The sequence below is a fragment of the Paraburkholderia silviterrae genome, assembly GCF_004353915.1.
In the GTDB taxonomy this organism is placed as follows: domain Bacteria; phylum Pseudomonadota; class Gammaproteobacteria; order Burkholderiales; family Burkholderiaceae; genus Paraburkholderia; species Paraburkholderia silviterrae.
Genome location: NZ_SMRP01000005.1, coordinates 101,769 through 159,439 on the forward strand (window position 1 = coordinate 101,769; position 57,671 = coordinate 159,439).

Consider the following 57,671-nt stretch of genomic DNA (forward strand, 5'->3'; position numbering starts at 1 on the left):
ACGCCTATAACCACTACAACTAAAAAGCCCGCTCAACGTTTCTGAACGGGCTTCTATCTGGCGGAGCGGACGGGACTCGAACCCGCGACCCCCGGCGTGACAGGCCGGTATTCTAACCAACTGAACTACCGCTCCAGCTTGACATACACAGATGGGCGTTGGTTGACTCCCACCTGCTGCCTCATCGACATCATTACGATCTAATCGACGACGCTCATGTCTGGCGTCCCCTAGGGGATTCGAACCCCTGTACTCACCGTGAAAGGGTGATGTCCTAGGCCTCTAGACGAAGGGGACATGATCTTTTCAGATAATGCCTTGCTACACTTTACTGCGAACCACATTGTTCTGTTGGTGGAGGTAAGCGGGATCGAACCGCTGACCTCTTGCATGCCATGCAAGCGCTCTCCCAGCTGAGCTATACCCCCTTGCAGAACAGAAGCGAGATTTTAAACATCAATTTCGCTTTCGTCAAGAGCGTTTTGAATCTTTTTTTCATCGCTTCGACGTTTCTGCGAAACATCATTGCTCGATTCAACCGCTCTTTGCGTGAAACTTACTGCTGTTTCGCGCTCCGTATTCAACGGAGCCCGAATACTACAAGAACTCTTGCTCCGCCGCTAGTGCCAGAGCGAAAAATTCTTCAAATATTTTTACGTGCGCTTCTCAGAGCTCCTGCTCAGGCACCCTTCGCAAGACCCTGCTCGATGCGGCTCACGACCGCGTCACGGCCGAACAGCGTGAGCACCGCGTCGATCGCCGGCGTGTGCGTCGTGCCCGCCACGAACAGGCGCACCGGCATCGCGAGCTGCGGCATCTTCAGCTTGTGCGCGCCAAGCGTCGTCTTGAAGGCGGCCGAGATCGCCTCCTTCGTCCACTCCGCACCCTTGAGCGCGCCCGCAAGGTCGGCGAGCGCCGGACGCACGGCGTCGGTCACGTGCTGCGCAAGCGCGTCCGCTTCAGGCTGCGGCTCGCGATAGAACATCATGGCGCTCTCGGCGATTTCCTTGATCGTCGTGGCGCGGTCCTTGAAGAGCGCCACCACGCCGTCGAGCGCCGGCCCTTTCGCGAGCGTCGCGTCGTCCACGCCCAGCGCCGCGAAGAACGGCTTCGAGAGCTCGGCGAGGCGCGCGTTGTCGACTTCCTTCAGGTAGTGGTTGTTGAGCCAGTTGAGCTTGTTGTGGTCGTACTGCGCCGGCGACTTGCCCAGATGGTCAAGGTCGAACCACTCGACGAACTGCTCGCGCGAGAACACTTCCGCGTCGCCGTGCGACCAGCCCAGACGCGCGAGGTAGTTCAGCACCGCTTCCGGCAGATAGCCGGCGTCGCGGTAGCCCATCACGCTCATTGCGCCGTGACGCTTGCTCATCTTCTCGCCCTGCTCGTTGAGCACGGTCGGCAGGTGCCCGTAGACGGGCGGCTCGGCGCCCAGCGCGCGCAGGATGTTGATCTGGCGCGGCGTGTTGTTCACGTGGTCGTCGCCGCGAATCACGTGCGTGATCTTCATGTCGATGTCGTCGACCACGACGCAGAAGTTGTAGGTCGGCGTGCCGTCCGGGCGTGCGATCACGAGATCGTCGAGCTCCTCGTTCGAGATCTCCACGCGGCCCTTCACGGCGTCGTCCCATGCGACCACGCCCGTGAGCGGATTACGGAAGCGCAGCACCGGTTGCACGCCTTCGGGCGGCGTCGGCAGCACCTTGCCCGGCTCGGGGCGCCACGTGCCGTCATAGCGCGGCTTTTCACCGGCCTCGCGCTGACGCTCGCGCAACGCGTCGAGTTCCTCGGTCGACATGTAGCACGGGTACACGAGGCCCTGCTCCTGCATCGCTTTGAGCACTTCGCGATAACGGTCCATGCGCTGCATCTGGTAGAACGGACCTTCGTCGAAATCGAGACCGAGCCACTGCATGCCTTCGAGGATTGCGTCGACCGCTTCGGAGGTCGAGCGCTCGAGGTCGGTGTCCTCGATCCGCAGCACGAAAGCGCCCTTGTTGTGGCGCGCGAACGCCCACGGGTAGAGCGCGGAACGGATGTTGCCGAGGTGGATGAAGCCGGTCGGGCTCGGCGCAAAGCGGGTACGGACGGGGGTCGTGGTCATGGGCGAATACTCGAGGACGGTGCCGCCCGGCGACGGGCCGGCGCCGCGGCATGGACGATGCGCACGGCGTGGCAGGCGAAGACGGTCGACGGCGGACGGCGAAGGTTCGCAGCACTTGCCTTGGGGCCTGGCGATGCCGGCTCGGAAGCAGCACGGCACAGCGCGGCGCGGCAAGCGCAAAACGCGAACGGAAAACCGGGAAAATTAGAGACGGGATTATACCCGCCGCGCGCCGGTTCGGCCGCGCGCGGGCGTGGGCGCAAACGCATCCGGTGCGCGCCGGATGCCGAATCGCCGCCGCGTCATTGCCAATTCGTTGCTGCTTCGTTGTGCCGATTCATCGCATCGCGCGTTAGCGACACATCGCGTTACACGCACGAAGCGTGAGCGTGCACGGCTTTGCCTTATCATGTCGGCGCGCTGGCGCCCTCGCCCGCGCCGCGCGCCCGCAGTCGCGGGCCGCAAGAATCAACGCGGTGCGTACGCCACACGAGATTCGCCTTCGCACGCGCCGCCTGGAGAATGTGCTTGAAACCCAGTTCGAAGCCGGACCTGAATCCGGACTTGAAGCCCGACCAGCAGCAGGACCGCAATCCGTCGCCGCTTTCATTGAGCCGCCGCCATTTCTCGCTCGCGGCCGCCTCCACCGTTCTCGCCGCCTGCACGACCGCGGGCACGCAGACGACCGAGAACAAGGGCGCCACGGCCACCCCGGCGCCACTCGCGAAAACGCCGCGCCCGATTCGCGTGGGCCTCGCGCTCGGCGGCGGCGCCGCGCGCGGATTCGCGCATATCGGCGTGATCAAGGGGCTCGAGGCGCGCAACATCCAGGTCGATCTGATCACGGGCACGAGCGCGGGCTCGGTGGTTGCGGCGCTCTACGCCTCGGGCATGAACGGCTTCGCGCTCAACAAGCTCGCGCTGACGATGGATGAAGCGTCGATCAGCGACTGGGCCATGCCGTTTCGCAACCGCGGCATTCTGCAAGGCGTGGCGCTGCAGAACTTTCTGAACACGACGTTGCGCGACCGCCCGATCGAGAAAATGGCCAAGCCGCTCGGCGTTGTCTCGACCGATCTGCACACCGGTCAGCCGATCCTGTTCCAGCGCGGCAACACGGGCATTGCCGTGCGTGCCTCATGCAGCATTCCGTCGATCTTCGAGCCGGTGAAGATTGCGGGACACGAGTACGTGGACGGCGGCCTCGTGAGTCCGGTGCCCGCCTCGTTCGCGCGCAAGATGGGTGCCGACTTCGTGATTGCCGTGGATATTTCGGCACGCCCCGAAACGGCGCCCACACAGAGCCAGTTCGACGTGCTGATGCAGACCTTCACGATCATGGGTCAGTCGATCAAGAACTACGAGCTCGAAAAATACGCCGACATCGTGATCCGGCCGAACCTCAACGCGATGGCGAGCAGCGACTTCACGCAGCGTAACGCGGCAATACTCGCAGGCGAGGAAGCGGCGGCAAAGATCTTTCCCGAGCTCGAGCGCAAGCTCGCCGCCGCGCGCACGGCGGCAGTCTGAGGTGACCAGGACGATGGCCTGAGCGGCCATCCAAATGCAAAAAGCCTGCTTCGATGAAGCAGGCTTTTTGTTGTGCCCGGGCTTGCGATTAGTTGCCGCTGCTGCCGTCGAACTGCGCGCTCACGCGCTGCTTGAGGTCTTGCGCCTGGTCCGGCGTAAACGACGTTTCGATCCGGCGTGCACCCGTGAAGCGCTTTTCCCAGTAGCCGCTGTCCAGATCGTCGACGCGGATCGTGCTGCCGGTGGACGGCGAGTGCACGAACTTGTTGTCGCCGATGTAGATGCCCACGTGCGAGAACGTGCGGCGCATCGTGTTGAAGAACACGAGATCGCCGGGCTTGAGGTTGCTCATGCTCACCTTCTCGCCCACGCGGCTCATTTCCTCTGCACGGCGCGGCAGGCTCATGCCGAGCGTGTCCTGGAACACGTAGCGCACGAAGCCGCTGCAATCGAGACCCGAGTCCGGCGTGTTGCCGCCCCAGCGGTAGCGCACGCCGATCATGTTGAGCGCGCCAACCACGACGTCACCGGCCTTGCCAGCCATGCCGGAGAGAAATGACTTCGCGCCGCCTTGGGCCGGAGCCTGTGCGGTGGTCTGGGTCGTGGTCTGAACTGCGGGGAGCGACTGTGGATTCGTCGAATTGCTCGGCGAAAATGAGACGTTCTGATTAAAACTGCTTGCTTCGTCGGCGAACGCGCCGGGAGCTGCAGCCATCAGTGCGCCGATGAACATCCCGGCGACGACGCGCGTGCAAGCCTGGGTCAAGGATCGGTGCTGCATGGGTCGGAATAAATTGCCCGTAAATCAGGGAGTTAGAAGAAAAGTTTGGACGATACTAGCCAGTAAGTATTTGTGTGTCAAAACAAATAGAAAAAAACAATCACGATGCATGCCTCATTGGTGATTTTCACCAAAAAACACCCTTAAGTTCCGCGATCGTTCATCGATCAAACGCGGCTTTCAGCAACTTTCGCGTGTAAGGGTGCGTGGGGTCGTCAAAGATTTCTGTTACATCTCCGGTCTCGACAATCGCCCCGTTCTGCATCACGGCAACACGATGCGCCATCGCGCCGATGACCTCGAGGTCGTGGCTGATGAAAACGTAGCCCAGGTTGTACTTGCGTTGCAGATCCGTCAACAATCGCAACACCTGTTGCTGGATCGAGACGTCAAGCGCACTGGTCGGTTCGTCGAGCACAATCACACGCGGTTCCAGCACGAGCGTGCGCGCAATCGCGATGCGCTGGCGCTGGCCGCCGGAAAACTCGTGCGGGTAGCGTTGCAGCGCCGTGCGATCGAGGCCCACTTCCCGCAACACGCTCACGATGCGCTTGCGGCGCTCTTCACCGGAAAGATCGGGCCGGTGCAGCGCCAGCCCCTCTCCCACGATGCGCTCGATGGTTTGCCGGGGCGAAAGCGAACTGAACGGATCTTGAAAGACCACTTGCAAATGCGAGCGCAGCCCGAGCTTGTCGTGGCCCTGATAGCTCGCGAGCGGACGGCCCTGGAACTCGATCGCCCCGCCCACCGTTCGTTGCAAGCCCAACATCGCCATCGCCAGCGTGGATTTTCCCGATCCAGACTCGCCGACGATGCCAAGCGTTTCGCCCTGGCGCACCGATACGCTCGCGTCGTTCACCGCGCGAAAGCGGCCGCGCCGCCACCAGCCCGTGAAGCCGGGCAGCTTCGTCGCGAAATCCACGCTCACGTCTTTCGCTTCGAGCAGCACCGGCGCGATCGGCAGCACCGGCAGCACGTTGCGCTCCGGGCGGCTTGCGATCAGCCGCTGCGTGTACGGATGCTCAGGCGCCTCGAAGATCTGCTCGACCGTTCCGGTCTCCACCAGCCTGCCCTTCTCCATCACCGCCACGCGCTGCGCGAAGCGGCGCACGAGATTCAGGTCGTGCGTGATGAGCAGCACCGACATGCCCCCGCCAGGCTTGTCCGCCTCCGCGCGCTGCAGCTCGCGCAAGAGCTCGACGATCTGCCCGCGGATCGTCACGTCCAGCGCCGTGGTGGGCTCGTCCGCCAGCAAGAGGCGCGGGTGGCACGCCAGCGCCATCGCGATCATCACGCGCTGACGCTGGCCGCCGGAAAGCTGGTGCGGATAGCTAAAGAGACGCCGGCGCGGCTCGGGAATGCCAGTGCGCTCGAGCAGCCCCACGGCGCGCTCGTACGCCTCCTTCTTCGTTACCCCGTCGTGCAGCACGATGGTTTCTGCAATCTGCTCGCCGATCGTATAGAGCGGGTTGAGGGCCGTCATCGGCTCCTGAAAGATCATCGCGATGTCGCTGCCGCGCAGGCCGCGCATCTCGCGCTCGCTCTTCGCGAGCAGATCCGCGCCGTCGAGGCAAATCGAGCCCGAGACGCGCGCATCGCTCAGGAGGCGCAGGACCGCGAGCGCCGTCACGGTCTTGCCAGAGCCCGACTCGCCCACGAGCGCCACGCGCTCGCCGCGTCCAATCGCGAGCGCGATGTCGTCCACGGCGAGCGTGTCGCCGAAGCGCACGCTCAGATGCTCGATCGAGAGCAGCGGCCCGGCGTTCGTACCGGCTTCCTGTGGCAGCGCGCTCACTGGTTGCCCCCTGCTTTCATCGCGTCTGAGATGCGGGTGTCGAGCGCGTTGCGCAGCGCGTCGCCCATGAACGTGAGCAGCAGCAACGTGACGACGAGCACGCCGAACGTCGACATCGAGATCCACCAGGCGTCGAGATTGGCCTTGCCTTGCGCGAGCAATTCGCCAAGGCTCGGCGTGGGCGGCGGCACGCCCAGGCCGAGAAAGTCGAGGCTCGTGAGCGCGAGGATCGAGCCGCTCATGCGAAACGGCAGAAAAGTGATGACGGGTGTGAGGCTGTTGGGCAGCACATGGCGCCAGATGATCTGCCAGTTCGAGAGGCCCATCGCGCGCGCCGCGAGCACGTAATCCTGATTGCGGTTGCGTAGAAACTCGGCACGCACGTAGTCCGAGAGGCCGATCCAGCCGAACAGCGAGAGCAGCACGATCAGCAGGATGAAGCCCGGCTCGAAGATCGACGCGAAGATGATGAGCAGATAGAGCTCGGGCAGCGAACTCCAGATCTCGATCAGGCGCTGCCCGACGATATCGATACGTCCACCGAAGTAACCCTGTATCGCGCCCGCCAGCACGCCGAGGCACGTGCCGATGGCGGTCAGCACGAGCGCGAACTCCACCGAGACGCGAAAGCCGTACAGGAGCCGCGCGAACAGATCGCGCCCGCTCGCATCGGTGCCGAGCCAGTTATCGCGTGACGGCGGCGCCGGGTTCGGCACCTTCGAGAAGTAATTGAGCGTGTCGTAGTAGTACGGGTTAGGCGGATAGATCGCGAAGTTGCCGGGCGCGTCGAAACGATGTCGCACGTACGGGTCGAGATAGTCGGCGGGCGTCGGGAAATCGCCGCCGAAAGCCGTCTCGGGATAGTCCTTGAAGAGCGGGAAAAAGAGATGCCCGTCGTAGCGCACGACGAGCGGCTTGTCGTTGCACCACAGCGGCCCGGCCAGGCTCGCCGCGAACGCAATGACGAAGACGATCAGGCTCCAGTAGCCGAGGCGCTGCTGCTTGAAGCGCATCCACACCCGGCGCGCGGGCGTGGGCGACTTGAAGGCGCGCACGCTCTCGGTACGCAATTCGGGTTCGGCGCCGGCGCGGGCTCTGTTCAACTCAGCGCTCCAGTTGTTCGAATTGAATGCGGGGGTCGACCCACACGTAGCACAGATCGGAGATGAGCTTGGTCAGCAGCCCGATCAACGTGAAGAGATAGAGCGTGCCGAGCACGACGGGATAGTCGCGCCGCACCACGGACTCATAGGACAGCAGGCCCAGGCCGTCGAGCGAGAACAGCGTCTCGATCAGCAGGCTGCCCGTGAAGAACGCGCCGATGAATGCAGCCGGGAACCCCACCACGAGCGGCAGCAGCGCGTTGCGGAACACGTGCTTCCAGAGCACGGTGCGCTCGGACAGCCCCTTCGCTCGCGCAGTCAGCACGTACTGGCGGCGGATCTCTTCGAGAAAGGCATTCTTCGTCAGCATGGTCGTGACAGCGAAGCTCCCCACGACCGAAGCCGTGACCGGCAGCGTGATGTGCCACAGGTAGTCGAGTACCTTGCCGCCGAGCGAGAGCGTGCTCCAGTCGTCGGAGGTGAGATTGCGCAGCGGAAACAGCTGCAGGAAGGTGCCGCCGCCAAACAGCACGAGCAGCAGCACGCCCAGCACGAAGCCCGGAATCGCATAGCCGATCAGCACGATGAGACTCGTGACGAGATCGAAGCGCGAGCCGTTGCGCACCGCCTTGGCGATGCCCAACGGCACCGATATCAGATAGGTGAGAAAGAAGGTCCACAAGCCGATGCTGATCGACACCGGCAGCTTGGAGACGATCAGCGACCACACGCTCTGATGGTGGAAGTAGCTCTGCCCGAGATCGAAGCGCGCGAAGCGTCCGAGCATCAGGAAATAGCGTTGGAGCGGCGGCTTGTCGAAGCCATAGAGCTGCTTGAGTTGCGCGATCTGCTGCGCGTCCACGCCCGAATGGGCGCGCATGCCGAATGGCATGCCCTGCTCCGCGCCGCGCTTGAGCTCACGCACCGCCTGCTCGACGGGGCCGCCCGGCACGAACTGGATCACGGCGAAGGTCAGCGTGAGCACGCCGAACAGCGTCGGGATCATCAGCAACAGGCGTTTGACGATGTAGCTCCACATGATTCTTTGCTTCCGTCAAGGAGGGTCCGGCGTTTCAGTGCTGCGGCGGGTGTTCGCGACCAAACCACCACGTCGAAGTGATCCAGTCGATCGCGCCATAGTACAGCGGCAGCTTCGCCGGATAAGCCAGCGTGTTCTTGTACGCCACACGGTGCGTCGCGCTGTACCACTGCGGCACCACATAGTAGCCGTGCATCAGCACACGGTCGAGCGCGTGGGTGGCGTCAAGCAGCTGCTCGCGCGTCTGCGCCAGCATGAGCGCCTTGAGGATCGCGTCCACGGCCGGCGACTTCAGGCCGATCAGGTTGCCCGAGCCAGGCTCGTCGGCCGCCTTGCTGCCGAAACGATCGAGCTGCTCGGCGCCCGGCACCTGCACGTCGGGAAACTTGATCGTCGTGATGTCGAAGTCGAAGGCGTCGAGTCGCTTCTGGTACAGCGCGAAGTCCACCGAGCGATAGTTCACGCGGATGCCAAGCCGCGCCAGCGCCTGCGTGTACTGCGCCAGGATCGGCGCCCATTGCGCGGAGGCGCTCGTGTCGTCGAGCACCTCGAACACGAACGGCTCGCCTTGCGCGTTGCGCAGCGCGCCGTCACGATATGTCCAGCCCGCATCCGCAAGCAGCGCGCGGGCCTTGAGCAAATTCGCGCGCAGCGAGCCGGGTGGCTGGGTGCCCGGCTGCACCGGCGGCGGCCCGAACACAGCCGGATCGAGCTGCTTGCGCCAGGGCTCGAGCAGCGCGAGCTCGCCCGCCGAAGGCAAGCCCCTCGCCTGCAGATCCGTATTTACGAACCAGCTGTCGATGCGCTTGTACTGGCTATAGAACAACATGCGGTTGAGCCACTGGAAGTCGAGCGCGAGATCGAGTGCCTCCCGCACGCGCACGTCCTGAAACATCGGCTTGCGCAGGTTGATCACGTAACCCTGCATACCGGTGCCGTTGTGCTGCGGAAATTCACGCTTGATGAGCTCGCCGCTGTCGAAGCGCTTGCCCACGTCGCGGCGCACCCAGTTGCGCGCGACGTATTCGACGAGCGCGTCGTACTCGCCCGCCTTGAACGCTTCGAGGCGCGCAACGTCGTCTGAGTAAAGCTTGTAGACGATGCGATCGAAGTTGTTGGTGCCCACGCGCACGGGCAGGTCCTTGCCCCAGTAGTTCGGATCGCGCCTGTACGTGATCGTGCGGCCGTTCGAGTAGCCCTCGATCACGTACGGGCCGCTGCCGATCGGCTCTTCGAATGCGATCTGATCGAACGCAATGCGCGTGCCGTCGGCGCGCAGACCCCACTTGTGCGAGAACACCGGCATGCCGCCCGCGATGAGCGGAAGCTCCCGGTTGTTGGTGCGGAACTCGAAGCGGATCGTCGCCGCATCGACCACCACGGCACGCGTGATATCGCCGAAATACGCCTGCATCGATGGCGCAGCCTGACGGCTCTTGAGCGTGTCGAGCGAAAACTTGACGTCAGCCGCAGTGACCGGATCGCCGTTCGAAAAGTGCGCGCGCGGATTCAAATGAAATGTGACGGACAAGCGATCGGGCGCGATGCGGATATCGTCGGCGAGCAAGCCGTACGCCGATGCCACCTCGTCCATGCTGCCCGTCGTCAGGCTCTCGAAAATCATGCCGAGGCCCGGCGCCGCGTTGCCGCGCATCGTGAACGGATTGAACTTATCGAAGCTCGTCAGCCGGTCGGGGTTCGCCAGCACCAGCGTGCCGCCCTTGGGCGCATCGGGGTTCACGTAATCGAAGTGCCTGAAATCCTGCGGGTATTTCGGCTCGCCGTATTGCGCGATCGCATAGACCGCGTGGGCGGACGGCATCGTCGCGAATGCGAGGGCAAGCGCGGCGCCCGCGGCCGCCAGCACGCGCGCCGGCGCAATCGGCCCGATGCGCCATTGCGGCCACCCTGCGCGCCGCCAGCCAGGAACCGTTGCCTCACGCGCCACGCGCGTTCTCCTGCCTCGCGTACCTGTCGTCATAGAAAGGGATTTGTCCGGGGTGCCGTGTCAATTGTGAGAGAATTCTACCCAAACCGTGCGGCGCCGCCTTTACCGGCGCCCGGTGCATTGAACCTGTTCAGGAGAATTCATGGGCTTCCTCGCTGGCAAACGCATCTTGTTGACCGGCCTGCTGTCGAACCGATCGATCGCGTATGGCATTGCGCAAGCTTGCAAGCGCGAAGGCGCGGAACTGGCATTCACGTACGTCGGCGAGCGCTTCAAGGACCGCATCACCGAATTCGCGCAGGAATTCGGCAGCAATCTCATTTTCCCCTGCGATGTGGCCGACGACGCACAGATCGACGCGCTCTTCGCAGACCTCAAGCAGCACTGGGACACCCTCGACGGCCTCGTGCACTCGATCGGCTTCGCACCGCGCGAAGCGATCGCGGGCGACTTCCTCGATGGCATGACGCGCGAAAACTTCCGCATCGCGCATGACATTTCGGCCTACAGCTTCCCGGCGCTCGCCAAAGCTGCACAGCCGATGCTCTCCGAGAGCGCGTCGCTCGTCACCCTCACCTATCTCGGCGCCGAGCGCGCGATCCCGAACTACAACACGATGGGTCTCGCGAAGGCCTCGCTCGAAGCGAGCGTGCGCTACCTCGCGGTGTCGCTCGGCGCGAAAGGCGTGCGCGTGAACGGCATCTCGGCCGGCCCGATCAAAACGCTCGCGGCAAGCGGCATCAAGAGCTTCGGCAAGATCCTCGATTTCGTCGAGCACAACGCGCCGCTGCAGCGTAACGTGACCATTGAGCAGGTCGGCAATACGGCCGCGTTCCTGCTCTCCGATCTGGCGGGCGGCGTGACGGCTGAAATCGTTCACGTCGATGGGGGCTTCAACGCCGTGGTCGGCGGCATGGCGGGTCTTGGCGAATAACTCGCCGCCCGACCCGCCTGCGCCTCGTTGCGCAGGCAACCGTAGCAAGTAAAAAGCCGCCCTCGGGCGGCTTTTCTTTTGACCGTGTTCCGGTCGGCTCGCGCGCTTCGTCGATCATGCGGCACGCGAGGTTGGCTTAGTGCCAGTGTCCCGGAGGGCCACCGCGATCACCGTCCCAATGGCCGCGATCGCCGTCCCAGTGGCCGCGACCACGGTCGTAGCCGCCGTGATGGCGATACCAGTCGTCACGGCCCCAGTAGCGGCGGCCGTCCCAATAGCGGTCGCCGTGCCAGCCGATCACGATGGCCGGCGGCACAGCATAGACCGGCGCAGGCTGATACACCACGGGCGGAGGCGGCGGTGCGTAGACCGGCTGCGGCGCGACATAAACCGGGGCAGGAATCCCGATGTTGACACCGACGCTCACGCCAGCCATAGCCGCACTCGACGCAGCACCGATTGCCAAGCCCCCGACCAGCATTGCAATAACACGAGCGAACTTCATGGACTCACCTTTTGGGGTTGATGTTTTGTTGAAACCAATATAGCGCAGGCTCCCCGGCCCGCGTATTTCAACATTGTAATAACTGATGCACAAAACCACGGTGCGTTCGCCGGCGTAACGTCTCGTTACACCAATGCCTGATTGGCAATAACGCCCGCGAGGATAGCACCGCTTGTATCGACGCGCGCCGTGCTCGCTGCGCAATCGTGATTCGGCCAGAACGATGCTCGAATTCAGCTTCCAGTAACGCATGAACGGATCAAGCGCTGACACGACAATTCATTTACGTCATTTAATTCGGCATCCTGATAAAAATATCCGGGCAGGCAAACTATCGGATATGTTCATGCAAAGCGAATCCAGCGACGCTGGCAGAGAGCTCATGCGGACACGTGAGCCAAAAGCGGCGCCGGAAAAACAAAAACCCCGCAAGCCGAGACTTGCGGGGTTTCGCCGCCATTACTGGCGGAGACGGAGGGATTCGAACCCTCGATCCAGGTTTTGGCCCAGATGCTCCCTTAGCAGGGGAGTGCCTTCGACCTCTCGGCCACGTCTCCCGAAAACTTCGTTCGCGCCAGGGAGGCAGCGCAACGAAGCCAAGATAATAGCGGGTCCGAGCGTTCCGGTCAATTTTTAAGACGCACTTTTTGCAAATTTTTTCGTGCGTACGCGCAATTGGCCGAAATTGCCCACTCAGGCGTGCTCGAGCTCGAACGCCTTGTGCAGCGCGCGGACCGCCAACTCCATGTACTTCTCGTCGATCAGCACCGAGATTTTGATTTCGGAGGTCGAAATCATCTGGATGTTGATGCCCTCTTCCGAGAGCGTGCGGAACATCTTGCTCGCCACGCCGACGTGCGAGCGCATGCCCACGCCGACCACCGATACCTTCGAGACCTTCGCGTCGCCCAGCACCTGCTCGGCGCTCACGTGACCCTTCACCTGGTTGGTGAGGACGTCCATCGCGCGCTGATAGTCAGCGCGGGGCACCGTGAACGTGAAGTCGGTTTTGCCGTCCACGCTCTGGTTCTGGATGATCATGTCGACGTCGATGTTCGCGTCCGCCACCGGGCCGAGGATCTGATACGCGATGCCCGGCTTGTCGGGCACGCCCATCACGATGATGCGGGCCTCGTCGCGCTGGAACGCGATACCCGAGATGACTGCTTTTTCCATGGTCTCGTCTTCTTCAAAGGTAATCAGGGTGCCCGACTTCATTTCTTCGTCGAGGGCAATCAGCGGGTCGGTCAGGCTCGAGAGCACGCGCGTCTTCACCTGATACTTGCCCGCGAATTCCACCGAGCGGATCTGCAGCACCTTCGAGCCGAGGCTGGCCATTTCCAGCATCTCTTCAAACGTGATGCGGTCGAGCCGGCGCGCGTCGTCCACCACACGCGGGTCGGTCGTGTAGACGCCGTCCACGTCCGTGTAAATGAGGCATTCGTCGGCCTTCAGCGCGGCTGCCACTGCAACCGCCGAGGTGTCCGAGCCGCCGCGGCCGAGCGTGGTGATGTGGCCTTCCGGATCGATGCCCTGGAAGCCCGTGATCACGACCACCTTGCCTTCGTCGAGGTCGGCCAGCACGCGCTCGCCGTCGATGTCGTTGATGCGCGCCTTGGTGAAGGAGCTGTCGGTTTTGACCGGCACTTGCCAGCCGGTGTAGCTGATGGCGTCCACGCCGGCGTCCTGCAGCGCGATCGACAGCAGACCGACGCTGACCTGCTCGCCGGTCGACGCGATCATGTCGAGTTCGCGCGGGCTCGGCTGCGGCGAAATCTCTTTCGCGAGACCGAGCAGACGATTGGTTTCGCCGGACATCGCCGAGGGCACGACGACCATCTTGTGGCCGGCCTTGTGCCATTTGGCGACGCGCTTGGCAACGTTCTTGATGCGCTCGACCGAGCCCATCGAGGTGCCGCCGTATTTGTGTACGATGAGTGCCATTGTCGTTCTGAACTGGAGATGTTACCGCGCTGGCGCACCGAAGACGGCTCCGCCCGGTACTGTTCAGACCGCGCGAGGGGGCTTGGCGCGTGCAGCACACGCGGAGTTTGCCCGGGCGGCCGCGGGGCAGCCGCATCGGCATCGTGGAGATACAGATACGGGCTCGCGCGCGCCCTGCCCGCAACCGCTACGACGTCCTTGCAATCGTCGGATACCGCTGGAAGGAGACATCGCGTCCTGGCACGGCGTGCGCCGCTTTTGACGGCGTCCGTGAACGCGAAAAAGCGGGCTGGACAAACAACTTACACTACCCGATCAGGGTCAAAATTACAAGGCGAAATTGGGCCGCGCGGAGCGAAAAAGGCTTGTGCGGCAAGGATTTGCGCGGATTCGAAGCGCCCTCTGGGCGGGATTTGCACGCGCGCCTGCTTTTTTTCGCATGACGGCCGCCGCCTCCGCCACCTCGCAGGCACGCTCTGGCAGCGCAACCCTGTGCCTCCATTCACGCGATCAGCAGATCCTCGCGCCACTCGATGCGCCGCCAGAGCGTCGCAGCGGCTTCGTCCGACGCCGCGTCCTGTGCATCGAATGCGCAGCGGTTCACCCCAATCCGGGGCACGAACAGCAGCGTCTCGCCAACATAGAGCAGCGGCACATCACGCTCCCATGCCGGCACGCCGCGCGCCTGAAACAGGTTCTTGAGCGTGCGGCTCAAGTTCGCGGCTTCGTCGCGCAGGCGCTCGCCGCCCGCTCTCGCGCGCGCAACGAGCGGACCTCCGCGCAGCACGGCTTCGGGTACGGCATCGGGATCGTTCGCGTCGGCGGGCACAAAAACGTAGCTGCCACGCCATTGCGGCAGCCGCCAGACTTCCTCACCGCGCCAGTTCATGCTGACAGGTTCGCGTGCGGCGCCCTCGCCTTCGCTCGCTGCAACGGCTGGCTCCGCCTGAATGCGCGGCGCCTCCCAGAACACACGACCGCGATAGCAGCGCAGCGTGCGCCCAGCGTGGTCGACGCGCAGCGCGTGGCCCTCGCCCTCGCGCGCGATCTCGCGCAACTGCCGCAGCGCGTCGGCGAGCCGCGCCGTCGACGCGGCCGGCAAGCCGAGCGTGCGCATCCAGTAGCGCAGCAGATTGAGCGCACGCGCGTCGTCGAGTGCGACGAGCGCGGCATGCGAAAGCGTGTCGGCGGCATCGTGTCCGGCCTCGCGCAAATCGATCTGCGCGAGATCGTCGAGCAAGCGCTGCGCAGAGGCCGCATGCGCGGCCGTGCGCGCGAGCGCGTCGCGAAAGCCAGGGAAATGCGCGCAAAGCGCGGGCAGCACGTCGTGGCGCAACGCGTTGCGCGCGTAACGCGTGTCCGCGTTCGATTCGTCCTCGATCCAGTGCAGACGGTGCGCACGCGCATAGCGCTCTAGTTGCGCACGCAACAAATTCAGCAAGGGCCGCACGCGCGGCACGCCGCCCGCCACCTCGCGCGCCGGCGCCATCGCGGCCAGCCCCGCCAGACCCGCGCCGCGCAGCAATTGCAGCAAGACCGTTTCGGCCTGGTCGTCGGCGTGCTGAGCGAGCCACAGCGACTGCGCGCCATGCGCGGCGCACATCGCATCGAGCGCGCGGTAGCGCGCCTCGCGCGCCGCCGCTTCCACGCCCGCCGAATCTTCGCGCGCGAGCGTCACGCGCCGCGCATCGAACGCCACGCCGTACGCGCGCGCCGTCGCCTCGCAATGCGCGAGCCAATCATCGGCATTCGGGCTCAGCCCGTGGTGCACATGCAGCGCGACGAGCCGCGATGCGCCGGCCATGCGCACCGCCGCGTCGAGCAGCACCGACGAGTCGAGGCCGCCGCTGAACGCGACTGCGATGCGGGCATCGTCGGCGAGCGTGGAAAGCACAACGCCGAGCGCATCGAGAACGATGCGCCCGGCGTCGGAATCGGGATGGTCGGTCACGGCATGACGGCGCCTCTCGCGCCGGCTCACGTCAGTGACGTCGCGCGCTTACGCGCCCGGCGTCGTTTCCTTGAACTTGCCGTATTCCATCAGGCGCTCGTAGCGGCGCGCCTTCAGGTCGGCGATGCTCATGCCCTGGAACTGCCGCAGCGAGTCGGAGAGCGCGCGGCGCAGGAGCGCGGCCATGCCCTTCGGATCGCGATGCGCGCCGCCGAGCGGCTCGTTCACGATCTTGTCGATCAGGCCCAGCGCCTTGAGACGGTGCGCGGTAAGGCCCAGCGCTTCGGCGGCCTCGGGTGCCTTCGCCGCGCTCTTCCACAAGATCGATGCGCAGCCTTCCGGCGAGATGACCGAGTAGGTCGAGAACTGCAGCATCATGACCGTGTCGGCCACGGCGATCGCGAGCGCGCCGCCCGAACCGCCTTCGCCGATGATCGTCGTGATGATCGGCGTCTTGAGCTCGGCCATCACGTAGAGATTGCGGCCAATGGCTTCGGACTGGCCGCGCTCTTCCGCGCCGATGCCCGGGTAGGCGCCCGGCGTGTCGACGAAGGTGAAGATCGGCAAGCCGAACTTTTCGGCGAGGCGCATCAGGCGCTCGGCCTTCCGATAGCCTTCCGGACGCGGCATGCCGAAGTTGCGCGCGGCGCGCTCCTTCGTGTCGCGGCCCTTTTGCTGGCCGATCACCATGCAGGCCTGGCCGTTAAAGCGCGCGAGGCCGCCGACGATCGACAGGTCGTCCGCATAGTTGCGGTCGCCATGGAGTTCGTGGAAATCGGTGAACAGCTCGTGCACGTAGTCGAGCGTGTACGGACGCTGCGGGTGACGTGCGATCTGCGAGACCTGCCACGGGCTCAGGTTCGCATAGAGGTCCTTCGTGAGCTGCTGGCTTTTCTTCGACAGCCGCTCGATCTCTTCCGAAATATCGACGGCCGAATCGTCCTGAACGAAGCGCAGTTCTTCGATCTTCGCTTCGAGTTCAGCGATCGGCTGCTCGAAATCCAGAAACGTGGTTTTCATGTGTTGGAATCCTTGCACTTTGCGGCAGCGCGTATTCTAACCGCGCTGGCCATCGTCTAAATCGGAGCAGAACTATCGAATCCGGATAGCGATAGGAAAAACCTGGAGAAACTCGGGCCGCCGCCTCGGCCCCAATCGGGGTCGGGGCCGCCACGCGTGGGCGGCGCGGCGGCTGGCAGGCGCCACTTTTTTACGACGGCTCGAGGCTGCGCCACATATACCAGGTTGCGACGGTGCGCCACGGCTCCCAGTTAGCCGCGACTTCACGGGCCTCGCTGCGCGTGACCGGCTCGCCGCTGAAATAATTGACGCTGATCGCCTGGATGAGCCCGAGGTCGTCCAGCGGCAGTACATTCGGCCGCGCGAGATTGAAGATCAGGAACATCTCGGCGGTCCAGCGGCCGATGCCGCGAATGGCCGTGAGCTCGGCGATCACGTCCTCGTCGTCCATGGTGGTCCACTTGCCCACGTGGAGCGCGCCGGAGACGAAGTGCTGCGCGAGATCGAGGATGTATTCCGTCTTGCGCTTCGAGAGACCGCAGGCCGCCAGCTTTTCATGTCCGAGCTTCAGGAACTGCTGCGGCACGAGCTTCGGGCACGCAGCTTCGACACGCTGCCACAACGCCTGCGCCGCTGCCGTCGAGATCTGCTGGCCGACTACCGAGCGTGCGAGCGTGACAAACGGGTCGTCGCTGCTCATGAGATGCACGGGGCCGAACTTCGGGATGAGCTTCTTGAGGATGCGGTCGCGCTTGACGAGATCCGCGCAGGCCTTGTCCCAGTAATCGGGGCGCACCACCTCCGGCTCGCTATCGCGCGCGGCAGCCGACGGTGCGTGCATGCCGTCACCGGACACTGGGGCTTCGGGCAACGTACCCATCATCGGCACTGCGCCGTCGAGCGCACCATTGCCCTTCGCGCGCGCCGGCTTCGCAGCGCCATCCGCACCCGCATGCGCTTTGGCTGCGCCGTTAAGCACGCGATGCTCTGCCTGCGCCTTCGCGCCGCGCTCCGTGGCCGCCTTCGCGCCCACCTTCTTTGCGCCGTCGCCTTGCTGCTGCGCCTTCAGGGCGCCACTGCGCGCGGCGCGCCTTTTGGCCTCGCCTGCCGCGCCCGTGAGCGACGCAGAGCGCTTTGCCTGCGTCTTCGTGGCCGTTGCCATCCTGCCTCCTGCCTCGCGAATCGATCAGTGGAAACTGGACAGCCCGCTTACACGCGGCGCCACTCGGTCAACCCGCCCGGTTTGTCTTCAAGCGCGACACCGGCATCGAGCAGTTCGGCCCGGATCCGGTCCGCCTCCGCATACTGTTTCGCCTGCTTCGCGGCCGTGCGCGCCGCAATCTTCGCCTCGATCGCGGCCACGTCGAGCGCATCCGCATCCAGCGCGCCCGCAGCCTGCTGCAGGAACGCGCGCGGCTCGCGCACGAGCACGCCGAGCACGCGGCCAAGACGCTGCAACTGGCGAGCCAGCACGGCGTCGCGCGTGCGGTTCACTTCGGTTGCCAGCTCGAACAGCACCGAGATGGCAACAGGCGTATTGAAGTCGTCGTTCATTGCCGCCTGGAAACGCTGCGCGTGCGCCTCGTTCCAGTCGAGCTCGCCCGCATCCGGGCTCACGTCCTTGAGCGCCGTGTACAGACGCGTGAGTGCATTGCGCGCATCGTCGAGGTGCACGTCGCTGTAATTGAGCGGCGAACGGTAATGCGCGCGCGCCATGAAAAAGCGCACCACTTCTGCGTCGTACTTCGCGAGCACTTCGCGGATCGTGAAGAAGTTGCCGAGCGACTTCGACATCTTCTCGTTGTCGATCTGCACGAAACCGTTGTGCATCCAGTAGTTGACGAACTTCTCGCCGGTCGCGCCTTCGCTTTGCGCAATCTCGTTCTCATGGTGCGGAAACTGCAGATCCTGGCCGCCGCCATGAATGTCGAAATGCTTGCCGAGCAGCGTGCAGCCCATCGCCGAACATTCGATGTGCCAGCCCGGACGGCCGCGCCCGTATTTCGAATCCCAGCTCGTGTCCGCAGGTTCTTCTGCTTTTGCCTGTTTCCACAGCACGAAGTCAAGCGGATCCTGCTTGGCATCGTTCGCCGCCACACGTTCGCCCGCGCGCAGGTCTTCGATCGACTTGCCCGACAGCGCGCCGTAGCTCGCGAACTTGCGCACCGCGTAATTCACGTCGCCGTCCGTGCCCTGGTAGGCGTAGCCATTGCTTTCGAGCATGCCGATCATGTCGAGCATCTGCGGGATGTACTGCGTCGCGCGCGGCTCGAGATCGGGACGCTCGACGCCGAGCGCGTCCGCGTCTTCATGCAGCGCGTCGATGAAACGATCGGTGAGCGCCTTGATCGTCTCGCCGTTTTCCACCGCGCGGCGAATGATCTTGTCGTCGATGTCGGTGATATTGCGCACGTAGGTCACCTTGTAGCCGAGCGTGCGCAGCCACCGCTGCACGACGTCGAATACCACCATCACACGCGCGTGGCCCACATGACAATAGTCGTACACCGTCATCCCGCAGACGTACATGCGTACGACACCGGGCTCGATTGGCACGAAATTTTGCTTGTCACGCGCGAGCGTGTTGTAGATGCGCAGTGATTCCATAGAGACGATGGATACGTGGGTCGAAAGAAGTCCGCGACAGCGCCGACAGCAGCCCGCGGGTACAACGCACCGCGTTGCTCGAGGCTGCGTACAGTCGCGCTCAATCAGTCATCAGGGCGGAGACGACCACGAGTAGCGAAAGAAAGCCTGGCGTGCCGCGAAAGCCATCCGGAAACAACGCTCCGGGCTGACCGCAATGAGCCGGACGGGCACTCGCCCGACATGTGACCAAAAGCGCGCGGCGAAAACGCACAGACCTTTTGTTAGAATGGCTCGGAGTATAACACCGCGACCTTCCCCTATGAAATCTTCCAGCGGCTGCGCGCCCCGCGCTGCGACCTTTGCGGCGGCGGCTCTCGCGAGCGTCGCGTTCGTCTTCGGCGGCGCGTTTGCCGCGCATGCGGCGCCGCCCGCCACGGCCGACGGCACGCCCGGCGCCGACACGGCGATCGCCCAGCACGACTGGGCGGCGGCGCTCACGGAGCTGGACGCGCGCATCAAGTCGAATCCGCGCGACGTGCAGGCGAAGTTCAAGCGCGCGACCATCCTCGCGCGACTGAACCGCGACGACGACGCGATCGAAGCCTTCACCGAGCTCACGCAAGCGTACCCCGAGCTGCCCGAGCCCTATAACAATCTCGCGGCGCTCTACGCGAAACATGGCCGCTACGACGAAGCGCGCGTCGCGCTCGAGACGGCCACCAAGGCCAACCCGTCATACAGCCTCGCGTGGGAGAACCTGGGCGACCTCTACCTGCGCATGGCCGACGCGTCGTACCGGCGCGCCAGCACCCTCGGCCACACGAGCGGCGCAACGCAGCAGCGCCTCGCCGACATCGAGAAGATCGTCAATCCGCCTGCCGTTCAGAAGAAGCCGCGCAGCACTGCCGCTGCCGCATCGGATACCAGCACGACGCGCGTGGGCCCGATGCTCGACAATCCGGTGTATCAGTTCGGCGGCCCGACCGGGTCGCTCGCGACGCCGCCCTTCGTGGCGCCTTCGCACTAAGCCGCGGCGCGCCCCGGATTCCGCTTTGGACCCCTTTGGACCCATTCGGCGGCGCGCAACGACCACGTTTTTCCCGTACTTCGAGGACACTCATGAAATGGTTGATGTTGGCGCTCGGCAGCGCCGCCCTGATCGCGAACGCGCCCGCCTTTGCGCAAGCCGGCCAGCAGGCCGTGCATCCGCAGGTGCTCTTCAAGACCAGCGAGGGCGACATCCGCGTCGAGCTCTACCCTGAGAAGGCGCCCAAGACCGTCGACAACTTCCTCCAGTACGTGAAGGCGGGCCAGTACAACGGCACGATCTTCCATCGCGTGATCCGCGGCTTCATGATCCAGGGCGGCGGCTATACGACGAGCTTCGTCGAGAAGCCCACGCGCGCGCCTGTTCCGCTCGAGAGCAAGAACGGTCTGAAGAACCTCACCGGCACCCTCGCGATGGCCCGCACGAGCGATCCGGACTCGGCCACGGCGCAATTCTTCATCAACACCGTCGACAACGCCGGCCTCGACTATCCGAACCCGGACGGCAATGGCTACGCGGTATTCGGCAAGGTCACCCAGGGCATGGACGTCGTGAAGAAGATCGAAGCGGCGCCCACCACCTCGCGCGGCCCGATGTCGGATGTGCCGCAAAAGGAAATCGTGATCCAGTCGGCCACCGTCGTCGGCAAGTAACGCCGAAATCCACGCGTCGCAAAGCTGCCTCGCGTTTTCGTCAAGCGGCGCTGCAACGGTACACGCGAGCGGCCACGCGCCCCGCCTCGTACCGCTACGGCGCCGCCCTTTCCCCCCAAGCCACTGACTAAGGATCCATCATGGTCGAACTGCACACGAACCACGGCGTCATCAAGCTCGAACTGAACGCCGAGAAGGCACCGAAGACGGTTGCCAACTTCCTCAACTACGTGAAAAACGGCCACTACGACGGCACGGTGTTCCACCGCGTCATCGACGGCTTCATGATCCAGGGCGGCGGCTTCGAAGCCGGCATGAAGCAAAAGCCCACCGAGGCAACGATCGAAAACGAAGCGAACAACGGCCTGAAGAACGAGCGCGGCTCGATCGCCATGGCGCGCACCAACGATCCGCACTCGGCATCGGCGCAGTTCTTCATCAACGTCGCCGACAACGACTTCCTGAACCACTCGTCGCCCACGCCGCAAGGCTGGGGCTACGCCGTGTTCGGCAAGGTTGTCGAAGGCCTCGACGTGGTCGACAAGATCAAGTCGGTCAAGACGGGTTCGAAGGGCTTCCATCAGGACGTGCCGGTCGACGACGTCGTGATCGAGAAAGCTGTCGTCGTCGAATAAAGTCACAGGGCGCGTGCTTCATTCATGTTGCAGGAAAAGGCACTACGACACGCCGCTGCGGGCGTGCCCGGCGAGGGCAAGCGTCCGCACGCGGCGCGCCCGTTCTTCTTCATCTCCGACCTGCACTTGAGCGAAGCGATTCCGCGCACGGTCGCCGCGTTCGAGCACTTCATCAACGTGACGGCCGATCAGGCCGACTCGGTGTTCATCCTCGGCGACCTCTTCGAATACTGGATCGGCGACGACATGCTCGCCGATCCGTTCTTCGCGCGCATGACCGCGCTGATGCACACGCTCTCCGAGCGCGGCATCGCGCTCTACATCATGCATGGCAACCGCGACTTCCTGCTGGGCAAGCGCTTCATGAAAGCCGCGGGCGCCATCTGGCTGCCCGACCCCATCGCCATCACCGCGTTCGGCACGCGCATCGCGCTCGCCCACGGCGACGCGCTATGCACCGACGACCGCGGCTATCAGTTCTTTCGCCGTTTCGCGCGCAACCGTCTCGCGCAATTGCTCTTTCTCGCGTGGCCGTTTCGTTCGCGCCGCAGGCTCGCCGAGCGTATGCGCCGCAAGAGCGAGCCCGGCCGCGAGCGCCCCGCCCTGCCGAAATACGACGTCACCGCCAAGGGCGTTGCGACGCTCTTCAAGCGTGCACGCGCGAACGCGATCATTCACGGCCACACGCATCGTCCCGCGCGCCATCAGGAACCCGGTGGCACGCGCTGGGTACTGCCCGACTGGGAGCTCGATCATGGCAAGCCGCGCGGCGGGTATCTGCGCGTCGACGCCGAAGGATTCAGGATGATGCCGCTCGACTGAGCGCGTAGCGCGCCGTGCGACTAGCGGGAAATTTGATCTCGCGGAAGGCGAGATGGCGTTTTCGCCGGAATCTGGTTGCCCCCTGGCGCGAGGCTACCTACGATCAGCTTCACGATCAGGCCGCGCCTGATACGGTAGTCGAACGGGGCAACTCGGCGACAAATACGGTCTCTGGCCGCCAAACAGCCGCTTCAAGCGGCTGTTTTCATTTGGAGGCAAAGAACCGTGTCATACATCTGCGAATCAGGTACGAAGTTCAGACGCGCGCCGCAGCCTTCTCTGGCGTATTTTCAGGCTCACGCGGCGCCGTCCCGCCCTCCAGCCCCTCCGAGAGCCGGCGCAGTTCCGCGAGTGCCGCGTCGGCGCCATGCAGCGCCTCGAGTCGCGCGCCCAGTCGCTCGAGCGCGACGACGATCGCATCCACGCGCTGCGTCTGCGTAGCGGCATGATCGATCAGGCCGTGGATGGCGAGTGAGACGGGATCGTCGGCATTCGGCGTGATGCCGTAGGCGCAGAAACCCTCACGCGCCGACGCTGGCCGCGCTTGCTCCTGCGCACTCTTCGCGGGCGCGATGATCCGCGCCGGATTGCCCACTGCGGTGCCGCCCGCCGGCACCGGCTTCACGACCACCGCGTTCGAGCCGATCTTCGCCTGTGCGCCCACCGTGAATCCGCCCAGTACTTTGGCACCCGCGCCCACGATCACCCCGGGGCCGAGCGTCGGATGGCGCTTCGCGCCGCGCGTGAGCGACGTGCCGCCGAGCGTCACACCCTGGTAGATCGTGCAGTCGTCGCCCACCTCCGCGGTCTCGCCGATCACGACGCCCATGCCGTGATCGATAAACACGCGCCGCCCGATGGTCGCGCCCGGATGGATCTCGATGCCGGTCAAAAAGCGCGCGAGCTGCGAGACATAGCGCGCGAGCCAGCGGCGCTTCGCGCGCCAGCAGGCGTGAGCGAAGCGATGGAGGACGAGCGCGTGCAAGCCTGGATAACAGGTCAAGACTTCCCATGCGCTGCGAGCGGCGGGATCGCGCTCGCGGATCGTGGCGATGTCTTCGCGAAGTCTCTTGAACATGGCTGTCACACGCTGGACGTGAGGTACATGGGGGGGTGGACGGCCTTGCGTCGCAGGTGGCGCGCGCGGCTCGTGCGGGGCCTTAGCAGCCACGCTGATTTGCTTGTGATCAGGAATCGATTGTAGGCGAAAGGCGCGCGCAAGCTGGGAAGCCCCCGCGGGCATCAAGGTCGGACGCGCCTCCGTGGTCAGTCCGGCACTGACGGCCTCGCGGCCTGCCCTCGGTTGCGCGCTCCGTTGCGCGCTCCGTTGCGCGCCCCGCTACGGGCGTCGCTGCTGGCCGCGCTGCGGGCCTATTTCCCGCCTTCCTTGCCCTTGAGCATCAGGATGTGCTTGGCAATGCCGCGCACGATGTTGACCTCTTCGCGCTCGAGCCCTGAACGCGCGAAGAGCCGCCGCAGACGCGACATCAGCTTCTTCGGATTGGCGGGGTCCAGAAAATCGAGCGCGATCAGGGCATTCTCCAGATGCACGTACATGCGCTCGATATCGTCGCTCGTGGCGAGCGGCGTGGCCGTGGCCAGACCTCCCTGCTCGGTCCCTGCGCCCGGCAACGCCGCACCGGGCTCGCCCTCGCCGAGGTAGGCGAGCCGCAGCTCGTAGGCAAGCACCTGCACCGCCTGTGCGAGATTGAGCGAGCTATAAGCCGGATTCGCCGGGATATGGGCGAGCGCGCTGCAGCGCTCGACGTCGTCGTTCGAAAGCCCCGTGCGCTCGTTGCCAAACACGAGCGCGATGTCGCCGTGCGCGACCTGACGGCAGGCGTCCAGCACCGCCTGGCGCGGCGCGCCCGGCGGCGGCCCGTATTCGCGCGTGCGCGCCGTGAGCGCAAGCGACCATTGGGCGCCCACGAGGGCGTCGGCCAGCGTCGGGACGATGTGGGCGGCGGCGAGCACGTCGTCGGCGCCGCTCGCCATCGCGACGGCTTCCGGGTCGCAATGAACCTGCGGCACGCGCGGCGCGACCAGCACGAGCCGCGAAAAGCCCATCGTCTTCAACGCACGCGCCGCGGCGCCGACGTTGCCCGGGTGGCTCGGCTCGACCAGCACGAAGCGCGTCGAGGTGAAGCCGCCGCGCAACGGCTCGTGGGCGTCGCCGGCGGACGATGCAGATGCCGCTGCAGCGGCCGGATGTGCGGATGGAACGTGTGAGTCGGGTTGCACCAAGGTCAATCTCTGAGGGCGGCGGATATAGAAATATCTATGTTAGCGCGCCTTGGCCGCCCGGCCTATCTGCCCCGTCGGGCGGCGCAGCCCGACACACTCCCGCAGGCGTGCATCCGTCCAGCGGGCTGGTGCCTATCAGCTATGGCCATAAACGCAGCGATGGCCATCGCTATAGGAACAGGAAAAGGTATAGGAATGCCGAGACTCGGGTAAAATACCAAAATTCGCGCGTACCAAATCGCGAGTCGCTCTTCAGCGGCCCGCGATGTCCGGCCAGCAAGGCCGGCGCGCCCCGTTCTTATCCAATTCGTCTCCGTTGGCGGGACAGGACCCGCAAGCCGCCCCCGGCTCGCGCCCTGTCCAATCGTTAGACGCTTTTATCTTCTGCACCACCGGCGCGCCGCATGCTCGGGCGAGCGCCGGACAACAAGGATCCAGGCTCATGCATCCCATGCTCAACATCGCTGTCAAGGCCGCGCGCCGCGCCGGACAGATCATCAACCGCGCGTCGCTCGATCTCGACCTCGTCCAGGTCTCGAAGAAGCAGCACAACGATTTCGTCACGGAGGTCGACAAGGCCGCCGAAGCGGCCATCATCGACACGCTCAAGACCGCCTACCCCGATCACGCGATCCTCGCCGAAGAGTCCGGCCACTCGGAGAACGAATCGGAATACCAGTGGATCATCGATCCGCTCGACGGCACGACCAACTTCATCCACGGCTTCCAGTACTACTGCGTCTCGGTCGCGCTCGCGCACAAGGGCATCGTCACGCAGGCCGTCGTCTATGACCCCACGCGCAACGACCTCTTCACCGCCTCGCGCGGCCGCGGCGCGTTCCTGAACGACCGCCGCATCCGCGTGGGCCGCCGCGACCGTCTCGCCGACGGCCTGATCGGCACCGGCTTCCCGTTCCGCGAGAAGAACGGCCTCGAGAGCTACTGCGAGCTCTTCGCCGAGATGACCAACGCCTGCGCCGGCCTGCGCCGTCCGGGCGCCGCAGCGCTCGACCTCGCGAACGTCGCCGCGGGCCGCATGGACGGCTTCTTCGAACAGGGCCTCAACCCGTGGGACGTGGCTGCGGGCGGCCTGCTCGTGACGGAAGCCGGCGGCCTGATCGGCAACTACACGGGCGATTCGGACTTCCTGCACGTGGGTGAAGTTGTTGCGGGCAACCCGAAGATCTATGCGCAAATGGTGCCCGTTCTCTCGAAGTACACGCGTGTGAAGAAGGAAGCCTGAAAGTCAGGCCGATAAGACGCGCCTGAGCGCAATCGCGCATGACCAGGCGCCAGGCGGGTGCACCTGTGCCGGCCGCTGCAACACGCGGCCGCACATGTCACAATTGCCGGGAGCGTTGCCAGGTTGATCTCATTGCGTTGCAACGCAATGCTGGCCACGGGGCGTCGCGCCCCGCCCGCCCCGACGAGTCAAGCGGCTTCGGCCGCTTTTTTGTTTCGCGCGCCAACTCGTGGCACGACGCGCCGCGCCAGCCGGGCCCCAGCCCCGCCGGCCAGTTTCGGCTCCACAACGGATCCACTCCGCGATGAAGAAAGGCTTCTACACGATCATCGCCGCGCAGTTCGTTTCGTCGCTCGCCGACAACGCGCTCCTGATCGCGGCAATCGCGCTGCTCACGGTGATCTCGTCGCCGGCCTGGGTCACGCCGCTCCTGCAGATCTTTTTCACGATCTCCTACGTGCTGCTCGCGCCCTTCGTCGGCGCCTTCGCCGATGCGCTGCAAAAGCGCCACGTCATGTTCGTCTCGAACGCGCTCAAGGCGGGCGGCTGCCTGCTGATGATCGCGGGCGTGCACCCGATGATCGCCTATGGCGTAGTCGGCTTCGGCGCTGCGGCCTACTCGCCTGCAAAGTACGGAATCCTTACCGAATTGCTGCCCGCCGAAAAACTCGTCGCGGCGAACGCGTGGCTCGAATCGGCCACGGTGCTCTCGACGATCGTCGGCACGATGATGGGCGGCGCGCTCGTCTCCACCTACGCGGACCGGTTCGTCGCGCATCATCCGATGCCGCTCATCCACTCGGCCGCTGACCTCGCGATGCTCGCGGTGATGCTTACCTACGCGCTCGCCGCGCTCATCAACTTCGGCATTCCCGATACCGGCTCGCGCTACGAGAACCGGCTCAAGGAGCCTCGCCGCCTCGTGGGCGACTTCGTCCATTGCTTTAACGTGCTGTGGGCCGACAAGCTCGCGCAGATCGCGCTGTGGGTCACGACGCTGATGTGGGGCGCCGCCGTCACGCTGCAACTGCTGGTGCTCAAGTGGGCCGACGCGAATCTCGGCCTCTCGCTCTCGAAGGCGGCCGTGATGCAGGGCGTGACCGGCCTCGGCATCGCGCTGGGAGCGGCGGCCGCGGCCGCATGGGTGTCGCTGCGCGCCTCGCTGCGCGTGCTGCCGGTGGGCGTGCTATGCGGCGTAGTGGCCGTGGCGATGGCGTTCTACAGCAAGGGCCTCTTTCCGGCGGGCAAAGGCGTGCGCTTCGGCACGTTCGTGATGCCCTTCTACCTGCTCTTCGCGTATCCGCTGATGGTCCTGCTCGGCACGCTCGCGGGCTTTTTCATCGTGCCGATGAACGCCTTGCTTCAGCACCGCGGCGCGACGCTGCTCTCGGCGGGCCACTCGATCGCCGTACAGAACTTCAACCAGAATCTCGCCGTGCTGCTGATGCTCGGTGCCTACGCGCTGCTGCTCACGGCGAAGGTGCCGGTGCAGTGGATCATCGTCGTGTTCGGCATTTTCGTCTCCGCGATGATCTGGCTCGCGATGCGGCGCAGTGCGGCAAACGCACGCACAATCGACATGCAGGCGCTCGCCGACGAATAAACGGCGGCGCTTTGCGCGCAGCCGCAGCAAGCCCATGTGAGCATGTCTGGCCATCCGGCCAGGTTCATATGCTCGCGCCGCGGGTTAAACTCACGCCCTGAACCCCCTAGCAAGACACCGAGGATGGCTACACACACCGCCAGCGCCAGCGACACCGCGCAACATACTCCCATGATGCAGCAGTACCTGCGCATCAAGGCCGATCATCCGGGCACGCTTGTGTTCTACCGGATGGGCGACTTCTACGAGCTGTTCTTCGAAGACGCCGAGAAAGCCGCGCGCCTGCTCGATCTCACGCTTACCCAGCGCGGCGCGTCGGCGGGCAATCCGATCAAGATGGCGGGCGTGCCGCATCATGCCGTCGAGCAATACCTCGCGAAGCTCGTGAAGCTCGGCGAGTCGGTGGCGATCTGCGAGCAGATCGGCGACCCGGCCACCTCGAAGGGGCCGGTCGAGCGCAAGGTCGTGCGTGTGGTCACGCCCGGCACGCTCACGGACGCCGCGCTCCTCTCCGACAAGAACGACGTCTATCTGATGGCGGTCTGCCCGGGACACAACCGGCGCGGCGTGACCGTCGACGTAGGGCTCGCGTGGCTCAATCTCGCGAGCGGCATGCTGCGCCTTGCGCAAGTCGCGCCGGAACAGGTCGCGGCAGCCTTCGAGCGCATTCGCCCGGCGGAAATCCTCGTGGCGGAAATGCCCGCGGAATCGTCGGGCTGGGCGCCGCCCACCGGCACCGGAGCGGGCTCGGGGGCGATGACGCGCGTGCCCGCCTGGCACTTCGACGTCGCCTCGGGCAAGCAACGCCTGTGCGACCAACTCGACGTTGCAAGTCTCGACGGTTTCGGTGCGCAGGCGCTCACGAGCGCGTGCGGCGCCGCCGGCGCGCTGCTGCTGTACGCCGCGGCCACGCAGGGCCAGCAGTTGCGCCACGTGCGCAGCCTCAAGGTCGAAGCCGAATCCGAATACATCGGCCTCGATCCGGCCACGCGCCGCAATCTCGAACTCACGGAAACGCTGCGCGGCACCGAATCGCCCACGCTGTGCTCGCTGCTCGACACCTGCAGCACCACCATGGGCAGCCGCCTGTTGCGGCATTGGCTCCACCATCCGCCGCGCGACGCGGGCATCGCACAGATGCGCCAGCAGGCGATCGGCGCGCTGCTCGAAGCGCCGCCGCCCGCCAGCGTCGAAGCGCTACGCGGCGCGCTGCGCCAGATTGCCGATGTCGAGCGCATCACCGGGCGTCTCGCGCTGCTCTCGGCGCGCCCGCGCGATCTCTCGAGCCTGCGCGACACCTTCGCCGCCCTGCCCGCGCTGCGCCAGCAGGTTGCCGGGGTGGCCAGCGCTGCGGCTTCGCTCGCACGCATCGTCGAGGCGCTCGAGCCGCCCGTGGCATGCGCCGACCTGCTGCAACGCGCGGTCGCACCCGAGCCGGCCGCCATGGTGCGTGACGGCGGCGTGATGGCGCGCGGCTACGACGCGGAGCTCGACGAGCTGCGCGACCTGTCCGAGAACTGCGGCCAGTTCCTGATCGACCTCGAGGCGCGCGAACGCACGCGCACCGGCATCGGCAATTTGCGGGTCGAGTACAACAAGGTGCACGGCTTCTATATCGAAGTCACGCGCGGCCAGACCGACAAGGTGCCCGACGACTATCGCCGCCGCCAGACGCTCAAGAACGCCGAGCGCTACATCACGCCCGAACTGAAAGCATTCGAGGACAAGGCGCTCTCGGCACAGGAGCGTGCGCTGGCGCGCGAGAAAGCGCTCTATGACGCCCTGCTTCAGTCGTTATTGCCCTTCATTCCCGATTGCCAGCGTGTCGCGGCAGCGCTCGCCGAGCTCGACCTGCTCGCCGCCTTCGCGGAGCGTGCGCGCGCGCTCGACTGGAACGCGCCGGAATTCTCGGAAGCGCCCGGCATCGAAATCGAACAGGGCCGCCACCCGGTCGTCGAGGCGCAGGTCGAGCAGTTCATCGCCAACGACTGCACACTGACTGCCGAGCGCAAGCTGCTGCTCATCACCGGCCCGAACATGGGCGGTAAGTCGACCTTCATGCGCCAGACCGCGCTCATCGCGCTGCTCGCCTACGTGGGCAGCTACGTACCGGCAAGGCGCGCGCGCTTCGGCCCGATCGACCGCATCTTCACGCGCATCGGCGCCGCCGACGACCTCGCGGGCGGACGCTCGACCTTCATGGTCGAGATGACCGAAGCCGCGGCCATCCTCAACGGCGCCACGCCGCAAAGTCTCGTGCTGATGGACGAGATCGGGCGTGGCACGTCGACATTCGATGGCCTCGCGCTCGCATGGGCCATTGCACGGCATCTGCTCACGAGCAATGGCTGCCATACGCTGTTCGCGACGCACTACTTCGAGCTCACGCAGCTGCCCACGGAATTCGCGCAGGCGGCCAACGTGCACCTGTCGGCGGTCGAGCACGGGCACGGCATCGTGTTCCTGCACGCCGTGAGCGAGGGGCCGGCCAATCAGAGCTACGGACTGCAGGTCGCGCAGCTTGCGGGCGTGCCCAACCCCGTGATCCGCGCGGCGCGCAAGCATCTCGTGTATCTGGAGCAGCTCTCGGCCGGACAGCCCACGCCGCAGCTCGACCTGTTCGCCGCACCCGCGGCTTCGGAAGACGAAGATTTCGACGCGCAACCCTTCGTCGAAGACGCGCCGGCGGCCGCCGACCCGGGTGCTGCGCTCGTCGCCGAACGCCTGCGCTCGCTCGATCCGAACGAGCTGCGTCCACGCGATGCACTCGATCTGCTCTACGAACTGCATGAGCTGGCCACGGCGCCGGACGCGAAACGCTGAGCGTCGCCTCGCGACGCCACCCCGGCCATTCCCGCATGGCCGGGGTGTCTTTGCTTCGCGCTTTCTGCATCGGGTGCGGCGGGCGGCGCGTCGCCCGCAAGCGGCACTGCAATCGCTGCTACGCGAAGGCCAGCGCGGTGGGCTGCAAAGCGCCCTCGTCTGCCTGATGATGTTCGGCCTGCCATTCGCCGCAAGGGCGGAGGGCCCTTCGTCCCGTTATTCGTTCGCCGTGCTGGCAAACGTCATCACCGAGCCCGGCGACGAAACCACGCTCCAGCGCCTAATCGACGCGATCGGGCGCGATCCGCAGATTTCGTTTGCCGTCTATGACGGCAATCTCAAAGGATCGCGCGAAACCTGCTCGGACCGCCTGTACGAACGGCGCCGCACCTTGCTCGACGCGTCGCGCGTGCCACTCATCTTCGTGCCGGGGCAACGCGACTGGGGCACGTGCGGCACTGCCGGCGCGGGCGGTTACGACCCGGTCGAGCGGCTCGATTTCCTGCGCCAGGACTTCTTCGCCGACGCCAATTCGCTCGGGCAATTTCCGCTCACGCTCACGCGCGAAAGCGAGGTCTCGCGGTTCAGGCCATATCGGGAGAATGCACGCTGGCAACTCGGCGACACCGTGTTCATCGCACTGAACGTGCCCGACGGCAACAATCACTTTCTGAACGCCGGTGGCCGCAATGGCGAATTCGAGGACCGCGTGATCGCCAACGGTTTTTGGCTCGAGCACGCGGCCGAGTTCGCGCGCCGCCGCAATGCGCGCGCCATCGTCATCTTCATGCAGGGCAACGCGATGCCCGAGGAGTACGAGCGACCCGACCGCTTCGCGTGGCTGCGCTTTCGCCGCACGCCGCGCGACGGTTATGCCGAACTGCGACGCAGCCTCGTGAAGCTGGCGGAAACCTTCCGGGGCCCGGTCGTCCTCGTGCACCCGGACAACGCAAAGCTCACACGTGCCTTCGCCATCGATCAACCTTTGCGCAACGACAAGGGAATCAGGATCGCTAACGTTACGCGCATTGAATTCTCGCTGCGCGACCCGCTCACGCAGTGGCTTCAAATCGATGCGGACATGACACGCCGCACGCCGCTGCGCGTGAGCGTGCACGACGTGCCGCGGCACCTGCCGCTCCTGCCGCCGCCACTGCCACCCCTGCTACCGGGCGGCAGCGGCGAACCGGCGCTCCCTGCCATGCCTGAAATATCGTCGATGCCCGACGTCACGGAGATTCCCGGCATGCAACAGGCGCCCGACGCGAACAGCGCCAGCGGCACAAACTCCATGGGCGGGATGGGAGCGCCAGACGGCGCGAGCACGGGAAAGGCGGCACCCGCCTGGCCCGCGCAAGGCTCGGGGCCATCGACTGGGTCTGGCGAGCCGCAAACCGTCCTGCCGCCAACGCAGCCGTAGATGACGCCGTCGTGAATTGAACAGCAGGAGCGAGTCGCAGCGCCGCATGACACGCAAACGGCACGCTCAGACTAGCGCGAGATGCACAACGAGCGGTGAAGCGTCGCGCCTGACGAGAAGAAAAACGCAGCGGGATGCAAGGGCGCGACGTAGAGCGAGACGCGCCGACAGTTGCCGCCGGCGCGTTGCCCGATCAATGCAGGGTGGGTTTGGAAGCGGCTTCGTCGCCGTCGTCGTCATCGTCCTCGTCGACGATTTCGAGGCCATCCGCGCCATGCGCGTGCTCATGCTCGATTTCGTCTTCGGTGGCCTGACGCACTTCCTTTACGGTCAGCGCGAAACGCAGGGCCATGCCCGCGAGCGGGTGGTTGCCGTCGAGCACAACCTTGTCTTCGGCAACGTCGGTGACGGTATAGATGAGCGTGTCGAGATCCTCGTCGCCTTCTTCGGGCGTGCCCTCGAACTGCATGCCGACTTCGAGCGGCTCCGGAAAGCGGCTACGCGGCTCGATCTTGACGAGATCGGGATCGTACTCGCCGAACGCATCCTGCGGCTCAAGCTGGATCTGAGTCTCGAAGCCCGGCTCCTTGCCGTCCAGCACTTCCTCGATCTTGGGGAACGTGCCATCATAGCCGCCGTGCAGATAGACCATCGGCTCGTCGCTTTCCTCGATCAGATTGCCCTGCGCATCCGATAGCTTGTAAGCGACCGACACGACGGTGTCCTTTGCAATTTTCATTCGATCCTCCAGATTACAGACCACATTATACGATGCCCAAGCGGTCCCCAGACCACCCGGAGGACGCCCGCGAGCGGCGCGCCCCCTCCTCCCTGGCGAGTCCAGCACCCGATCTGCCCACGCCGCTGCTTGGCGGCCTGAGTCCGGCGCAGTTCATGAAGAAATACTGGCAGAAAAAGCCATTCTTGATCCGCCAGGCGATACCCGGCATCGAGGCTCCGCTCTCGCGCGACGAGCTCTTCGCGCTGGCCGACCAGGACGACGTCGAATCGCGACTCATCACGCACTTTCGCAAGCGCTGGGCGCTCGAGCACGGCCCTTTCGCACCTGACGAACTGCCAACAGCGAAGACGCGTCAGTGGACGCTGCTCGTGCAAGGCGTGGACCTGCACGACGACCGTGCCCGCGCGCTGCTCGAACGCTTTCGCTTTGCGCCCGACGCGCGCCTCGACGACCTGATGATCTCGTACGCCTCCGACGGCGGTGGCGTAGGTCCGCATTTCGATTCGTACGATGTGTTCCTCCTGCAGGTGCACGGCAAGCGGCGCTGGCGCATCGGCGCGCAGCGCGACCTGTCGCTGCAGGAAGGCCTGCCGCTCAAGGTCCTGGCGAACTTCGAGCCCGAAGAGGAATGGGTGCTGGAGCCCGGCGACATGCTCTATCTGCCGCCGCATATCGCGCACGACGGCGTGGCCGAGGGCGAATGCATGACCTGCTCGATCGGCTTTCGTTCGCCCTCCACGACCGAGCTCACGAGCCAGTTTCTCTACTGGCTGGCCGAGCGCGGCGCGGATGGCGCGGCCAGCTCGAACGCGGGCAACCCCACGCTCTACCGGGACCCCGACCAGAGCGCGGTGACGCATCCTGCCCAACTCCCCCCGGCACTTGTGGAGCGCGTCTCGGCTGTGCTTGCTAAAGTGCGGTGGAGCGATGCCGACGTCTCCTCGTTCGTCGGCTCCTGGCTTTCAGAACCGAAATCTAATGTGGTATTCGACGGCCCCGAAAAGCCGCTGGACGAAGCGCGTTTTGTTGCGCGCGCCGCGAAAAATGGGATAACACTCGACCGCAGGACAATCCTGCTTTACGATGCGCGCTCGTATTACCTGAACGGGGAACAGTACTTGCTCAAGGAAGTGAGAAAATGGCTGCCGTTATTGGCTGACAACCGCTTTCTGGATGGGAAACGCTTTGTAACACTCTCACACGATTCGTGTGTGACAGCGTTGCTACACGAGTGGTATCGTGCGGGCTGGATACGGCTCGGGGTGCTTGCCTAAGCGCTTCGGACTGTTATACCGTACTAAAATATAGTGCTTGTATGAGAAAGACAACGTATTGTCCCCGGATTTGTCGACGGTCGATACAAAAGTGCCTATAATTTCCGCCCAGGCCGTAGGGAAGATTCACGCTCTTGCAGTGCATCTCCACCAGCGGCTCAGGTCGATGTTGGGGCACATTACCGGTATTATTTTGCGCTGTTGCTTACCTTTAACCATAAAAGGACGTGATCATGAAGAAATCCCTCCTCGTAGCATCCCTGCTGGCAGCTGTTGCACTGGCTGCGTGCAACAAGAGCAGCGACCAAGCTGCTGCGCCGGCTAGCGACGCTACCGCTGCTTCGGCACCGGCTGCTGCTGCTTCGGACGCAACGGCAGCTGCTTCGGGCGCTGCAGCTGCTGCGAGCGATGCTACGGCTGCTGCTTCGGACGCTGGCGCTGCCGCCGCTTCGAGCACCGCTGCTGCTTCGGACGCTGGCGCTGCTGCTCCGGCTTCGGGCGCAAGCCAGTAAGCTGTGTTCGCGAGGTGCTCGCCCGGAGCTTCGGCTCCAGCGGGCATCGAAGCGAAACGCCGGGCAGCCTGACGGCCTCGTCAGATGCGCGGCGGGCAAATAAAAAAGCCACGAACTCACGTTCGTGGCTTTTTTATTGGTCTTTTCTGCGGATAAAGGCGATGCCCATATGCCCGCAACACAACGCCGACCTCATGCGCAATGCATGTAACCGGCATTGCGCATATGCAAGCGGATATTACGCGACGCGCGCTAGATAGCGCGCGCCAAGCGCAGTCACGGAGTGCCCTGCTCGCCCTTTGCCGTGAAAAACTCCTGCACGACTTCGATCTCGCGCGTGCGTTTGAACGGCGGCAGGCTTTGCCAGATACGCCGGCCATAAGGTTTGTCCACAAGGCGCGTATCGCAGATCATCAATACGCCGCGATCCGTCTCGGCGCGAATCAGACGCCCTGCGCCCTGCTTGAGCGTGATCACGGCTTGCGGCAATTGATGAACCGCAAATGGGCTCAAGCCCTTCTTCGCCAGCGCATCGAGGCGCGCTGCCAGCACCGGATCGTCGGGCGGCGCGAACGGCAACTTGTCGATGACGACAAGCGACAGTGCATCGCCGCGCACATCGACGCCTTCCCAGAAGCTCTGACTGCCCACGAGGATCGCATTGCCATAGGCGCGAAAGCGCTCGAGCAGCTCAGTGCGGCTTGCATCGCCCTGCACCAGCAGCGGTGTATTCCAGCCGCGTGCCTCGATCGTATCGCGCAGCTTTCCAGCGATCTTGTCGACGGCGCGCAACGTCGTGCACAACATGAAAACGCCGCCCCCGGACGCTTCGATGGCGGGCAATGCCGCATCGAACACCGCGTCGGTGAATTGCGGCGACGACGGCTGCGGCATATTACGCGGCACGTAGAGCAAGCCCTGCTGCGGGTAATCGAAGGGACTCGGCAACGTCATCGAGCGGCGCGCGCTCAGGCCCATCTGCGCCGCATAGTGCGTGAAGTCCCCGCGCACGGAAAGCGTCGCCGACGTGAAGATCCACGTGCGCGGCACGCCCGCGCGTTGTTTCGCGAAAATGGGCGCCACGGAAAGCGGCGTCTCGTGCAACTGAACCGTGTGCGAGAACACTTCGACCCAGCGGACTTTTTCGTCGTCGGCGCCCGGCTCGCTTGCGGCACTGCCTTGCCCATCGGACTGGCCAGCGTCTGCGGCAGCCCGTGCGTCGCGCGATGGCGCGCCAACCGACGCACCCGGCACGGACCACCCGGACAACACGCCCTGAAGCTCGCGCGCGCGACGCAGGCATGTGCCCAGCGATTCGGCGCGCTCGGCCTGGCCCGCGAGCGCGGTGGCCAACGTGCCGAGCTCCGTCTGCAACGCGTCGAGCGAGTCGAAGAGCGGATGATCCTCAGGCAACTGCGTGATCGACACGCGCAGCGAATCTTCCTTGAACGCGAGCCGCACGTCGCGCGCCGCGCGCTCGAGCGCCGCGCCGAGCTTCACCCACTCCACCGCATCGCGTGCATGGCTCAGGCCTTCGGCAACGCAATCGCGCGCGAGCTCGAGAAACTGCGCAGTTGAAAGTGTCTCGCCGAAGAACAGCGTGGCGGTTTCGGGCAGCTGATGCGCTTCGTCGAAGATGATCGTATTCGCGCTCGGCAACAGCTCGGCCATGCCGGTATCGCGCAGCATGATATCCGCGAAGAACAGATGGTGATTCACGACGACGATGTCGGCCTGCTGCGCTTCACGGCGCGCCTGCATGACAAAGCAGTCCTTGTAGTGCGGACACTCCTGGCCGAGACAGTTATCGCGAGTGGACGTCACCATCGACCACACCGCGGCTGTCTCCGGTACGCTTGCGAGCTCGGCCTTGTCGCCCGAGCGCGTGATCTTCGCAAAGCGGACGATTTCCTGCAGATACGCCGTTTCCTGGCGCGACGGCAAGCGGCCATTGTCGGCGGTGCGCTGCAGATAGTAGTGACACAGATAATTCGAGCGGCCCTTGAGCATGGCCACACTCACGGGTACCGCAAGCGCGTCGCGCACGGTGGGAATATCGCGGCCGAAAAGCTGGTCCTGCAGGTGCTTGGTGCCCGTCGAGACGATCACCTTGCCGCCCCACAGCATGGCCGGCACGAGGTACGCGTAGGTCTTGCCAGTGCCCGTCCCCGCCTCGACGATCAGCGTGTTGTCGCCGGATTCGGTGGCCGCGTGTGCGGCTTGCTCGGCGCGATCTTGCGCGGGCGCGGGCGCGCCGCGTTCGAGACGCCGCGCCGGGCGCGTCTGCGCCTCGAACATCGCCGGTTCGGGCAAAGCCTGAGCGGCGGCCTCCATAGCTGCTGCCACGGCGCGCGCCATCTCGATCTGCGCGGCGCGCGGACGATAGCCGTCGATCTCGCGCGCCAACAGCCCGTTGGCGGCGAAGAGCTCTTCGAGTTCCGCACCGCGGCGCGCGCTCAATGCGGGCGCGCTCGCCATTTGCGCAGCGCGCGCGTCACCGTCCTGCGCGCCGCCTTCGCGCGCGGGACGGGATCGGGAAACGGTCGTTGAATTCAAGGCAAGCGGTTCCTGCTCGGTCCTCTGAGCGCGGCGCGACTGCAGCCGCGCCCCGGCGCCTGCCAGGACCCGGAATCAGGCGTGCCCGTTCGAGGTCTTAGTTGAATCGGGTTCCAGCTGCAATTGCAGCAGGATGATGTTGTCTTTCAGCTTGAGCTTGCGCCTCTTCAGCTTCTGCAATTCGAAATCGTCGTAGTCCGACGTCTCGCACATCCTGTCGATCAGACGGTCGAGGTCCCCGTGTTCCGTTTCCAGTTGCAGAATACGGTCACGAAGGACCTCGCCCTTGACTTCACGATGCTCGCGCATGCTCGCCTCCTCGTCATGATCGGCGCACGCCGTGCGAAAGGTCGCGCGCCTGAGGTTGCTGTCCGGCTGAAAAAGCGTGGTGCTACTGGCCCTGCGGTTTTTGCTGCTGTTGCTGCTGCGCCTTCTCGGCCGCCTGCTTCTGACGTGCTTCCACGTCAGCCTTATGCTTCGCCGCCTCTTCCTGCTTCTGCTGGAAGCGCTCGGCCTTCTGGGCACGCTCCTGGCCCTTCTGCTGGCCTTCGCGGCGTGCCTCGTCCAGTTGCTTCTGATAATCCGATTGCTTCTTGTCGTACGCAGCCTGATTGGCCGCGCGTTGCGACTGAGCCTGTTCGCCTTCGCGCTGCGCCTGCTGCAACGCGTGCTGGCGCTGCTTCTCCTCGAACGCCTGCGCGTTCGACGCGCGTTGCGGTGCTTCTGCCTGGCGCTGCGCCTGATCGAGCGCGTGCTGGCGCTGCTTGTCTTCGTAGGCCTGCGCGCTTTGCGCCTCATTCGCGGCGCGTTGCGGCGCATCGGCCTCGTCCTTCGCGCGCTGCAGCGCGGCCTGCTCGTCGCGGCGGCGCGCATTGTCGGCACGCTGCTCCTCGTCGAGCGCCAACTGCTGATGGCGGATATCCGCCTGCACGACGCGCATCGCATCGCGCGCCTTGCCGAGACAGTGGTTCACGAAGAACGTATCGTAGCAATTGTGCTGCGCTACGCCGTACTGGTAGTTGTTTTCCGCGGTACGCCGATCAAGGACCTTCTGTCGCGCGGCAAAGTCATTGCCCGCGCCGGCAGTCGGGGCCGTAGCGCCCGAGGCCGCGGCCACATCTGCGGTGCCCGGTGTGTGCGCCGAGACCGACGACGATACCGGGGCCGAAGCGGGCGCCGAAACATCGACCGGTCCGCCGACCTCGACCGGGCGCGCGTCTTGCGCGCCAGTGCCCGCCAAATCAGCACCGGCCACCACCCCGGAGGCCGCCGCCTCTTGCGCGAGGGCCGGAACGCTCGCCGTCGCCAGCAATGCGACGGCATAGACCGCCGCGCGGGCGGTGGTCCGCCATGCCGCGCCTTGGCGCGCACTGGGCTGGACGGGTGTCAAACAGGATGGGATCAACGTCTTCTGAGGGCAACGGAACATGCCTGAAATTCTAACACCCCCCGAGTTGAGCGCCCCGCCATTTATGGCAAAATGCCCCGCTCCACCAGCCGGCGGGCGTTTGCTCGCTTGATGTCTCCCGCCCGGCTTTCGGACTGCAAACCCGGGAGCGCAAACCGGGACCGCAGCCCGGCACCGCAACCCGGGGCCGCTAACCCGGACCGCAAACCGATCCTCGCAGGAATATCCAGACCCTATGACGGAAACCGTAGCACTCAAGATCGTCCAGCGCATCGCCAGCGAATTGACCGTTCAACCGCGTCAGGTGGCGGCCGCCGTCCAGCTTCTCGACGAAGGAGCGACCGTTCCGTTCATCGCCCGTTATCGCAAGGAAGTCACGGGCAATCTCGACGATACGCAACTGCGCACGCTCGAAGAGCGACTGCTCTATCTGCGCGAGCTCGAAGACCGTCGCGCCACGATCCTCGCGAGCATTGAAGAGCAAGGCAAGCTCACCGACGAGCTGCGCACCGCCATCAAAGCGGCCGACAGCAAGCAGGTGCTCGAAGATCTCTATCTGCCGTACAAGCCCAAGCGCCGCACGCGCGCACAGATCGCGCGCGAAGCCGGCCTGCAGCCGCTCGCCGACGCACTGCTCGCCAATCCGCTGCTCGATCCGCAGACGGAGGCCGCGCAATACGTCGACGCCGAAAAGGGTGTCGCCGATGTGAAGGCCGCGCTCGACGGGGCACGCGACATCCTCTCGGAGCAATTCGGCGAAACGGCCGAGCTGCTCGGCAAGCTGCGCGACTGGCTGTACAACCAGGGCGTGGTGATCTCGAGCGTGGTCGAGGGCAAGGAAAACGAGGAAGGCGAGAAGTTCCGCGACTACTACGAGTACTCGGAGACGATCAAGACCGTGCCGTCGCACCGTGCGCTCGCCCTGTTCCGCGGCCGCAACGCCGGCGTGCTGATGGTCAAGCTGGGCCTCGGCGGTGAGCTCGACGCGCAGGTGCCGCATCCGGGCGAAGCGATGATCGCGCGCCACTTCGGCATCGCCAACCAGGGCCGGCCGGCCGACAAGTGGCTCTCCGACGTGTGCCGCTGGTGCTGGCGCGTGAAGGTGCAGCCGCACATCGAAAACGAGTTGCTCACGAACCTGCGCGAGCTGGCCGAGGCTGAGGCGATCCGCGTGTTCGCGCGCAACCTCAAGGATCTGTTGCTGGCGGCGCCCGCCGGTCCGAAGGCCGTGATCGGCCTCGATCCGGGCCTGCGCACCGGCGTGAAGGTCGCCGTGGTCGACCGCACCGGCAAGCTGCTCGCCACCGACACGATCTACCCGCACGAGCCGCGCCGCGACTGGGACGGCTCGCTCGCAAAGCTCGCGCGCATCGCCGCGCAAACGCAGGCGGAACTCATCAGCATCGGCAACGGCACCGCTTCGCGTGAGACCGACAAGCTCGCGAGCGAGCTGATCTCGAAGCATCCCGAACTGAAGCTGCAGAAAATCGTGGTCTCCGAAGCCGGAGCATCGGTTTATTCGGCATCCGAACTGGCAGCGAAGGAATTCCCCGAGCTCGACGTCTCGCTGCGCGGCGCGGTATCGATCGCGCGGCGCCTGCAAGATCCGCTCGCCGAGCTCGTCAAGATCGAGCCCAAGGCGATCGGCGTGGGCCAATACCAGCACGACGTGAACCAGCGCGAGCTGGCACGCTCGCTCGACGCGGTGGTCGAAGACTGCGTGAACGCCGTGGGCGTGGATGCGAACACGGCATCGGTGGCGCTGCTCGCACGCGTGTCGGGTCTGAACGCGACGCTCGCGCGCAATATCGTCGATTACCGCGACGCCAACGGCCCCTTCCCCTCGCGCGAGCAGTTGAAGAAGGTGCCGCGTCTGGGCGACAAGACTTTTGAGCAGGCCGCGGGCTTTCTGCGCATCAACGGCGGCGAGAATCCGCTCGACCGCTCGTCGGTGCACCCGGAAGCCTATCCGGTCGTCGAGCGCATGCTCGCGAAGATCAAACGCACCATCGGCGACGTGCTCGGCAATCGCGAAGCGCTCTCGGGCCTCGCGCCCACCGAGTTCGTCGACGAGCGCTTCGGTCTGCCGACCGTGCGCGACATCCTCTCGGAGCTCGAAAAGCCGGGCCGCGACCCGCGCCCCGAGTTCAAGACGGCGACCTTCCGCGAAGGCGTGGAGAAGGTCTCCGACCTCGTGCCCGGCATGGTGCTCGAAGGCGTCGTGACCAACGTGGCGGCCTTCGGCGCGTTCATCGACGTGGGCGTGCATCAGGACGGCCTCGTGCACGTCTCGGCGCTGTCGACGAAGTTCATCAAGGACCCGCACGAAGTCGTGAAGGCCGGCCAAGTGGTAAAGGTGAAGGTGCTCGACGTCGACGTGAAGCGCCAGCGCATCGCGCTCACGATGCGCATGGACGACGATCCGGCGAGCGCCGCGCAGCGCAGCGGCGGCACTGCCGGCAGCGGCGGCAACCGCGATCAGCGCGGCGGCAATGCGAACCGCGGCGGCCAGCGCTCGCGCGACGCCGAGCCGGCCAACGCAATGGCGGCAGCGTTCGCGAAGCTAAAGCGCTGACGCGCAAGCGCCGCGCGGCGCGGGGTCTGCAAAGACCCTGCGCTTGCCAGGCCGCAGACAACAAAAAAGGCGCCGTGGCGCCTTTTTTGTTGTCAACGCAACGAAGCATCAAATCTCGATCTTCGTCCCGAGCTCGACCACGCGATTCGCGGGAATGCTGAAGAAGTCGGTAGGCTTCGCGGCGTTCTGATGCATCCACGCGAACACGCGCTCGCGGAAGATCGACATGCCCGGCAACTGCGTCGGCACGACCGTCTCGCGCGCGAGGAAGAACGACGTGTCCATCATCTCGAACGACATGCCCTCTTTGCGGCCGATCTCTTCGAGCACGGCCGTCACGTCCGGCGTCTCGTTAAAGCCGTAGTCGGCTTTCGCCAGATACAAACCGCCGCCGATGTCCTTCACCTGCACGCGCTCCGAGTCGGCAACGTAGGGAATGTCGCGAATGCGGAACGTGAGGAAAATCGTGCGCTCGTGCAGCACCTTGTTGTGCTTGAGGTTGTGCAGCAGGCTCACCGGCACGAGCGTGTCGCTGCCCGTGAGATAGATGGCCGTGCCCGACACGCGGTGCGGCGGATGCGCGAGCAGCCCCTGCAGGAAAGGCATGAGCGGAATACCGTCGGCGGCGGTGCGCTCCTTGACGATCATGCGCCCCTTGAACCACGTCATCAGCAAGAAGAACAGCAGCGCGCCGATGCTGAGCGGCAGCCACCCGCCCTCCTCGACCTTCAGCAAGTTCGCACCGAAGAAGCCGAGATCGACCACCATGAAACACGCGATGATGAACGAAACGAGCCAGATGTTCCACTTCCACACCTTCGCCATCACGACGCTCGCGAGCATGGTGGTGATGACCATCGTCGCGGTCACGGCAATGCCGTACGCGGCGGCGAGATTATCGGAACTCTTGAAGGCGACGACGATGCACAGAATGATGACAAGCAGCATCCAGTTCACGACCGGCACGTAGATCTGGCCAATGGCGAGATCAGACGTATGCAGCACCTTCATGCGCGGCACATAGCCCAGCAGGATCGCCTGGCTCGTGAGCGAGTACGCACCCGAGATCACGGCCTGTGAAGCGATCACGGTCGCAACCGTCGAAAGCACCACGAGCGGCAGCAGCGCCCAATCCGGCGCGAGCAGGAAGAACGGATTCTCGATCGCGCTATGGTCCTGCATCAAGAGCGCGCCCTGGCCGAAATAGTTGAGCACGAGCGAAGGCATCACGAGCCCATACCACGCGTAGCGGATCGGCTTTGCGCCGAAGTGGCCCATATCGGCGTAGAGCGCTTCCGCACCGGTCAGCACCAGCACGACCGAGCCCAGCACCACATAGGCCTGCAGCAGGTGCGCGCCCATGAACGTGACGGCGTAGTACGGATTGAGCGCGGCAATGACGCCCGGCGCCTGAACGATGCGCGATACGCCGAGCACGCCGATGGTCACGAACCAGAGCACCATGATCGGCCCGAACAGGCGACCCACGAGCGAGGTGCCGTGCCGCTGGATCCAGAACAGCGCGACGAGGATCACCATCGTGAACGGCAGCACGAGATGCGAGAGCTTGGGGGCGGCAATCTGGAGACCTTCGACCGCCGACATCACCGAGATGGCGGGCGTGATCACCGCGTCGCCGTAGAACATGCAGGCGCCGAAGATGCCCAGCGCGGTGAGCACGGCGGCACCCTTGCTCTTGCGGTCGAACGAACGCATGGCAAGCGCCATGAGCGCGAGCACGCCCCCTTCACCGTTGTTGTCGGCGCGCATCACGAACAGCACATACTTGACGCTGACGACGATGATGATCGCCCAGAACAGCAACGAGATGACGCCGAGGATGGAAGTATTGTTGAGCGGAATGCCGTGTGCCGGGCTGAACGCCTCTTTGAGCGAATACAGCGGACTCGTGCCGATATCGCCGAACACCACGCCGATGGCCGCTACTGCGAGTGTTGGTAGCGGCTGTTTTGCCACGTGCGTGCTCACGTGCGTGCTAGTTGTCATATACGCGGAAATCCGTTCGAGGCGGAAAAAACGAGCGCTATTCTAAACTGGCTGCGGACGAAACCCGAGTGATCGTTGTGACCCCGCGACGCCCCTCTTGTCCCGCGGGAGTTTAGCATGGCCCCTTGCGACGCCAACCTGGCGGTGCGTCAAGGCTTGACCAACGCACGCCCCAACGCGGCAGCCAGGCGGCACGACAAGGCGCGAAAGCATGCGGCACATAAAAAAACGGAGCCCAAAGGCTCCGTTCCTGGTTTGTGCCGCCGGCGACACAGCAGTCTTGAGACCGCCCTTACTTCTGCGGATCCTGCTGGGCCTGCTGAAGCCCCCGCTTGATCCATGCGCCGAGATTGTGCGGGCGCACCGTATCCCACTCTTCGAACGGCTGGTGGATCCACGGATTGGTCGGCAGATGCTGGACAAAGTAGTCGGGCTTCACCTTCGAGCAACCCTTGTACCAGAGCACCGCCGAGCGCACGCCGGTCACCGCCGGATAACGCACCTTGAGATGCTCCTGCACGCGCGCGAGCGTGACACCCGAATCGACGAGGTCGTCGACGAGCAGCACGTTGCCCGAGAGCTCGCCGCGCGTCATCGTGATGTACTGCGCGATGTCGAGATCACCCTGTTCCGTGCCCGCCGCTTCGCGGTACGAGCTCGTCGCCAGGATCGCGAGCGGCAGGTCGTAAATGCGCGAGAGCTGGTCGCCCACGCGCAGGCCGCCGCGCGCGAGACACAGGATCTGGTCGAACTTCCAGCGCGACTCGTGTACCGAGAGCGCGAGCAGTTCGATCAGCCGGTGATACTCATCCCAGCCGACCCACAGGTTCTTTTCGTCGTTGCGCGGGTCCATCATTTGAATCATTTTTGCTTCTACCTTCTTGCCACTTAGACCTTGAACGGATGACGCAGCAGGATCGTTTCGTCACGATCCGGGCCGGTCGAAACCATGTCGATCGGCACGCCAGCCACTTCCTGCACGCGCGTGAGGTACGCCTGCGCGCTCGCGGGCAGCGCGTCGAGCTGCGTGATGCCGATCGTGCTTTCCTTCCAGCCTTCGAACGTTTCGTAGACCGGCTCGCACGCAGCCACTTGCGATGCGCCGCGCGGCAGGATGTCCACATCTTTGCCGTCGACCTTGTAGCCGACGCACAGCTTCACTTCGTCGAGGCCGTCGAGCACGTCGAGCTTGGTGATGCACAAGCCCGTCACGCCGTTGATCTGGATCGAGCGACGCAGCGCGGCGGCGTCGAGCCAGCCGGTGCGGCGCGGACGGCCGGTGACCGAGCCGAATTCCTTGCCGACCTTCGCGAGCGTGAGACCCACCTCTTCCTGACGGTCGGCGTTGTCGGCGTCGTACAGCTCGCTCGGGAACGGGCCCGAGCCGACGCGCGTGCAGTACGCCTTGGTAATGCCGAGCACGTAATTGAGCTTTTGCGGACCGACGCCGGCGCCAGCCGAGGCCGCACCCGCGACGCAGTTGCTCGACGTGACGAACGGATAGGTGCCGTGGTCGATGTCGAGCAGCGTGCCTTGCGCGCCTTCGAAAAGCAGGTTGCCACCTTCGTTGTTCACGTCATAAAGGCGACGCGAAACGTCCGTTACCATCGGCTTCAGACGCTCGGCGTACGACAGCATCGTGTCGAGGGTCTGCTGGAAATCGACGGCTTGCGCGCCCAGGTACTGCGTGAGCACGAAGTTGTGATAGTCGAGGTTCTCGCGCAGGCGTTCGGCAAAGACTTCCGGCTCGAACAGGTCCTGCACGCGCAAGCCCCGGCGCGCCACCTTGTCTTCGTAGGCCGGGCCGATGCCGCGGCCGGTCGTGCCGATCTTCGCGGCGCCGCGCTTGGCTTCGCGCGCCTGGTCGATGGCGATGTGATACGGCAGGATGAGCGTGGTGGCTTCGGAAATGAACAGGCGCTTCTGGACGTCGATGCCTGCTTCTTCGAGCTCGCCGATTTCCTTGAACAGGGCTTCGGGCGAGAGCACCACGCCGTTGCCGATGTAGCAGGCGACGCCGGCGCGCATGATGCCCGAGGGGATCAGCCGGAGAATGGTCTTCTTGCCGCCGATGATGAGTGTGTGACCGGCGTTGTGACCGCCCTGGAAACGCACCACGCCTTGCGCGTGGTCCGTCAGCCAGTCGACGATCTTGCCCTTGCCCTCATCGCCCCATTGGGTGCCCACGACGACGACATTGCGTCCCGGGGTTACATTCACTGCGCTGGCAGACATGGTGTTTCGTTAGCTGGTTAAAAACGTATTCTACCTGGGTTCGGCGGCGAGGCCGCCATTTTTTCCCAAAATTCCGGGAATTTCCGTTTGCACTCAACGGCATGCGTGCTGCAGGAGCCGCGGCGCCTCAGCGCACATTCAGGCGCGCGCCTCGACCACCCACGCGCCATCGCGCTCGACCAGCACGCGGTCGCACGCGAATTCATCCATATCGTGCTCGTGGCCCGGCAGCGCCTGGATCACGACCTCGCCGACATCGCGCAGCGCGGCGACAGCGGCGCGCAGCGATTCATCGTGGCGCCACGGCGCGAGCACTGCGCTGCTGCGCGCCTCCACCGGGGAAATACGCGCCACTTCGCGCAGATCCATCGAAAAACCTGTCGCCGCGCGGGCGCGGCCATATGCCTCGCCCACTTTGTCGTAACGGCCGCCGCGCGCGACCGCGTTGGGCACGCCGTCCACGTACGCCGAGAACATCACACCGCTGTGGTACGCATAGCCGCCGAGGTCGGCGAGGTCGAGCATCAGCTCCGCGCCCTCGATCTTGCTCATGAGGAATGCCAGGTCGTCGAGTGCGCGCGCGATGCCGGGCAGCGCCGGCAGGCGCTTGCGCGCCTCTTCGATCACGCTCGCGTCGCCGTACAGCGACGGCAGCGCGCGCAATGCGTCGCGCGACACAGGCTGCAGGTTCGCGGTGAGCTCAGTCAGATCCGGCACGTCCTTGCCAGCCAGCGCTTCATACAAAGCATCGCCGAGCGCGGCGGCTGCGGGATCGGCTTCGAAGATCGCCGCCAGTACACCCGCGTGCGAGAGGTCGAGACGCACCTTCGTGAGGCCGGCGAGGCGCAGCGCGTCGAGCATCAGCTGCTGGATTTCGAGGTCGGCTTCGAGGCCCGCATGGCCGTAAATTTCCGCGCCAATCTGGATCTGCTCGCGCGTGGCGTGCAGCCCGCGCGGACGCGTGTGCAGCACGTTGCCCGCATAGCACAGGCGCGTGACGCCCTGACGGTTGAGCAGATGCGCGTCGATGCGTGCGACCTGCGGCGTCATGTCCGCGCGCAGGCCGAGCGTGCGGCCCGACAGTTGATCGACGAGCTTGAACGTGCGCAGGTTCAGATCGCGCCCGCTGCCCACCAGCAGCGACTCGAGATACTCGAGCAGCGGCGGCATGACCATTTCGTAGCCGTAAGTGCGGAAGCGGTCGAGCAAGCGGCGGCGCAGCTCTTCGATCTTGCGTGCCTCGGAAGGCAGCACGTCGGCGATATTCTCGGGAAGTAACCAGGTCGACATCGGGTCAGTCCTACGACGATGAAAGGCCGCGCGGGCGCAGAACGCGCCAGCCGCAAGGACTCGAGCGCGCACACGCGCCTGCCGCGCGGGCCGGACGATAGAAACGGCGCACGCCGCGAGGCACGCGCCTTGAATTCAGGTAGCGATCAGCAGCAGCACGAGACCGAGCCCCATCACGATCAGCCCGCCAATCCGGATGTGATGCGGCGGCCGTTCCGCAATTCTACGAAATGTATCGCGCCACGCCGTCGGGAAAACGAACGGGAACATGCCCTCGATAATCAGCATCAGCGCGATCGCGAGCAACAGGGAGCCAGCTATGTCCATGCGAAGAAACGCGCCGCGCACACGCGCGGCGCCCGTGTCTCATTTTAGTGTTTGCGCGGCGCGGCGGAAGCGGCAGGAGCCGACGGCGCCTCTGCGTTCGGACTGCGCATGAAACGGAAGAAGTCGCTCGACGAGTCGACCACGACCACATCGCCCGGCTTGAAGCTGTCGCGGTACGCCTGCATGCTTTGGTAGAAGCGATAGAAGTCCGGATCGCGGCCATACGCCTGCGCGGCGATCGCGGCGGCCTTGCCGTCGCCGTCGCCCTTGATGGCCTGCGCCTGGCTGTACGCGTCGGCAATCACGCCCTGCTGCTTGCGCTCTGCCTCGTCCTTGATCTTCTGCGCCTCGGCGGAGCCCTTCGCGCGCTCGTCGGCGGCGGCCTGCTCGCGTGCAGCGCTCATGCGTTTGTAGACCACCTCGGCGAGTTCCGCCGGATAGTCGATGCGCGTGAACTCGATGTCGACCACGTCGATGCCGAGCGGCGCAGCGGCCGTCCTGAGGGTGTCGCGCGCGCCGTTGGCGATCGCTTCCTGCTGGGCAAGCGCATCGCTCAGATCCACCTTTGAGAACGCACCCGAAAGCGCATCGCGCGAGAGCGACGCGAGCCGGTCCGCAAGCGTCTGCGGATCGCCCTTGGTGGCGGCGAAGAGCTTGAGCGGATCGGCAATGCGATAGCGCACGACCGGGTTCACGAGCAGCTCGGTCTTGTCCGAAGTGGTGTAACGGTCGGCATCGGGCGCATCGAACGCCTGAATGCGGGTGTCGATGAACGTGGCGGTCTGGAACGGCGGCGGTAGCTTCACGTGCAGGCCCGGTCCCGCGAGCGACGCCTTGGCGCCGCCCGAGGAGGACACCACCGCCACATGGCGCGGATCGACGACGAACACCGCCGACGAGGCCAGGAGCACCACCACCACGAAGGCGACGACGAACGCAATGATCTTGTTCATGTCGGCGCTCCGTTATTGCACGTCGTCTTCGCGGCCGCGCGAACGCAGCGCGTCGCGCGAACGGAAGGCATCGCTCGCGGCCTGGGCCGCGTCGCTCGCCGACGGCGCCGGTGCAGCGCTCTGCTGGGGCTGCGCGTTTTGCTGCTGGCTTTGCGGTTGCGTGTTTTGCTGCATCTCGCCGTTCACTGCTGGCGCGGCTGCGGCATTCGCGTCCGATGCGGCGCTAGCCGGGGCCGCGGCTGCCGCAGCACCCGACGCGCCCGCGGCCGCAGCCGCGCGCTGACGCGTCGCGTCGACGAGCTTGTCGAGCGGCAGATAGATCACGTTGTTGCCCGACTTGCTGTCGACGAACACCTTCGTCGTATTCGAGTAGATGTGCTGCATGGTGTCCAGGTACATGCGCTCCCGAATGACGGCCGGCGCCTTCGCGTATTGGTCGTAGACGCTGTTAAAGCGCTGCGCGTCGCCCTGCGCCTGCGCGACCACACGGTCGCTGTAGGCCTTGGCGTCTTCGATGAGACGCGCCGCTTCGGCTTGCGCGCTCGGCAGCGTCTGATCGGCGTAGGCCTCGGCGTCACGCTTCGCGCGCGCGCTCTCCTGATGCGCCTTCGCTTCGTCGTCGAAGGCCGCCTGCACGCGATCGGGCGCCGTGACGCCCTGAATCGTCACGCCAACCACACCAAGCCCCGTCTTGTAGAGGTCGAGCGCGTGCTGGATCGAGTCGGCGAGTTGCGCACGGATCGGTTCGCGGTCCGCATAGAGGAGATCGTGGGTGCTGCGCGCGCCCACCACGGTGCGCACGGCCGCCTGTGCGGCCTGGCTCACGGCGAGGTCGGGATCGACGCTGTGGAACAGATAATCGGTGGGCTGCTTGACCTGGTACTGCACGGTGAAACGCACGTCGAGAATGTCGCCATCGTGCGTGAGCACCGAGGCATCCTTCACATTCGACGGGCGCACGAGATTATTGCGGCCGATCTCGACGCTGCGGATCTGGCCGATATTCACGATTTCCTGCGTCTGGAACGGGAACGGCAGGCGCCAGTGCACGCCCTGGCCGACCGTCTGGCGATACTGGCCGAACTGCAGCACGACGCCGGCCTGGCCGTCCTGAACGACGAACACACCGCTGCCGACATAAATGGCGATGAGCACGCCGAGCACGATGCCCACGCCGATGCGCGCGCTGCGGCCGTTGTCCGGCCGCGGGCCAAGCCCGCCGCCACCTTTGCCCTTCTTGCCGAAGAACGCCGACAGACGACGATTGAAATCGCGCCACATTTCGTCGAGATCGGGCGGGCCATCACCCTTGCCGCCGTCATTGTTGCCGTTATTGCCCGACGGACGCCGCGCGTCGTCAGTGCGCTGGCCATTGCCCTCGCCGCGGCCCCAACGCGGGTCGTTCAGCGAGAAAATGGCGCGTGTGCGCTGCCAGCCAGTCCGCTTGTTGTAATCGTTCACCTGTGTTCGTTCACCAGAGTAGACAGCGGGTCATGTGCGTGGGGGCACCTCATCGGCGCACTTCGGGGCACGCAACGGGGAGCACCTCGAGGCGCCTCCCGATAGCGTTCAGCGGCCCAGCTCGGGTTCCCTGCTGGGTTCGTGCGGCACCGCGTTCCAGTCGGCGGCGGGCAGGAGCTGCGACGCCTGGACGAGCGGCTCGGCAGTCGCGATTTCGGCGATGGCGGCACGCAGCGCGTCCAATCCGACGCCCGTGCGCGCGCTCAAAAAGACGCGCGAAATATTACCATACTCGTCCCGCTCGACCGTCCCGCCCCGGGCCGCCAGTTCAGGCACGGCGTCGATCTTGTTGAACACCAGCACCTGACGGATGGTGTCCGCGCCAATCTCGTGCAGCACCTCGTTCACCTGATCGATCTGGTCGAGGCGCACCGAGCTCGAGGCGTCCACCACGTGCAGCAACAAGTCGGCCTGCACGGTTTCCTGCAGCGTCGCGCGAAACGCCGCGACGAGCTGGTGAGGCAGTTCGCGGATGAAACCCACGGTATCCGACAACACGATCTGGCCCACGTCGTCGCCGAGCCATAGGCGCCGCGAAGTGGTGTCGAGCGTCGCGAACAACTGGTCGGCGGCATAGGCCTGCGCCTTGGTGAGCGCATTGAAGAGCGTGGATTTGCCCGCGTTCGTGTAGCCGACGAGCGAGACCGACATCGTGCGCGTGCGCTCGCGCTGGCGCCGCTGCGTGCCGTGCTGGCGACGCAGCTTGGCGAGCTTGCCCTGCAGCATCTTGATGCGCTCGCCAATCAGCCGCCGGTCGGTTTCGAGCTGCGTTTCGCCCGGGCCGCGCAGGCCGATACCACCCTTCTGGCGCTCGAGGTGAGTCCAGGCGCGCACGAGGCGCGTGGCGAGATACTGAAGCTGCGCGAGCTCGACCTGCAGCTTGCCTTCGTGGCTGCGCGCGCGCTGCGCGAAAATGTCGAGAATGAGGCTCGTGCGGTCCACCACGCGGCAATTGAGCGCACGCTCCAGATTACGTTGCTGGGCGGGCGAGAGCGCGTGATTGAAAATGACGATTTCGACGTCGTTCGCCTCGCAGGCGAGACGCAGTTCCTCGGCCTTGCCACTGCCGATGAACATGGCGGCGTCGGGGCTGGAACGCCGCCCGGTAAGCGTGACAGCGGGCGTGGCGCCCGCGCTCTTTGCGAGCAGGCTGAGTTCTTCGAGACTGGCTTCGAAATCGGTCTTGCCGAAGTCGATGCCGACGAGTGCGGCGTTGATCAAATTAGCAGGTGTCAAAATGGAAGCGGCCGGATCGGGAGCGCCAGTCTGGCGCTCCGGACCGGCCGCGTCAAAGATCAGGACGCTTCCGCATCCGGGTGGAAGTTCACCGGACGGGCCGGGACCACCGTGGAAATGGCGTGCTTGTAAACCATTTGCGTAACCGTATTACGGAGCAACACGACGTACTGGTCGAACGATTCAATGTTCCCTTGAAGCTTGATGCCGTTGACCAGATAGATCGAAACAGGCACGTGCTCCTTGCGCAGCGCGTTCAGAAACGGGTCTTGTAACAGTTGCCCTTTGTTGCTCATAGCAAACTCCGTATTTTTTTGCAGGTTTAACTAAATTAGCGCCGAAGAAAAAGAAATCCGACGCCAATCGCTACACTATAGCTGATTCTCGTTCCACCGCGCCCCTCCCCACCGTCCGGCCAGCAAGGCCAACAGCGTGATTGCGCGCGGTAGCGAACGCAGCTCAGCTTTTTTCAGTGTAGGGATTCGTCGAGGAACGAAACTCTATGCGCAATGGAGTCCCGGTCAGCGAGAAAGTTTCCCGGAACCGATTCTCCAGGTAGCGTTTGTAGGTATCCGTCACCGCGTCGAGCGCATTGCCGTGGATCACGATAATGGGTGGGTTCTGTCCCCCCTGGTGCGCGTAGCGCAGCTTGGGACGTACCGGACCGCGGCGGCGCGGCTGCTGGAATTCCACGGCTTCGATTAGCGCGCGCGTGAGCTTCGGCGTGGGCAGCTTCGCCATCGCTGCGGCATAGGCATCGTCCACCGAGCGCATCAGCGGGCCGATGCCGAATTTTTCCGTCGCCGAAATGAAGCGCATTTCCGCGAAGTCGAGGAACTTCAGCTTGCGTTGCAGGTGGTGCTTGGTGCGCTCGCGCGCGTGATCGTCCATGCCATCCCACTTGTTCACGCCCACCACGAGCGCACGGCCCTGCTCCACTACGAAGCCGGCGATGTGCGCGTCCTGATCCGAAATTTCCTGGCGCGCGTCGAGCAGCAGAATGACCACGTTGGCGTCGGCGATCGACTGCAGCGTCTTCACCACCGAGAACTTCTCGATAGCCTCGAACACCTTGCCACGACGGCGCAGACCCGCCGTGTCGATCAAGGTGTACTTCTTGCCGCCGCGCTCGAAGTCCACGTAGATGGAGTCGCGCGTGGTGCCCGGCATGTCGAACGCGATCACGCGGTCCTCGCCGATCAACGTATTGACGAGCGTGGACTTGCCCACGTTCGGGCGGCCGACGATCGCAATCTTGATGCCGTGCTTGCCGGCGTCTTCTTCGCTTTCTTCGGGGCGATCGGCATAGGCCTGATCGAGCGCCTCGTTGATCATCTCGGTCACGCCGTCACCGTGCGCCGCGGAAATCGCACGCGGATCGCCAAGGCCGAGTTCGTAGAAGTCGGCAGCGACGGCGCTGTACTTCATCCCTTCAGCCTTGTTGACCACCAGGAAGATCGGCCGACCGGTCTTGCGCAGGTAATCGGCGATGTGCTTGTCCTGCGGCGCGAGGCCGTTACGGCCATCGCAGATGAACACGACGATGTCGGCTTCCTCCACTGCCTGACGCGTCTGCCGCGCCATTTCATGCAGGATGCCGTCCTTGGCGATCGGTTCGAAGCCACCGGTGTCGACCACGAGATACGCACGATCGCCCACGCGCCCTTCGCCATAGTGGCGGTCGCGGGTGAGACCGGGCAGGTCAGCCACCAACGCGTCGCGCGAGCGCGTGAGCCGGTTGAAGAGCGTGGATTTCCCCACATTGGGGCGCCCGACGAGGGCGATTACGGGTTTCATCTGATCTTTTCTACAGTAATGCGCGGCGCCGGAACGTCCGGCGCGCTGCGCGGCAAGCTTCTGCGTTCATGCTCGCAGAAGCTGCAATAGTTGCAAATTATCACGAATTGGGCCGTGCGCCCGGTACATGGGCTCATCGGGGCCCCAGCACGCGCCGGACCAGCGCTTGGGTCGTGCTCGCCAGCCGAGCGGTCCAATGGATCGATTCTTTCTTCAGCCCGGTCGCCGGGCCAGGGGTGCCGAGGCCGGGACCATCCACATCCAGCCCGGAGCCATCCAGCGTCTCATAATGTGCGCGCGGCCGGCATGCGCCGGCCAGCGGAGCGGCAAGCCAGACGAGGCTCGGGGCCACCCATAATCTTCTGTAAATGGCGCCGGGACGGCCAAATGCAAGAGGTGCAAGCACCAAATACAAGAGGCCGCTACCCGCGGGCGCGGCCCCACGATGCGACGCCCGACGCCACGCGTCGGACATTGTCATCCGATCAACGCGGACGCAGACCGTAGAGGTCGCCGTCCTTCGTCTGCACGACGAGCGTGTTGCCAGCCAGCACCGGTGCAGCGGTGATCGCGCTGCCGTCGGTCTTCACGCGCGAGACGAAGCTGCCGTCGTCGAGCGAGAGGAAATGCACATAGCCCTGGTAGTCGCCCACCACGACCGCGTGGCCAAGCACGGCCGGCACGCTCACGTCGCGGTTCTTCAGCTTGTCGGTGCTCCAGGTCTGGTCGCCGGTCGAAACGCTGTACGCCTTCACGACCGACCAGTCGTCGCCGCCCACCACCGTGGTGTCGTCCTGAGCGATCCCGCTCGTGCTCGAGAACGCCTTCTCCCACATCGCACGGCCCGAGTTGGCGTCGAAGCAACCCAGTTGCCCCTGGAACGTGACCGCGCACGTGGTGGCGCCGACGAGCGTGGGCGGACCGCTCACGTCATTGATGCGCTCGACTTCGGTCACGCCCTTCGGATAGGACACCGGCGTTTCCCAGAACGCATCGCCGTTTTGCAGGTTGATCGCCGCGAACGCGCCGCCCGGGAAGCCCGCGAGCACGGCCTGGTCGCCCGCGAACGTCATGCCCGCGGACACGCGCAGGTTGAGCGGCACCGCACGGTTGCGATAGACCCACTTCTGCTCGCCGGTCTGCGCGTTGAACGCGACAATCTGGCCATCGATGGTGCGCACGATCACCAGACCGTTGCCAACCAGCGGCGGCGAGATAACCTCGCCCGGCGCCTTGGCTTGCCACGAGAGCTTGCCATTGGCGTCGAGCACGTACACGTTGCCCTTCAGGCCGCCGACAGCCGTGAGATTGCCGTCGCTGCCGACACCCGCCGAGATATCGTCCTTGAGCTTCGTGCGCCACACGTCCTTGCCGGTCTGCGCATCGATCTTCGCGACCGAGCCGTTCTCGCCGGCGGCGTAAACAGCGTCGCCCACGGCGACCGGCGAGAACAGGTAGCGACCCGCCTTGCCGACGCTCGACTTCCACACCTGCTGGACATCCAGCACCGGCTTGAACTCGGTCAGCGGCACCGGTACGCGACGCTCGTCTTTGGTGGACGAGCAAGCCGCCAGCGCGAGGACGGTCATCGCACAGGCGACAGGTACAACGGTTCGTTTCAGCAAATTCATCGGTGAACGAAGCATGAATGGAGTTGGTTTAGCTGTTTATATTCACGGGCGGGCAGCGCGGCTTGCTTAGCCGCCCAGCGCGTCGAGCTTGAACTGGATCAACTGGCGCTCGGAGGCATCGCTCTTGGGCAAGCTGTCGAGCGCGAGCTTGTAGGCCGTGCGCGCATCGTCGCGTTTGCCGGCTGCCGCGAGCAGGTCGCCGCGGCCATCCGCGACGATCCCCTTGAACGGCCCCGTATCCGGTTGCGGAATCAGCGCGAGGCCCTGATCGTAGGCCTTTTCGTCGAGCAGGACGGAGGCAAGGCGGATCTTCGCGATCTGGCGGAACTCCTCGTCCTTCGCGTGATCGGCCGCCCACTGCAATTGCGCCTTCGCGCCCGCGGTGTCACCCGCCATGTAGAGCGCCTTGCCCACGCCAAGCGCGGTCATCTGCGCATACGCGGTGCGGCCAAAGCGGTCTTCCATGTCAGTCGCAATGCGCGTGAGCTGCGCTTTGTCGCCGCCGGCCGACGCCTGCTGCACCTGGTCGTACAGCACCGCGGCCTCAGCGGCCTGACGGCGCTGCCAGAAGTTCCAGCCGTTCCACGCAGCGAGCGCGAGCAGAACGATCAGCACGATCCACGTAGTGATGTTGCCCCACTGCGTCCACCATGCCTTGAAACTCTCGATCGATTCCTGTTCGTCGTGGTAACTCATCGCGTAGCGATTCCTTGTTTATTCTGAAGCCCGTTGCCGGACGCGCCACGAACACCGTTCGGGCACGCCGCGGACATCGGCCAAATGCGTCGATCGCACGTCGATGACAGCTGCTTGCGCACCGCCATCCAAGACGGCTCCATCAGTCGTCGCCGTCTTCGGCGGATGCAACCATCGCATTGATTAGATATTCGGTCAAGTCTTCGAGTGCTACCGTCTGTTGCTCGCTGCGAGCCGCTTCGGCGCCACCGCGTAGCGCCTTCACACCCGCTACGCCCTTGGCCACTTCGTCTTCGCCAAGCACCACGGCGAACGCCGCGCCGCTTGCATCCGCGCGCTTCATCTGCGACTTGAAGCTCGCGGGCTGACCGTCGGCGCTGCAGTGGAGGATGACATCGAGACCGGTGTCGCGCAGGCGCTCGGCGACGATGAACGCCTGCTCGCGTGCCGCGTCGCCCTGGTGCACGACGTAGACGTCGCAACCGTCGTCTTCCGGCACGAGGTCCTCTTCCTTGAGCAACTCCAGAATGCGCTCGACGCCCATGGCCCAGCCGCAAGCCGCCGTGGGCTTGCCGCCAAGCTGCTCGATCAGCGGATCGTAGCGGCCGCCGGCCGCCACCGTGCCCTGCGCGCCGAGCTTGTCGGTGATCCACTCGAACACGGTCAGATTGTAGTAATCGAGCCCGCGCACGAGACGCGGGTTGATCTTGAACGGAATGTTGTTCGCCTTGAGCAGGCGCTGCAGTCCTTCGAAGTGCGCAAGCGACTCCTCGCCGAGGAAGTCGATCAGCTTCGGCGCGTTGTTCGCAACTTCCTGCAGCGCAGGGTTCTTCGTGTCGAGCACGCGCAGCGGGTTCGTGTACAGGCGGCGCTTGCCGTCTTCGTCGAGCAGATCGACGTGCTGCTCGAGATACTTGATGAGCTCGACGCGATGCGCAGCGCGCTCTTCGGCGAGACCCAGCGAGTTGATCTCGAGCTTGATGCCGGTCAGACCGAGGTCGTCCCAGAGACGCTGGCACATCAGAATGATTTCCGCGTCAGCATCGGGGCCCGCGAAGCCGAGCGCTTCCACGCCGACCTGATGGAACTGGCGATAGCGGCCGCGCTGCGGACGCTCGTGACGGAACATCGGGCCGATGTACCACAGGCGCTTCGGGCCGTCGTAGAGCATGTTGTGCTCGATCGACGCGCGTACGACTGCCGCCGTGTTCTCCGGGCGCATCGTCAGGTTCTCGCCGTTGAGCGCGTCGGTGAAGCTGTACATCTCCTTTTCGACGATGTCGGTCACTTCGCCGATGCCGCGCGTGAAGAGCTGCGTATGCTCGACGATCGGCGTGCGGATGTTCTGGTATCCGTACGAACGGAGCATGGACTTCACGGTGGTTTCGAAGAAGTCCCACAGCCCTGCTTCCTGCGGCAGGATGTCGTTCATGCCCTTCACGCCGGTCAGCTTTTCCGGCTTTCTTTTCTGTTCAGTCATTGCGTTGCGAGTTTGCTTGCGAATGGCGATGTGCGGTTGTGCCTGGAAACGGTACTCGGGAGCGCGGCGCTCAGGCCGGCACTTCTGCCTTGCCGTACTTGCGCGCGACGTAGTCGCTCACGATCTGCTGGAATTCTTCTGCGATGTGCTCGCCGCGCAGCGTCTTGACCTTCTCGCCGTCGACGAAGACCGGAGCCGCGGGATTCTCGCCCGAGCCCGGCAGGCTGATGCCGATGTTCGCATGCTTGGACTCGCCCGGGCCGTTCACGATGCAGCCCATCACGGCAACGTTCATCGTCTCGACACCGGGGTACTCGTCGCGCCACACGGGCATTTGCGCGCGCAGATAGTTCTGGATCCGCGAAGCGAGCTCCTGGAACAGCGTGCTGGTCGTGCGGCCGCAACCCGGGCACGCGATGACCATCGGCGTGAACGAGCGCAGGCCCATCGTTTGCAAAATTTCCTGTCCGACCACGACTTCGCCAGTGCGCGGGGCACCCGGCTCCGGCGTGAGCGAAATACGGATGGTGTCGCCAATGCCCTGCTGGAGCAGCACCGAGAGCGCCGCCGTCGACGCGACGATGCCCTTCGAGCCCATGCCCGCTTCGGTCAGGCCAAGGTGCAGCGCGAACTCGCAACGCCTGGCGAGTTCCCGGTAGACGGCGATCAGGTCCTGTACGCCGCTGACCTTGCACGACAGGATGATCTTGTCGCGGCCGAGGCCGAGTTCGACGGCGCGTTCGGCCGAGCCGATGGCCGACTGAATGAGCGCTTCATACATCACGCTCTGCGCTTCCCACGGCTGCTTGCGCTCTGCGTTCTCGTCCATCATGCGTGCGAGCAGATCCTGGTCGAGGCTGCCCCAGTTCACGCCAATGCGCACCGGCTTGTCGTACTTGATGGCGGCTTCGATCATCTGTGCGTACTGCGTGTCGCGCTTGGCGCCCTGCCCGACGTTGCCCGGGTTGATGCGGTACTTCGAGAGCGCCTCGGCGCACGCCGGATAGTCGCGCAGCAACAGGTGGCCGTTGTAGTGGAAGTCGCCGACGAGCGGCACCGTCACGCCCATGCGGTCGAGCTGCTCGCGCACATGCGGCACGGCTGCGGCCGCCTCAGGCGTGTTCACCGTGATACGCACGAGTTCCGAACCAGCCTGCGCCAGTTCCTTGATCTGGATGGCGGTACCGATCGCGTCTGCGGTATCGGTATTGGTCATCGACTGCACGCGCACCGGCGCGTCGCCGCCGATCGTCACCAGCTGGCCGCCCCAGCGCACATGCACGGCGTGCGACTTGCGGCGCGGCGCGTGGCCGCCGAGGACCGGCTCGCTGGAACAAATCTGGCTGTTGCTGGACGAGGATTGCGTTTCGCTTTGCATCGAAGAGCCCATTTACACCTCGCGCGCGCCGCGACTGTCGACTTGCGGACAGCGCGCGAATTGAAAAAGCATCGCGGCCCGCTATCCGGCCGCAATGCGCGTCATGTCTTTATCAGGGCAGCACGAAGCGCGCGACATTGCCACGCGCCGACGCATACTTCGATGCGTCGACCGGCTGACCGTCGATGGTCATCGACTCGATGCCGGCCTTGTTGCCCACCGTAATCTTGAGCGGCTCGACACCGGAGATCTCACGCCCATCATTGGCGTGGACCAGTCCGGAGAAGAGCTCCTTGCCATCTTTCTGGCGCACGCTGACCCA

46 protein-coding genes and 5 tRNA genes (2 of these 51 cut by a window edge) are annotated in these 57,671 nt (G+C 64.8%); 13 read left to right on the forward strand and 38 right to left on the reverse strand.

Annotation, left to right across the window (positions count from 1 at the left end; genetic code table 11):
* The 5 genes from EYW47_RS41345 to gltX all read right to left on the reverse strand — a co-directional run.
* Positions 1 to 23, reverse strand: a tRNA-Glu gene (locus tag EYW47_RS41345); it reaches 147 nt to the left of the window's first position.
* A 35-nt stretch (positions 24 to 58) separates the two neighbouring features.
* A tRNA-Asp gene (locus tag EYW47_RS12755) sits at positions 59 to 135 on the reverse strand.
* 86 nt (positions 136 to 221) lie between these two features.
* Positions 222 to 297 (reverse strand) — tRNA-Glu (locus EYW47_RS12760).
* A 55-nt stretch (positions 298 to 352) separates the two neighbouring features.
* Positions 353 to 428: transfer RNA gene (locus tag EYW47_RS12765), tRNA-Ala, on the reverse strand.
* A 251-nt stretch (positions 429 to 679) separates the two neighbouring features.
* Positions 680 to 2,101: a glutamate--tRNA ligase gene (gltX, locus tag EYW47_RS12770; RefSeq protein WP_133195210.1), complete on the reverse strand. Its 1,422-nt coding sequence runs from the start codon at positions 2,099 to 2,101 to the stop codon at positions 680 to 682.
* Between the two features lie 564 nt (positions 2,102 to 2,665).
* Here gltX and EYW47_RS12775 point away from each other — a divergent pair.
* Positions 2,666 to 3,631, forward strand: coding sequence for a patatin-like phospholipase family protein (locus EYW47_RS12775; protein ID WP_240763679.1), 966 nt, complete (start codon positions 2,666 to 2,668; stop codon positions 3,629 to 3,631).
* A gap of 88 nt (positions 3,632 to 3,719) precedes the next feature.
* On the opposite strand, the gene EYW47_RS12780 is transcribed toward EYW47_RS12775, so the two are convergent.
* From EYW47_RS12780 to EYW47_RS12800, 5 genes are all read right to left on the reverse strand, one after another.
* Complete coding sequence (locus EYW47_RS12780) at positions 3,720 to 4,412, reverse strand: C40 family peptidase (RefSeq protein ID WP_133195212.1); 693 nt, start codon at positions 4,410 to 4,412, stop codon at positions 3,720 to 3,722.
* Between the two features lie 160 nt (positions 4,413 to 4,572).
* Positions 4,573 to 6,207: an ABC transporter ATP-binding protein gene (locus tag EYW47_RS12785; RefSeq protein WP_133195213.1), complete on the reverse strand. Its 1,635-nt coding sequence runs from the start codon at positions 6,205 to 6,207 to the stop codon at positions 4,573 to 4,575.
* Positions 6,204 to 7,310 (reverse strand): ABC transporter permease, encoded by a 1,107-nt coding sequence (locus tag EYW47_RS12790; protein ID WP_133195214.1) that lies wholly within the window; start codon positions 7,308 to 7,310, stop codon positions 6,204 to 6,206. Before EYW47_RS12790 ends, EYW47_RS12785 begins: the two co-directional genes overlap by 4 nt.
* A 1-nt stretch (position 7,311) precedes the next feature.
* Positions 7,312 to 8,349 (reverse strand): microcin C ABC transporter permease YejB, encoded by a 1,038-nt coding sequence (locus EYW47_RS12795; RefSeq protein ID WP_133195215.1) that lies wholly within the window; start codon positions 8,347 to 8,349, stop codon positions 7,312 to 7,314.
* Between the two features lie 34 nt (positions 8,350 to 8,383).
* The gene (locus tag EYW47_RS12800; protein ID WP_240763680.1) at positions 8,384 to 10,171 is read right to left on the reverse strand and encodes an extracellular solute-binding protein; all 1,788 of its coding nucleotides are present in this window, start codon (positions 10,169 to 10,171) and stop codon (positions 8,384 to 8,386) included.
* Positions 10,172 to 10,439: 268 nt separating this feature from the next.
* Between EYW47_RS12800 and fabI the strand changes: the two genes are divergently transcribed.
* Positions 10,440 to 11,231, forward strand: coding sequence for an enoyl-ACP reductase FabI (gene fabI, locus EYW47_RS12805; protein WP_133195217.1), 792 nt, complete (start codon positions 10,440 to 10,442; stop codon positions 11,229 to 11,231).
* Positions 11,232 to 11,367: 136 nt separating this feature from the next.
* Here fabI and EYW47_RS12810 read toward each other — a convergent pair whose 3' ends face one another.
* From EYW47_RS12810 to cysS, 7 genes are all read right to left on the reverse strand, one after another.
* Positions 11,368 to 11,736 (reverse strand): hypothetical protein, encoded by a 369-nt coding sequence (locus EYW47_RS12810; RefSeq protein ID WP_133195439.1) that lies wholly within the window; start codon positions 11,734 to 11,736, stop codon positions 11,368 to 11,370.
* Between the two features lie 463 nt (positions 11,737 to 12,199).
* Positions 12,200 to 12,293: transfer RNA gene (locus tag EYW47_RS12815), tRNA-Ser, on the reverse strand.
* A 136-nt stretch (positions 12,294 to 12,429) separates the two neighbouring features.
* Positions 12,430 to 13,680, reverse strand: a complete 1,251-nt coding sequence (locus EYW47_RS12820; protein WP_133195218.1) for an aspartate kinase — start codon at positions 13,678 to 13,680, stop codon at positions 12,430 to 12,432.
* 502 nt (positions 13,681 to 14,182) lie between these two features.
* Positions 14,183 to 15,631: a tRNA lysidine(34) synthetase TilS gene (gene tilS / locus EYW47_RS12825; protein WP_133195219.1), complete on the reverse strand. Its 1,449-nt coding sequence runs from the start codon at positions 15,629 to 15,631 to the stop codon at positions 14,183 to 14,185.
* A gap of 48 nt (positions 15,632 to 15,679) precedes the next feature.
* Positions 15,680 to 16,651: an acetyl-CoA carboxylase carboxyltransferase subunit alpha gene (locus EYW47_RS12830; protein WP_133195220.1), complete on the reverse strand. Its 972-nt coding sequence runs from the start codon at positions 16,649 to 16,651 to the stop codon at positions 15,680 to 15,682.
* Positions 16,652 to 16,841: 190 nt separating this feature from the next.
* Complete coding sequence (locus EYW47_RS12835; RefSeq protein ID WP_133195221.1) at positions 16,842 to 17,813, reverse strand: DNA-3-methyladenine glycosylase family protein; 972 nt, start codon at positions 17,811 to 17,813, stop codon at positions 16,842 to 16,844.
* Positions 17,814 to 17,860: 47 nt separating this feature from the next.
* Entirely contained in the window at positions 17,861 to 19,258 is a 1,398-nt protein-coding gene (gene cysS / locus EYW47_RS12840; RefSeq protein WP_133195222.1) for a cysteine--tRNA ligase, read from the reverse strand.
* Positions 19,259 to 19,526: 268 nt separating this feature from the next.
* On the opposite strand from cysS, the gene EYW47_RS12845 reads away from it, so the two are divergent.
* From EYW47_RS12845 to EYW47_RS12860, 4 genes are all read left to right on the forward strand, one after another.
* Positions 19,527 to 20,267: a tetratricopeptide repeat protein gene (locus EYW47_RS12845; RefSeq protein ID WP_133195223.1), complete on the forward strand. Its 741-nt coding sequence runs from the start codon at positions 19,527 to 19,529 to the stop codon at positions 20,265 to 20,267.
* 92 nt (positions 20,268 to 20,359) lie between these two features.
* Positions 20,360 to 20,941, forward strand: coding sequence for a peptidylprolyl isomerase (locus tag EYW47_RS12850; protein ID WP_133195224.1), 582 nt, complete (start codon positions 20,360 to 20,362; stop codon positions 20,939 to 20,941).
* Positions 20,942 to 21,081: 140 nt separating this feature from the next.
* A complete protein-coding gene (locus EYW47_RS12855; protein ID WP_133195225.1) occupies positions 21,082 to 21,576 on the forward strand; it encodes a peptidylprolyl isomerase in 495 nt (164 codons plus the stop codon).
* A gap of 24 nt (positions 21,577 to 21,600) precedes the next feature.
* Complete coding sequence (locus tag EYW47_RS12860) at positions 21,601 to 22,398, forward strand: UDP-2,3-diacylglucosamine diphosphatase (RefSeq protein WP_133195226.1); 798 nt, start codon at positions 21,601 to 21,603, stop codon at positions 22,396 to 22,398.
* Positions 22,399 to 22,654: 256 nt separating this feature from the next.
* Here EYW47_RS12860 and cysE read toward each other — a convergent pair whose 3' ends face one another.
* On the reverse strand, positions 22,655 to 23,476 hold the full coding sequence (cysE, locus tag EYW47_RS12865) for a serine O-acetyltransferase (RefSeq protein ID WP_133195227.1): 822 nt from the start codon (positions 23,474 to 23,476) through the stop codon (positions 22,655 to 22,657).
* 293 nt (positions 23,477 to 23,769) lie between these two features.
* The gene (locus EYW47_RS12870; RefSeq protein ID WP_205710065.1) at positions 23,770 to 24,639 is read right to left on the reverse strand and encodes an RNA methyltransferase; all 870 of its coding nucleotides are present in this window, start codon (positions 24,637 to 24,639) and stop codon (positions 23,770 to 23,772) included.
* Positions 24,640 to 25,084: 445 nt separating this feature from the next.
* On the opposite strand from EYW47_RS12870, the gene EYW47_RS12875 reads away from it, so the two are divergent.
* The 4 genes from EYW47_RS12875 to EYW47_RS12890 all read left to right on the forward strand — a co-directional run bounded on the left by EYW47_RS12875 (position 25,085) and on the right by EYW47_RS12890 (position 31,731).
* The gene (locus EYW47_RS12875) at positions 25,085 to 25,885 is read left to right on the forward strand and encodes an inositol monophosphatase family protein (RefSeq protein ID WP_133195228.1); all 801 of its coding nucleotides are present in this window, start codon (positions 25,085 to 25,087) and stop codon (positions 25,883 to 25,885) included.
* Positions 25,886 to 26,189: 304 nt separating this feature from the next.
* Complete coding sequence (gene lplT / locus EYW47_RS12880; protein ID WP_133195229.1) at positions 26,190 to 27,488, forward strand: lysophospholipid transporter LplT; 1,299 nt, start codon at positions 26,190 to 26,192, stop codon at positions 27,486 to 27,488.
* A gap of 123 nt (positions 27,489 to 27,611) precedes the next feature.
* Positions 27,612 to 30,311, forward strand: a complete 2,700-nt coding sequence (mutS, locus tag EYW47_RS12885) for a DNA mismatch repair protein MutS (RefSeq protein WP_133195230.1) — start codon at positions 27,612 to 27,614, stop codon at positions 30,309 to 30,311.
* Positions 30,312 to 30,477: 166 nt separating this feature from the next.
* On the forward strand, positions 30,478 to 31,731 hold the full coding sequence (locus EYW47_RS12890; RefSeq protein ID WP_240763665.1) for a hypothetical protein: 1,254 nt from the start codon (positions 30,478 to 30,480) through the stop codon (positions 31,729 to 31,731).
* Between the two features lie 193 nt (positions 31,732 to 31,924).
* On the opposite strand, the gene EYW47_RS12895 is transcribed toward EYW47_RS12890, so the two are convergent.
* Positions 31,925 to 32,470 carry an FKBP-type peptidyl-prolyl cis-trans isomerase gene (locus EYW47_RS12895; RefSeq protein ID WP_133195232.1) on the reverse strand — a complete coding sequence of 182 codons (546 nt, stop codon included), beginning with the start codon at positions 32,468 to 32,470 and terminating at the stop codon, positions 31,925 to 31,927.
* Between the two features lie 32 nt (positions 32,471 to 32,502).
* Between EYW47_RS12895 and EYW47_RS12900 the strand changes: the two genes are divergently transcribed.
* Both EYW47_RS12900 and EYW47_RS40850 read left to right on the forward strand, forming a co-directional pair.
* Entirely contained in the window at positions 32,503 to 33,747 is a 1,245-nt protein-coding gene (locus EYW47_RS12900) for a cupin domain-containing protein (RefSeq protein WP_133195233.1), read from the forward strand.
* A 233-nt stretch (positions 33,748 to 33,980) separates the two neighbouring features.
* Positions 33,981 to 34,259, forward strand: a complete 279-nt coding sequence (locus tag EYW47_RS40850) for a hypothetical protein (RefSeq protein WP_165976547.1) — start codon at positions 33,981 to 33,983, stop codon at positions 34,257 to 34,259.
* Between the two features lie 276 nt (positions 34,260 to 34,535).
* On the opposite strand, the gene EYW47_RS12915 is transcribed toward EYW47_RS40850, so the two are convergent.
* The 3 genes from EYW47_RS12915 to EYW47_RS12925 form a co-directional block, all read right to left on the reverse strand.
* Positions 34,536 to 36,815: a DNA repair helicase YoaA gene (locus tag EYW47_RS12915; RefSeq protein WP_133195235.1), complete on the reverse strand. Its 2,280-nt coding sequence runs from the start codon at positions 36,813 to 36,815 to the stop codon at positions 34,536 to 34,538.
* Positions 36,816 to 36,890: 75 nt separating this feature from the next.
* Positions 36,891 to 37,124: a DUF465 domain-containing protein gene (locus EYW47_RS12920; RefSeq protein ID WP_133195236.1), complete on the reverse strand. Its 234-nt coding sequence runs from the start codon at positions 37,122 to 37,124 to the stop codon at positions 36,891 to 36,893.
* Positions 37,125 to 37,206: 82 nt separating this feature from the next.
* Positions 37,207 to 38,205: a colicin transporter gene (locus tag EYW47_RS12925; RefSeq protein WP_377784903.1), complete on the reverse strand. Its 999-nt coding sequence runs from the start codon at positions 38,203 to 38,205 to the stop codon at positions 37,207 to 37,209.
* A 253-nt stretch (positions 38,206 to 38,458) separates the two neighbouring features.
* Between EYW47_RS12925 and EYW47_RS12930 the strand changes: the two genes are divergently transcribed.
* The gene (locus EYW47_RS12930; RefSeq protein WP_133195237.1) at positions 38,459 to 40,798 is read left to right on the forward strand and encodes a Tex family protein; all 2,340 of its coding nucleotides are present in this window, start codon (positions 38,459 to 38,461) and stop codon (positions 40,796 to 40,798) included.
* Between the two features lie 108 nt (positions 40,799 to 40,906).
* Here EYW47_RS12930 and EYW47_RS12935 read toward each other — a convergent pair whose 3' ends face one another.
* From EYW47_RS12935 to EYW47_RS13005, 15 genes are all read right to left on the reverse strand, one after another.
* Positions 40,907 to 42,805, reverse strand: coding sequence for a potassium transporter Kup (locus tag EYW47_RS12935; protein ID WP_133195238.1), 1,899 nt, complete (start codon positions 42,803 to 42,805; stop codon positions 40,907 to 40,909).
* Between the two features lie 292 nt (positions 42,806 to 43,097).
* Positions 43,098 to 43,670, reverse strand: a complete 573-nt coding sequence (locus EYW47_RS12940) for a phosphoribosyltransferase (protein WP_133195239.1) — start codon at positions 43,668 to 43,670, stop codon at positions 43,098 to 43,100.
* A 23-nt stretch (positions 43,671 to 43,693) separates the two neighbouring features.
* Positions 43,694 to 45,040: an adenylosuccinate synthase gene (locus EYW47_RS12945; protein WP_133195240.1), complete on the reverse strand. Its 1,347-nt coding sequence runs from the start codon at positions 45,038 to 45,040 to the stop codon at positions 43,694 to 43,696.
* 138 nt (positions 45,041 to 45,178) lie between these two features.
* On the reverse strand, positions 45,179 to 46,330 hold the full coding sequence (locus EYW47_RS12950; RefSeq protein ID WP_133195241.1) for an ATP phosphoribosyltransferase regulatory subunit: 1,152 nt from the start codon (positions 46,328 to 46,330) through the stop codon (positions 45,179 to 45,181).
* Positions 46,331 to 46,465: 135 nt separating this feature from the next.
* On the reverse strand, positions 46,466 to 46,657 hold the full coding sequence (locus EYW47_RS12955) for a DUF2065 domain-containing protein (protein ID WP_028216923.1): 192 nt from the start codon (positions 46,655 to 46,657) through the stop codon (positions 46,466 to 46,468).
* Between the two features lie 44 nt (positions 46,658 to 46,701).
* On the reverse strand, positions 46,702 to 47,610 hold the full coding sequence (gene hflC, locus EYW47_RS12960) for a protease modulator HflC (RefSeq protein WP_133195242.1): 909 nt from the start codon (positions 47,608 to 47,610) through the stop codon (positions 46,702 to 46,704).
* A gap of 12 nt (positions 47,611 to 47,622) precedes the next feature.
* The gene (hflK, locus tag EYW47_RS12965; RefSeq protein ID WP_133195243.1) at positions 47,623 to 49,071 is read right to left on the reverse strand and encodes an FtsH protease activity modulator HflK; all 1,449 of its coding nucleotides are present in this window, start codon (positions 49,069 to 49,071) and stop codon (positions 47,623 to 47,625) included.
* Positions 49,072 to 49,179: 108 nt separating this feature from the next.
* Positions 49,180 to 50,352, reverse strand: coding sequence for a GTPase HflX (gene hflX, locus EYW47_RS12970; protein WP_205710066.1), 1,173 nt, complete (start codon positions 50,350 to 50,352; stop codon positions 49,180 to 49,182).
* A gap of 74 nt (positions 50,353 to 50,426) precedes the next feature.
* Positions 50,427 to 50,663 carry an RNA chaperone Hfq gene (gene hfq, locus EYW47_RS12975; RefSeq protein WP_028210028.1) on the reverse strand — a complete coding sequence of 79 codons (237 nt, stop codon included), beginning with the start codon at positions 50,661 to 50,663 and terminating at the stop codon, positions 50,427 to 50,429.
* A 163-nt stretch (positions 50,664 to 50,826) separates the two neighbouring features.
* Positions 50,827 to 52,164, reverse strand: coding sequence for a ribosome biogenesis GTPase Der (gene der, locus EYW47_RS12980; protein ID WP_133195245.1), 1,338 nt, complete (start codon positions 52,162 to 52,164; stop codon positions 50,827 to 50,829).
* A 485-nt stretch (positions 52,165 to 52,649) separates the two neighbouring features.
* On the reverse strand, positions 52,650 to 53,795 hold the full coding sequence (bamB, locus tag EYW47_RS12985; RefSeq protein ID WP_133195246.1) for an outer membrane protein assembly factor BamB: 1,146 nt from the start codon (positions 53,793 to 53,795) through the stop codon (positions 52,650 to 52,652).
* 66 nt (positions 53,796 to 53,861) lie between these two features.
* Positions 53,862 to 54,491: a YfgM family protein gene (locus EYW47_RS12990; protein ID WP_133195247.1), complete on the reverse strand. Its 630-nt coding sequence runs from the start codon at positions 54,489 to 54,491 to the stop codon at positions 53,862 to 53,864.
* Between the two features lie 142 nt (positions 54,492 to 54,633).
* Positions 54,634 to 55,971 (reverse strand): histidine--tRNA ligase, encoded by a 1,338-nt coding sequence (gene hisS / locus EYW47_RS12995; RefSeq protein WP_133195248.1) that lies wholly within the window; start codon positions 55,969 to 55,971, stop codon positions 54,634 to 54,636.
* 70 nt (positions 55,972 to 56,041) lie between these two features.
* Entirely contained in the window at positions 56,042 to 57,349 is a 1,308-nt protein-coding gene (gene ispG, locus EYW47_RS13000) for a flavodoxin-dependent (E)-4-hydroxy-3-methylbut-2-enyl-diphosphate synthase (protein WP_133195443.1), read from the reverse strand.
* Positions 57,350 to 57,461: 112 nt separating this feature from the next.
* A protein-coding gene (locus EYW47_RS13005; protein ID WP_133195249.1) for a helix-turn-helix domain-containing protein crosses the window boundary here: on the reverse strand, positions 57,462 to 57,671 show its final stretch. 930 nt of this gene lie beyond the right edge of the window; the window shows 210 of its 1,140 coding nt (coding positions 931-1,140); its start codon lies beyond the right edge, outside the window — the gene reads right to left on this strand; its stop codon occupies positions 57,462 to 57,464.

Excerpts from the sequence above, each read along its gene's own strand:
- gltX (WP_133195210.1), bottom strand. The coding sequence starts at position 2,101 with ATGACCACGACCCCCGTCCGTACCCGCTTTGCGCCGAGCCCGACCGGC.
- EYW47_RS12780 (WP_133195212.1), bottom strand. The coding sequence starts at position 4,412 with ATGCAGCACCGATCCTTGACCCAGGCTTGCACGCGCGTCGTCGCCGGG.
- EYW47_RS12795 (WP_133195215.1), bottom strand. The coding sequence starts at position 8,349 with ATGTGGAGCTACATCGTCAAACGCCTGTTGCTGATGATCCCGACGCTG.
- EYW47_RS12800 (WP_240763680.1), bottom strand. The coding sequence starts at position 10,171 with ATGCCGTCCGCCCACGCGGTCTATGCGATCGCGCAATACGGCGAGCCG.
- fabI (WP_133195217.1), top strand. The coding sequence starts at position 10,440 with ATGGGCTTCCTCGCTGGCAAACGCATCTTGTTGACCGGCCTGCTGTCG.
- EYW47_RS12810 (WP_133195439.1), bottom strand. The coding sequence starts at position 11,736 with ATGAAGTTCGCTCGTGTTATTGCAATGCTGGTCGGGGGCTTGGCAATC.
- EYW47_RS12820 (WP_133195218.1), bottom strand. The coding sequence starts at position 13,680 with ATGGCACTCATCGTACACAAATACGGCGGCACCTCGATGGGCTCGGTC.
- EYW47_RS12830 (WP_133195220.1), bottom strand. The coding sequence starts at position 16,651 with ATGAAAACCACGTTTCTGGATTTCGAGCAGCCGATCGCTGAACTCGAA.
- EYW47_RS12835 (WP_133195221.1), bottom strand. The coding sequence starts at position 17,813 with ATGGCAACGGCCACGAAGACGCAGGCAAAGCGCTCTGCGTCGCTCACG.
- cysS (WP_133195222.1), bottom strand. The coding sequence starts at position 19,258 with ATGGAATCACTGCGCATCTACAACACGCTCGCGCGTGACAAGCAAAAT.
- EYW47_RS12845 (WP_133195223.1), top strand. The coding sequence starts at position 19,527 with ATGGCTCGGAGTATAACACCGCGACCTTCCCCTATGAAATCTTCCAGC.
- EYW47_RS12850 (WP_133195224.1), top strand. The coding sequence starts at position 20,360 with ATGAAATGGTTGATGTTGGCGCTCGGCAGCGCCGCCCTGATCGCGAAC.
- EYW47_RS12855 (WP_133195225.1), top strand. The coding sequence starts at position 21,082 with ATGGTCGAACTGCACACGAACCACGGCGTCATCAAGCTCGAACTGAAC.
- EYW47_RS12860 (WP_133195226.1), top strand. The coding sequence starts at position 21,601 with ATGTTGCAGGAAAAGGCACTACGACACGCCGCTGCGGGCGTGCCCGGC.
- cysE (WP_133195227.1), bottom strand. The coding sequence starts at position 23,476 with ATGTTCAAGAGACTTCGCGAAGACATCGCCACGATCCGCGAGCGCGAT.
- EYW47_RS12875 (WP_133195228.1), top strand. The coding sequence starts at position 25,085 with ATGCATCCCATGCTCAACATCGCTGTCAAGGCCGCGCGCCGCGCCGGA.
- lplT (WP_133195229.1), top strand. The coding sequence starts at position 26,190 with ATGAAGAAAGGCTTCTACACGATCATCGCCGCGCAGTTCGTTTCGTCG.
- mutS (WP_133195230.1), top strand. The coding sequence starts at position 27,612 with ATGGCTACACACACCGCCAGCGCCAGCGACACCGCGCAACATACTCCC.
- EYW47_RS12890 (WP_240763665.1), top strand. The coding sequence starts at position 30,478 with ATGATGTTCGGCCTGCCATTCGCCGCAAGGGCGGAGGGCCCTTCGTCC.
- EYW47_RS12895 (WP_133195232.1), bottom strand. The coding sequence starts at position 32,470 with ATGAAAATTGCAAAGGACACCGTCGTGTCGGTCGCTTACAAGCTATCG.
- EYW47_RS12900 (WP_133195233.1), top strand. The coding sequence starts at position 32,503 with ATGCCCAAGCGGTCCCCAGACCACCCGGAGGACGCCCGCGAGCGGCGC.
- EYW47_RS40850 (WP_165976547.1), top strand. The coding sequence starts at position 33,981 with ATGAAGAAATCCCTCCTCGTAGCATCCCTGCTGGCAGCTGTTGCACTG.
- EYW47_RS12920 (WP_133195236.1), bottom strand. The coding sequence starts at position 37,124 with ATGCGCGAGCATCGTGAAGTCAAGGGCGAGGTCCTTCGTGACCGTATT.
- EYW47_RS12930 (WP_133195237.1), top strand. The coding sequence starts at position 38,459 with ATGACGGAAACCGTAGCACTCAAGATCGTCCAGCGCATCGCCAGCGAA.
- EYW47_RS12935 (WP_133195238.1), bottom strand. The coding sequence starts at position 42,805 with ATGACAACTAGCACGCACGTGAGCACGCACGTGGCAAAACAGCCGCTA.
- EYW47_RS12940 (WP_133195239.1), bottom strand. The coding sequence starts at position 43,670 with ATGATTCAAATGATGGACCCGCGCAACGACGAAAAGAACCTGTGGGTC.
- EYW47_RS12945 (WP_133195240.1), bottom strand. The coding sequence starts at position 45,040 with ATGTCTGCCAGCGCAGTGAATGTAACCCCGGGACGCAATGTCGTCGTC.
- EYW47_RS12950 (WP_133195241.1), bottom strand. The coding sequence starts at position 46,330 with ATGTCGACCTGGTTACTTCCCGAGAATATCGCCGACGTGCTGCCTTCC.
- EYW47_RS12955 (WP_028216923.1), bottom strand. The coding sequence starts at position 46,657 with ATGGACATAGCTGGCTCCCTGTTGCTCGCGATCGCGCTGATGCTGATT.
- hflC (WP_133195242.1), bottom strand. The coding sequence starts at position 47,610 with ATGAACAAGATCATTGCGTTCGTCGTCGCCTTCGTGGTGGTGGTGCTC.
- hfq (WP_028210028.1), bottom strand. The coding sequence starts at position 50,663 with ATGAGCAACAAAGGGCAACTGTTACAAGACCCGTTTCTGAACGCGCTG.
- der (WP_133195245.1), bottom strand. The coding sequence starts at position 52,164 with ATGAAACCCGTAATCGCCCTCGTCGGGCGCCCCAATGTGGGGAAATCC.
- bamB (WP_133195246.1), bottom strand. The coding sequence starts at position 53,795 with ATGAATTTGCTGAAACGAACCGTTGTACCTGTCGCCTGTGCGATGACC.
- EYW47_RS12990 (WP_133195247.1), bottom strand. The coding sequence starts at position 54,491 with ATGAGTTACCACGACGAACAGGAATCGATCGAGAGTTTCAAGGCATGG.
- hisS (WP_133195248.1), bottom strand. The coding sequence starts at position 55,971 with ATGACTGAACAGAAAAGAAAGCCGGAAAAGCTGACCGGCGTGAAGGGC.
- ispG (WP_133195443.1), bottom strand. The coding sequence starts at position 57,349 with ATGCAAAGCGAAACGCAATCCTCGTCCAGCAACAGCCAGATTTGTTCC.